We start from the raw sequence: 55,361 nt of genomic DNA, 5'->3' as shown, positions 1-55,361 counted from the left end.
GGCTGGCAGATCGCTGGTGGTCTGCGCCACTACTGGACCCCGACCGTGCGTTCGAACATCCATGGTTCGTATGCTAGCGTCGAGTACGATGGCGGCACCACCCTGGCAGACTTCGATGAGTGGCGCGTTGGTGCCAACACCTTCTGGTCGCCGGTCTCCGGCCTCGACATCGGTGTTGAAGTTCTCTACGCAAACATCGACGTCAGCGGCGTGAACCTCGAGGACGAGGATCGCTGGGAAGGCCGTCTGCGCATCCAGCGCGACTTCTAATCGGCTTGTCCTGATTGGATAAGGAGACCCCGGTGGAAACACCGGGGTTTTCTTTTTGTGCGATTGCCCCTGTCATGAAAGTCTCGACGCCAGTGAGCGGCCGGTGATCGGGATGATGCAGCGGTCGTGATGCAAGCGAACTTGAGCCGCTGTGGGAGGCCGTTAAGCCGAAGCCTCTACGTCGATGATGAATTGCCTGATGTCCTGAACGAGATCGCCTTCGAGAGAAGGAGCATGGCCCTCGTCCGGCACGGTTATGGCCTTGAGGCGCGGGTGCCGCTCCTGCATCGACTGGAGAGTGTCTGCTGACAGCAGATCCGAGTTGCCGCCCCGGATGGCGAGAACCGGAAAAGGCTTCAGGCCTTCGAAGGGAGGCCAAAGGTCCGGCAGCGGCGATTCAAGATCAAGGCTCTCAAGGGTCTTCATCAGGTTGGGGTCGTAGTTGAGGATAAGCTGGCCCTCATCCTCCTTCCAGGTTCCCCGCGCCATCTTCTCCCACTGGTAGTCAGTGTATCGGGGGAATCCGGGGCCCGAAATATGCCTCAGGATCTGAGCGGCTTCCTGCATGGTCCGAGGAGAGGGCAGTTTGCCCACATAGCCCCGGATCCGCTTGAGCCCCACGGATTCGAGCACGGGTCCGACATCGTTGAGAACGGCCGCTGCCAGGAGTGTCGGGCGGGCGGCGCTCAGGGCCATCGTGATCAATCCGCCGCGGGAGGTGCCGACGAAGATCGCCTTCTCGATTCCCGCTGCCGTCAGAACCTGCAAGACATCGTTCAACTCGATCCGGACATCGTAGTTGCGCCAGTCCCGGTCCCATTCCGAGCGCCCGCGTCCCCGGTAGTCCAAGGAGAGAACCCGGCGGGAGCGGTCCGGGTCCACGCTCAGGGCCTCGGCCAAGTCGTGGAAGTCCTCAGACGTTCTGGCAAGTCCCGGCAGGCACACCACGGGCAAGGCGCCGGGCCTGCCGGGGTCATAGTCGCGGGCATAGAGGCGCAGGCCATCGGCTGCGGATACGAAAAGGTCGCGGTAGCTGCTCATCTCAATCCAAAGTCAGATTGGTTTCCGATGAGCAGCATACTGCATCAATAGTCGGTGCTTGTCGCATCCGCCGTTGCCGGGGACGGACCCGGGGGCAAGGACTTTTCGTTCAGGCGCTGACGATAAACGCGCAGGTTTTCCATGACGCGCTGAACGTAGTTGCGGGTCTCGTAGAACGGAATGCGTTCGACCCAGTCGACCTCGTCCACATCGGGTTTGCGCGGGTCGCCGTAGGACCTGATCCATTTGATCACGTTGCCGCCGCCCGCGTTGTAGGACGCAAAGGCAAGGATGTAGGACCCCTTCCAGTCCTCCATCAGCTCGCCCAAATGGGCCGAGCCGATTTTCGCATTGTAGGATGGATCCTCGATCAGGCGCTTCAGGTCGAAGCCGACGCCGAAGCGCTGCGCCGTTCTCTTGGCGGTTGCCGGCATCAGCTGCATCAGGCCACGGGCTCCAGCGCTCGAGATGGCGCGCGGGTTGAAGGCGCTTTCCTGCCGGGCGATTGCGTAGACCATGGCAGGCTCCACCTCGTCGCCGACAGGGTCGAAGTCGGGGATGGCCGCAAGCGGATAGGCATGCTGGTCGAGGGGGAAGCCCCTTTGCAGGGCGACCTTGCCGATTGCCAGCACGGCACGGGGATGCTGGTGCGACGTGGCCAAGCCCGCCAGGGCGTCGAGCTGCCCTGGATCGTTCAAGGTTTGGGCCAGATCGGTGTACAGCCCGAGGGCCAGGTCGTTCTCACCGATCTGCTGCAGCAATTTGACGGCCTGGATCGGGGTGAGAGCATCGAAGATTTTGCGCTCCTCCCCAGCCAGAGGCTCTACTTTCCTCAGCGCGATGGTTCGCCCCAGCTTGGACTGAGCGAGCTGTCCGTAATAGGTTGTCGGCTGATCGGCTGCACGCTCGTAAAAGAGCCTGGCATCCTGCGCCGCGCCGGCAGCCTCCGCCGCACGGGCCTGCCAATAGGCGATGCGCGATATGGAGATGGGGGTCGAGGCCGTCTTCGCGACGGTTGCGAAATGACGCGCCGCGCTTGCAGGGTCGTTCAGGAAGCGCAGAGCGATCCAGCCCGCGTGAAACTCGGCTTCGATCTGCTGCACCGGCGATTCGGCGGCATGGTGGCTTGCCACGTCGTAGGCGATCTTGGCCTCGCCCTTGTCGAGGAGTTCTCGGGTGATCAGCCGCTGTTCGGCCCACCACTCGTCGCCGTCGACCCGAAGCTCGGGATCGCGAGGCGCCTGCATTATGATGCCCGCAGCCTCCGCCAGCTTGTTGCTCCGACGCAGGAGCAGGGCGCGGGAAAACAGATAGGACGGGTCGCCTCGCAGCGATGCGGGAACGGCCGCAAAGGCCTTCTCGGCTTTCTTCTTGCCCTGGAACACGGCCATGCGCGCCTTGACGAGGAGGCCATGATCCTTGCCGGCATAGCCGGCCGCGCGCTGGGCTCCGCCCCAGTTTTCCTTCAGGAGAAGCCTCTCCATGCGGAAGCGGTGGTCGGCCTGGGTTAGAAGGCCCGGAAAACGGTCGAGGATACGGCGCTCCATGTCGGGGCCGAAGGTGTCCTCCCGCCAGACGTGACGGATCTGCTCGTTCGCCTGCTGATCGAGGCCGTCCGTCTTCAGCGCAAACGCAAGTGCGATCCTGCCGCCAGCCGTCACAGGAGGCTGCTTGGCGAAGAACTCCCGGACCTGGGCGGACGGCTTTCGCTCCGCCAGAAGCGCGTCCTCGCTGCGCCTCCGCGCCTGGTTGGTAACCGGCCAGTCCGGATAATTCCTTTGGAATGCTGTCAAGCGGTCGAACCCCACCGGGAGGCCGCTGCGCATGGCGTACCATTCCACGAGGGCCTGCGCGCCCGGCTGGGACAACTTCGTCTTCAGGATCTCCGCCTCGGGCAGATCGTTGTCCCGGTAGGCCTTGAAGATCCCCGGCAGGTGATCCAGGTCTCCCAGGATCGGGCTCGGCGGCACGAAGCTTTCCAGGGCGCTGGACTGTGCAGGGTCGGCCTTGATGAGGGGAGTTTCGTTGGCGTGAGCGGTGAGAGCGGACAGGTGGACGAGTGCGACGGATGTCACAAGACGTATGAGAAGACCCATATTGAGGCTCACCCGCTAACCCCCGTGCTGTCTGTTGTATCTTATTGTGACGACGTTTTCCTTGAGGAAACACTAAGAGCCGAGCTAGGACAACTCCCTGAAGGAATGTTTGCGCGCATGCGCCGCACCCTCTTATGTGTTAAGCCCTCGTGGCTCCCCGTGCCCCGGCGCATCTTTATCGAGGATTCTCCATGACCCAATTCAAAGGCTCCATCACGGCCCTGGTGACCCCCTTCAAGGATGGGGCCGTGGATGAGGCGGCGTTCCGGGCCTTCATCAACTGGCAGATCCAAGAGGGCACGACCGGGCTCGTTCCCGTCGGCACCACCGGCGAGAGCCCGACCCTGAGCCACAAGGAGCACGACCGGGTCATCGAGATCTGCGTCGAGGAGGCCAAGGGCAGGGTGCCGGTGATCGCGGGCGCCGGATCCAACAGCACGTCGGAGGCGGTGGCCTTCTCCAGGCACGCGGAGAAGGTCGGGGCCGATGCGGTGCTCATCGTGACGCCCTACTACAACAAGCCGACGCAGGAAGGCTTGTACCAGCACTACAAGGCGATCAACGACGCCATCGGTATCCCGATCATCATCTACAACATTCCCGGCCGCTCCGTGATCGACATGTCGGTGGAGACCATGGCGCGGCTCTATGAGCTGAAGAACATCGCCGGCGTGAAGGACGCCACCGCCAACATGGCGCGCGTGAGCCTGCAGCGGCAGGTGATGGGCGCGGATTTCATCCAGCTGTCCGGCGAGGATGCCACGGCTTTGGGCTTCATGGCCCATGGCGGCCATGGCTGCATCTCCGTCACCTCGAACGTTGCGCCCAGGCTTTGCGCCGAGATGCAGACGGCTTGCCTGAAGGGCGATTACGCATCGGCCCTGAAGGTGCAGGATCGCCTGATGCCCCTGCACACGAACCTGTTCCTGGAAACCAACCCGACGCCCGTCAAATACGCCGCATCACTGCTCGGCCTCATGGAAGATGCGGTGCGCCTGCCCCTGGTTCCGGCCTCCGAGGGCGCAAGGCAGGCAGTTCGCTCGGCCATGGTCCATGCGGGCCTGATCAACACATAGAACCTCATGGCAAAAGATCCAAAGAACAACAACCGCATCGTCGCCGACAACAGGAAGGCGCGGTACAACTACGAGATCCTCGACACCTACGAGGCCGGCATTGCGCTGACGGGCACCGAGGTCAAATCCCTGCGCGAGGGAAAGGCCACCATCGGCGAGTCCTATGCCGGACCTTCGGGCGAGGAGTTCTTCCTGTTCAACGCTTATATTCCGGAATACCTCCAAGCGAACCGCTTCAACCATGAAACGAAGCGCCCCCGGCGCCTGCTTCTGCACAAGCGGCAGATCAACAAGCTGCTCGGTGCGACCCAGCGGGAGGGCTTCACGGTGATCCCGCTCAAGATCTACTTCAACGATCGTGGGCGCGCGAAGGTGGAGCTGGGCCTCGGACGAGGCAAGAAGCTGCACGACAAGCGCGAGTCGGAGAGGGAACGCGACTGGAGCCGGGAAAAGGCGCGCCTGATGCGAGACAAGGGCTGACGGAGCGAGGCTGCGCCCTAACTCCCCTCGCTCCAGCTTGGAGGGAGACATGGCGTCCATTGCTCTGGTGTCGGTTCTCGGTCCCGACCGGGTCGGCCTCGTCGCGGCGATTGCCGAGCACCTGTTCGACATCGGCGTGAACCTGCGCGACACGACCTTTGCGGCCCTTGGCTCCGGCGCGGAGTTCGTGGCCCTGTGCGAGATCCCCACGGGACTGACGGCAGGTCAGGTCGAAGCCGGCCTGAAGGGGCTGCCGGAACTGGAAGGGGCGGAGATCCGGGCGGTTCCCTATGCGTTCGATCCGAGCCCGGGCCCTGCCGGGAGCGTGACCCACCGCATCACGATCAGCGGCGGCGATCAGCTCGGCCTCGTTGCCCGGCTGGCGGAGGTCTTCAGGCAGTACGACGCCAACATCGTGCGCCTTGAGGCGCGCAAGCTCTCTGACCAGGAGGGCAGCCTTTACGTGACCCGTTTCGCGGTCTTCATCCCACAGCAGCGCGAGAGCCTGTGCTTGGCCACCGTGAGCAACACCGCAGGAGCCCTGGGGCTGAGCTGCGAGGTGGAAGAGAGCAGGCTTTAGAACGACGAATGGCCGGGACAGGCCCGGCCACCCTGCATTCTCGGAAAACCTTGTTCTCAGACGTCGAGGTCGTCGTCCTGCGGCTGCCGAATGCCGTAGCGGCTCTCGAGCGCGCCGTTGCGGGGCTGTGGCGGGCGCGAGCGATCCGGGCGCTCGCCGTTCTCGCCCATCATGCGCTGCGGACGGTCCGACGGATCGCGGCCGATGCGGGACACCAGCTGCGACAGGTCGAGAAACTCGTCGGCTTGCCGGCGCAACTCGTCCGCCACCATGGGAGGCTGGGTGGTGACCGTGGAGACGACGGACACGCGTACGCCGCGGCGCTGAAGAGCCTCGACGAGGGACCGGAAGTCACCGTCGCCGGAGAACAGGACCATGTGGTCGATGTAGGGGGCGAGCTCCAGCGCATCGATGGCGAGCTCGATGTCCATGTTGCCCTTCACCTTGCGCCGGCCCGTGGAGTCGACGAACTCCTTGGTTGGCTTCGTCACCACCCGGTAGCCGTTGTAATCGAGCCAATCGATCAGCGGGCGAATGGAAGAATATTCCTGATCTTCTACAAGGGCGGTGTAGTAGAAAGCCCGCACGAGGGTGCCGCGGCCTTGGAATTCCTTCAACAGGCGCTTGTAATCGATATCGAAGCCCAGGGTTTTCGTCGTAGCGTATAGGTTGGCACCATCAATGAAGAGCGCGATCCGCTGCTGGCCTGACATAAGTATTCTCTTTTCGTGCCTGCCGGGGTGGCATAACAACCTTTATTATTCAGGCGACATCTATTATTTACGCAGGCAATATAATTGCGCGGAAAAATGGCGACGTGTCGTAGAACAGGCTGCTATTAACCCTTCAGACGAGTAAAATTGGCAACTTCGAATACTTAATGGCGCGTAAATTCCAAGAGTCAAGTTGTCAGAACCAAGGCAGTCAAGGCTATGGGGGACAAATAAACAGCTTTTTATGATTTAAGATTGCGGCTCCCCGGCTTGACCGCCGGAAGCGCTGCCAGATCGGGCGGAAGCTGGTCCGGCGCATAGGCTGGAATGTCCAATTGGACCAGGGATACGAGCGGCACGCCGAGGTCCGCCTTGCCGCCGGAGCGGTCGATGAGGCAGGCCGCGCCCAGGATCGTGCCAGGGTGCTCGCGCAAGGATGCGAGGCATTCCCGAGAGGAAAGGCCAGTCGTCACGATATCTTCGACCATGACGACGCGCGCGCCCTCGGGAATCGTAAAACCTCGGCGCAGGGCAAAGGCGCCGTTCTCGCGCTCCACGAAGATCGCCTTGCAGCCCAAGTGCCGGGCCGTCTCGTAGCCCGGAACGATGCCGCCGACGGCGGGCGAGACCACGTAGTCGACCGATCCGAACGCCTCCCGGATCTTCTCCGCCAGCGCCCGGCACACCCGCTCCGTGCGCACCGGATCCTGGAACACGAACATCTTCTGCAGGAAGACCGGGCTGTGCAGCCCCGACGAGAGAATGAAGTGTCCCTCCAGCAGGGCGCCTGCGGATCGGAATTCATCAAGAACGTCATTCGGGGTCATGGCTCGTGCCTCCTGCATCAGCGCTGTTTGGCAGCGGGAGGGGCGGGAGGCAAGGGGTACCTGAATGTAAGCGAACCGGTTTCCTGAAAGATACTATGTGTGAAAGAGCACTTTTACCAACTTAATTACGTTTCATATTCCTAGAAGGAATAGGTTCTTAGTTGGGAGGAAGTCCTATGGTTTCCCCACGGGCTGCCACCGCAAAGAAACTTAGGCTCACAATGCTCACTGCAGTAAAGGACCTGACTAGGATGCGTGAGGTTCTTCGCATTCCATGGGATGGATGAACAGTTCATCACGTGACAAAGGAAAGCTGCGTCAGCATACCGATATCGACACCTGATCCATGTAGGAGAAGGCCAATGCCCGCTCCTGTCGTCTGGTCTGAACCGTCTTACATGCTTCCAACTGATTCAGGGCAGCTTGTTGCGCTGCCTGATGGTTCGCTTATGAAGATTTGGGATGGTAACGAGGGCATTCATCGGCAGTTATGAACGCAGATGGCACGCTGAAGGGGATGCCCTGCGTATCGATGGGACGAGTGAGCTCAATCAGATAGACCCAAAATTTGCCGTGCTGGAGGATGGTCGCTTTGTTGTCACCTGGGTCCATAAATGGTTTGTGGGCCGAGAGCAATTTACTGACATCAAAGCTCGAGTTCTCGAAGCACGAAACGGTGCAAACGACACGCTGGCGGGGGAGGCAGGCCATGACCGGCTCTATGGCGGCCTGGGCAACGACCTGCTCTCGGGCGGGGCGGGCAAGGACGTGTTCGTGTTCGACACGAAGCTGAACAAGCGCACGAACGTGGATCAGATCGCAGACTTCCGCTACCAGGACGACAGTGTCTACCTGGAGAACCGGATCTTCACCAAGCTGGGGGCGGGCACCGCCTCCAAGCCGAAGAAGTTCAACTCGGACATGTTCACCACCGGCACCAAGGCCCAGGACGCGGAAGACCGGATCGTCTACGACAAGAAGTCGGGTGCCTTGTACTACGACCAGGACGGCACCGGCTCCAAGGCCCAGGTGAAGATCGCAACGATCACCAACAAGGCCGTCCTCAAGCACTCGGACTTCTTCGTCATCTGAGTGGAACGCATAAGACCCAAAAGGTGCCGCCTGGTGATGAGCCGTGGCGCCACCTTATGAGCATCGGTTCTGTCACGGCAGGTCAGCCTATGCGGTCCAGCCAACTGGGCAGTTCAGCGAGCGATGGCAGTTCGGCAAATCGCGGATGATCCGTGGGCAACGGGGCGTCCTCGTGCGCCCAGACCAGATGGAAAGGGATGAGGGCTGCATAGCTGCCCGCTTCAAGAGCCGGCAGAACGTCCGAGCGCACCGAATTGCCCGCCATGGCGGCATTCTCCGGGCCCGAGCCATGGCGCGAGAAAATGCGGGTGTAGGTCTCGGCTCTTTTCTCGCTGACGATCTCCACGCCCGAGAAGAAGTCCCCCAGGCCCGAGGCGGCGAGCTTCGATTCCTGGTGGAACAGGTCGCCCTTGGTGATCAGGACGAGCCGGTACCGCCCGGAGAGTTCTTCAAGGGCCTCATTGACGCCGGGGAGCGGCTCCACCGGATGGTTCATCATGTCCCGCCCGACGGCGAGGATCTCCTTGAGGACGGCATTGGACACCTGTCCTTTGCTCACCTCCAAGGCGGTTTCCAGGAGCGAGAGAGTGAATCCTTTCGCCCCATAGCCGTAGAGGCCGAGATTGCGCCTTTCCGTTGCGGCAACTTCTTATTCGAGCGTCTGCGCATCGACAAAGTCGGCGAGCAGTTCGCTGAAGCGCTGGCGCGTCAGTTGATAGAAGGTCTCGTTGTGCCAGAGCGTGTCGTCGGCATCGAGACCGAGAACGGTAATCGGCATCGGCAGTTCCTGCAGTCTCGATCAGGGGCGGTGTCGGGCGGCCTGGATGAAGGCATCGAACAGCCTGTTGCCGGGATGCTCCTGGGTGGCGAAAGCTTCCGGATGCCATTGCACGCCGATGGCGAAGCGGCGGGACGGGATTTCGACGGCTTCGATCACCCCGTCATCAGCCATGGCGGCGACGACGGCCTCGCCAGACATTTCCACTACGGCTTCCTGATGGCGGCTGTTCACGTCGAGCCGCGTCGTTCCCACGATGCGCGACAGCATCGTCCCTGCCACGATCTCAACGGAATGCATGGTGCCCCGGCTGTCGTGGTCGAGGATGTGCGCGCCGACCTTGCGCACCTCGTGCACCATGCGCCCGCCATGGAGGCAGGCGAGCATCTGCATCCCGTTGCAGATGCCGAGCACCGGTTTGTCGCGATCGAGAAACCCGCGCATGAGGGCCTGCTCCACATCGAGGCGCTCCGAGGACGGATAGCGTGACCCGTCGCCGGGTGCGTACCATTCGTCGGGAAACCGGATGCGCCCGCCGACGCTGACGAACCCGTCGAACTCTTCCACCACCGGCTCGATCATGTCGGTGATGTAGGGGATGCCGAAGGGCAGGCCGCCGGCACGCTGGACGGCGACGAAGTAAGCCTTCGCCATGTCGTAACGGGTGCCGTCGACGCTGGTGTTCTCGTCCATCATGACGGCGATGCGAGGTTTGCGGGGCATTGATGATCCTAACCCGTGACGCGATCCACGCGACTGACTACACGCTTGGCGCGCAGTTCCGCAATGATGGCGTTGAGGTGCTTCAGGTCCCAGACCGTCAGGTCGATGGTCATATCGGTGAAGTCCTGGGTGCGCCGCTTCATGGACACGTTGTCGATGTTGCCATCATGATCGGCGATCACCTGGGTGATCTGGGCGAGCGATCCGGGCTCGTTGATCGACTGGAGCTTGATGCGGGCCGGGAAGCGCTGGTTGGAGCCTGTTTCCAGATCCCACCGAACGTCGATCCAGCGGTCGGGCTCGTTGTCGAAGGCGGCGAGAGTCGGCGACTGGATCGGATAGATCGTGACGCCTTCGCCGGGGGTGAGGATGCCGACGATCCGGTCTCCCGGCACGGCTCCGCCTTCCTGGGCGAAATGAATCGGCATGTCCTTGTTGAGGCCGCGGATCGGAATGCCGCCCGGGTTCTCGCTCGCGCCCTTCTTGCCCGAACCGTCACCCTGTGCGCCGCCCCTGCCGTCGCTGCCCCCGCGCCGCTCATCCAGGTAGTCGGGATAGACGGCCCGCACCACGTCGCCGGAGAACATTTCGCCTCGGCCCACCGCCGCCAGAACATCCTCGGCCGAAACGCGCGCGAGACGGGGCAGGGCGCCCTTGAGCTTCTCATCCGAGAAGGGCCGGCCCGCCCGCTCGAAGGCGCGCTCCAGAATCTGATGCCCGAGGCCGGTATATTGCCGGCGCACGGCCGCGCGGGTGGCGCGCCGGATGGAGGCGCGCGCCTTTCCGGTGACCACAAGGGATTCCCAGGCCGCCGGCGGCGTCTGGCCCTCGGCCCGGACGATCTCGACCTCGTCGCCGTTCTGCAGTTCGGTCAGCAGCGGCGACATGCGGCCGTTGATCTTGCAGCCCACCGCCGTGTTGCCGACATCGGTGTGCACCGCATAGGCGAAGTCGATGGGCGTCGCGCCGCGGGGGAGCGCGATCAGGCGGCCCTTGGGCGTGAAGCAGAAGACCTGGTCGTGGAACAGCTCGAGCTTCGTGTGCTCGAGGAACTCCTCCGGATTGTCGCCCTCCGCCAGGAGATCGATGGTGCGCCGCAGCCACTGATAGGCACGGCTTTCGGTCGCGAGCCGCGAGTTGTCGTTGACGCCCTCCTTGTAGAGCGCATGGGCGGCGATGCCGAATTCCGCCACCTCGTCCATGTCCTCGGTACGGATCTGCAGCTCGACGCGTTGGCTGCCGGGCCCGATGACGGTGGTGTGGATGGAGCGGTAGTCGTTCTGCTTCGGGGTCGAGATGTAATCCTTGTACCGCCCCGGAACCATGGGCCAGCTGGTATGGACGACACCGAGCGCCCGGTAGCACTCGTCGAGGGTGCCGACGATGATCCGGAAGGCGAAGATGTCGGAGAGCTGCTCGAAGGAGACGGATTTGCGCTCCATCTTGCGCCAGATGGAATAGGGCCGCTTCTGGCGCCCCGTCACCGTCGCTTCGATTCCTTGAGCGCGCAGCTTGGTGGTCAGGGTCTGCTCGATCTCCTCGACGAGCTTCTCGCTCTTGGCGGAGAGCTCGTGCAGGTGGCGCTTGATGGCCTCATAGGCCTCCGGGTCGAGATTCTGGAAGGACAGTTCCTCCAGCTCCTCGCGCATCTCCTGGATACCCATGCGTCCGGCCAGCGGCGCATAGATGTCGAGGGTTTCCTCGGCGATGCGCTTGCGCTTCTCCGGTGGCATGAACTGGAGCGTGCGCATGTTGTGCAGGCGGTCGGCAAGCTTGACCAGCAGCACCCGCACGTCGTCGGCGACCGCCAGAAGCAGCTTGCGGAAGTTCTCGCCCTGAGCCGCCCGCTTCGACACGAGGTCCAGCCGCTTGATCTTCGTCAGCCCGTCGACGAGAGCCCCGATCTGGGGCCCGAAGGTCTTGTTGATCTCCTCCAGCGTCGCCTGGGTGTCCTCCACGGTGTCGTGGAGAACGGCCGCCGCGATGGTGGCGTCGTCGAGCTTGAGGTCCGTCAGGATGGCGGCCACCTCGAGGGGGTGGCCGAAGAACAGGTCGCCGGATGCGCGCTTCTGGGTGCCATGAGCCATCATGGCGTACACGTAAGCACGGTTGAGAAGCGCCTCATTGGCCGAGGGGTTATAGCGCTTGACCCGCTCGACAAGTTCATATTGGCGCATCATACGGCCGCCATCTCCTTTGGGTCCGGTCCATCTGGCTGAAGTGTGGAAGGTTTTGAAGATATTGTACAACATCTTCTCACCGCAAGCTGAATACCTTGCCGCAGGAGCCCTGTCCCGGGCCTGGTTAAGGCAGCCAACAAAAAAGCCCGGCCATGAGCCGGGCTTCTGAAAATACGAGGCGCGAAGCTTATTCGCGGTCGTCGTCGTCCGCGCTGCTGCTCGGGGGCACGAGGCCCTCCAGGCCGCGAAGGAGGTCTTCCTCGCTCATGCGGTCGAACTGGACGTCAGCGTCGTTGTCGCCGCCGGTCGTAGGGGCGGCTGCAGTGTTGCTGAGCATCGGAACGGTTTCGGCTTCCGGCTCGTCCACTTCGACGTATTTCTGCATCGAGTGAATGAGCTGCTCCTTCAGGTCGTCGGGAGCGATGGTCTCGTCCGCGATCTCGCGCAGAGCCACGACGGGGTTCTTGTCGCGGTCGCGATCGATCGTGAGGGGCGAGCCCGACGAGATGAGGCGAGCCCGGTGGCTGGCCAGCAGCACGAGCTCAAACCGGTTGTCGACCTTGTCGATGCAGTCTTCGACGGTCACGCGAGCCATGCGGGGCTCCTTCTTCAGGTTCGGAAAGAATGTCGGAAGAGGGACCGCATACACCGGGCGGCTCAGGAACACAAGAGGACCTGTTGTCTGCCAGGGGCTTAACGCCGGGTGCGGCCGCACACGGCGGGGCTGGTTCGCGCGGCCTAGCTTGCTGAGGGTCAAGCCTGGGAGACGGCCTTGGGAGACTTGAGTCGAGTTTGGCGAGCTTTCATAGGATTGGCGAGCAGGCTCCAGCTCCATCGTTCGAGGATCGACCGGAGCCTCCTGAGAGGCTGGCGCAGATCCATCCGATGAACAGGTCAAGCAAGAGCCGCCCGCCCTTTGCCTTGACTCCTCGACCTGCGAGTGCGAGTCCCGCGCGGATTCCATGAATTGAGGGTTCCGCTCCTGATGAAGCGCGCATTCATTTTCCCGGGCCAGGGAAGCCAATCGGTCGGCATGGGCAAGGCGCTTGCCGAGGCCTTTCCGCAAGCCAAGGCCGTTTTCGACGAGGTGGATGAGGCTCTCTCGCAGAAGCTCTCCACCCTCATGTGGGAGGGGCCGGCGGAGGAGCTGACCCTAACGGCCAACACCCAGCCCGCCCTGATGGCCGTGAGCCTGGCGGCGATCCGGGTTCTGGAAGCTGAGGCTGGGCTCGATCTCAAGCAGCATGCCGCCTTCGTGGCCGGACACTCCCTGGGAGAGTACTCGGCCCTGGCGGCGGCCGGCAGTCTCTCGGTTTCCGATACCGCCCGTCTCCTGCGCATCCGCGGCAATGCCATGCAGAGTGCAGTCCCGGTCGGGCAGGGCGCCATGGCGGCCCTTCTGGGCCTGGAATACGACGCTGCCCTCGCGGTCGCCCAGGAGGCGGCCCAAGGCGAGGTTTGCGATGCGGCCAACGACAATGGCGGCGCTCAGGTCGTGGTCTCGGGCCACAAGACCGCCGTCGAGAGAGCCGTTGCCATCGCTCAGACCAAGGGCGCCAAGCGCGCCGTAATGCTGGCTGTCTCTGCCCCCTTCCATTGCGCCCTCATGCAGCCGGCGGCCGACGCCATGCGCGAGGCCCTGGCGGCCGTGACCGTGAACGCTCCGGTCGTGCCGGTCGTGGCCAACGTGGAGGCTGCCCCGATCACGGACCCGGCGGCGATCCGCGATGCCCTGGTTCGCCAGGTCACCGGCACCGTGCGCTGGCGCGAAAGCGTGGCCTATATGGCATCGCAGGGCGTTGAATCGTTTTATGAGGTCGGGTCGGGCAAGGTGCTGACCGGGCTCGTGAAGCGCATCGCGGCGGGCGCCTCGTCCGCCGCCATCGGCAGCCCTGAGGATGTCGCCACCTTCAAAGCGTCCCTGAACGGATAAGGAGCCCCGCATGTTCGATCTTTCCGGCCGCAAGGCTCTCGTCACCGGCGCGACAGGCGGCATCGGCGGCGCCATCGCCCGCGCCCTTCATGCCCGGGGCGCGACCGTCACCCTGTCCGGCACCCGGCGCAGCGCCCTCGACGAGCTCGCGTCCTCCCTGGGAGAGCGGGTCCACATCGTTGAGGCCAACCTGTCCGACAAGGACTCCGTCGAGGCGCTCGTGCCGGCCGCCGAGGCCGCCATGGAGGGGCTCGACATCCTGGTGAACAATGCAGGCGTGACCAAGGACAACCTGTTCATGCGCATGAAGGACGAGGAGTGGGAGACGGTGATCGCCGTGAACCTCACCGCCTCCTTCCGCCTGTCGCGGGCTGCCGTGAAGGGCATGATGCGCCGCCGCTACGGCCGGATCGTGAATATCGGCTCCGTCGTCGGCTCCACCGGCAACCCGGGTCAGGGCAACTACGCGGCCTCGAAAGCGGGCCTCATCGGCATGACCAAGGCGCTCGCCGCCGAGGTGGCCAGCCGCAACATCACCGTCAACTGCGTTGCCCCGGGCTTCATCGAGTCGCCCATGACCGACGTTCTCAACGACAAGCAGCGCGAGGGCATCCTGGGCACCATCCCTATGGGGCGGCTCGGTCAGGGTGACGAAATCGCCTCCTCGGTGGTTTATCTCGCCTCGAGCGAAGCGGCCTACGTGACGGGCCAAACCCTGCACGTGAACGGCGGAATGGCTATGTTCTAAAGGTGCTTAAAGCCTTTTCGGGAAACTGTTTGCAGGTGCCGTTCACCCCTCGCCAGAGACGACAAGCTTGTGTTAAGCATGAGCCCGATCAGGTCAAAGGGGTTGACCGGCGCTCAAAAATGCGGCTTTGCACGGCGCAAGGTAGCCGTTTCAGCGTTGTCAGCTGAACAGCTGATCTAATTTGATTTCTTAATCCGCCCGCTCCTGAGGCGGCAGCCACTGAGGAAAAAACGATGAGTGACGTCGCTGATCGCGTGAAGAAGATTGTTGTCGAGCACCTGGGCGTCGAAGCCGACAAGGTGGTCGAGAACGCCAACTTCATCGACGACCTGGGCGCCGACAGCCTTGATACGGTCGAGCTGGTGATGGCGTTCGAGGAAGAGTTCAACGTCGAGATCCCGGACGACGCGGCTGAGACCATCGTCACGGTTGGCGATGCCGTCCGCTTCCTTGAGAAGAACGCAGCCTAAGAAGCTGGCGGGCGTCGGGTGACTCATCCGACGCCCGAATTTTATTGATCGATAGGGCAGGTAATTCATGCGCCGGGTAGTTGTTACAGGTCTTGGCATGGTCACTCCGCTGGGAAGCGGTGTCGATGCCACATGGTCCCGCCTCATCGAGGGGCAGAGCGGCGCCGGCAGGATCGCGGACTTCCAGGTCGACGACCTGGCCTGCCAGATCGCCTGCCAGATCCCGCGCGGCGACGGCTCCGACGGCACCTTCAACGCCGACGAATGGATGGAGCCCAAGGAGCAGCGCAAGGTCGATCCCTTCATCGTGTATGCGATGGCGGCCTCCACCATGGCGCTGCGCGACTCCGGCTGGGAGCCCAAGACCTACGAGGACCAGTGCGCGACCGGCGTGCTGATCGGCTCCGGCATCGGCGGCATCGGCGGCATCTACGAGGCTTCCGCCACCCTGATCGAGCGCGGCCCGCGCCGCATCTCCCCCTTCTTCATTCCCGGCCGCCTCATCAACCTGGCCGGCGGGTACGTGTCCATCGAGCACGGCCTCAAGGGGCCGAACCACGCGGTGGTGACGGCCTGCTCCACCGGCTCCCACGCCATCGGGGACGCGGCGCGCCTCATCGCCCTGGGCGACGCCGACGTGATGGTGGCAGGCGGCACGGAATCGCCGGTCAACCGGCTCTCCATCGCGGGATTCGCGGCCTGCCGCGCCCTGTCCACCAACTTCAACGACGATCCGACCAGGGCCTCGCGCCCCTACGACAAGGACCGTGACGGCTTCGTCATGGGCGAAGGCGCAGGCATCGTGGTTCTGGAAGAGTACGAGCACGCCAAGGCCCGCGGCGCCAAGATCTACGCCGAGATCATCGGCTACGGCCTGTCGGGCGACGCCTATCACATCACCTCGCCGTCCGAGGACGGCGACGGGGCCTATCGCTGCATGGCGGCCGCTCTCAAGCGCGCCGCCATCGACGTGTCCGAGATCGACTACGTCAACGCCCACGGCACCTCGACGCCTCTCGGCGACGAGCTGGAGCTGAAGGCGGTCGAGCGCATCATGGGCAACGCGGCGGGCAAGCTCTCCATGTCCTCCACCAAGTCGGCGGTCGGACACCTGCTGGGCGCGGCCGGGGCCGTCGAGGCGATCTTCTCGATCCTGGCCATGCGCGACGGCGTCATCCCGCCCACGATCAACCTCGACAATCCTTCGGTCGATACGGCCATCGACCTCGTCCCCAAGCAGGCCAAGCGCAAGGAGATCAACGTGGCTCTTTCGAACTCCTTCGGGTTCGGCGGAACCAACGCTTCTCTGATCATGCGTCGTGTATCTTGAGGATGGCGGCGGCACGTTACGGCTTTTCGCCATAATCCCTGTTAGGGTGTCGACGGACCGGCAGGGCCGCCGGCCGATACCAGAAAAGCGTCGTGATGTTCGGACGAAAGAAAAAGATCCTTCTTCCCCCCGTGGATGACTCCGACGGTCACGGACCGGCCCAGCCCCGGCTGTCGCCCAGATCCCCGAGCGAGGCCATCAAGCCGTCGATGGCTCCGCCCCCGCCGCCCAAGCTGCGCCGGCGCCGCAGGGGCATGCTGTCCGTGTTCAGCGGGTTGCTGACCCTTCTCGTCGCCCTGGCGATCGCGGCCATCTTCGGCTTCTCGATGCTGCAGCAGGAGGTCACGGCCCAGGGTCCGCTCCAGAGCGACAAGGTCGTCGTCATCCCGCGCAACACCGGTACTGGCGAGATCGCGCAAATCCTCAAGCAGGAAGGCGTCATCGAGCAGCCCCTGCTGTTCCAGGCCTATGCCTACATCAACCGCCAGCGCGGCCAGCTCAAGGCAGGCGAGTTCCAGTTCAAGGCGGGGACAAGCGTCGAGGATGCGATCGATACCCTGATACAGGGCAAGGCCATCCTGCATACGGTGACGGTGCCGGAGGGGCTGACCAGCGAGCAGATCGTCGCCCGCCTCTACGAGAACGAGACCCTCACGGGCGACGTGACCGAGACGCCCCGCGAGGGATCGCTCCTGCCCGACACCTACAAGTTCGAGCGCGGCACCACGCGCCAGCAGATCATCAACACCATGCAGGCGGCCCAGAAGCAGGCCATCGAGCAGATCTGGCAGCGCCGCTCGGCGGAACTGCCGATCAGGTCCCCGCAGGAGCTCGTCATCCTGGCCTCCATCGTGGAGAAGGAGACGGGCCGCGCGGACGAGCGCACCCGCGTCGCAGGCGTCTTCATCAACCGCCTCATGAAGCGCATGAGGCTCCAGTCCGATCCCACCATCGTGTATGGGCTCGTGGGCGGAAAGGGCACCCTGGGCCGCGGGATCCTGCGCAGCGAGATCGAGGCCGCCACGCCCTACAACACCTATGTGGTCGAGGGCCTCCCCCCAGGCCCCATCGCCAATCCGGGCCGGGCGGCGCTCGAGGCAGTGGCCAATCCGTCCCGGACGAAGGATCTCTACTTCGTGGCCGACGGCTCGGGCGGGCATGCCTTCGCTGAGAGCTACGAACAGCACCAGCGCAACGTGACCCGCTGGCGGCAGATCGAGAAGGCACGCCCGGCTCCCGAGGCCGGCGATGTTGACCGGGTTCTGCCCGATGCGGCGGCGCCCGGCCAAACCGGCCTGCCGGGGAGCATCACCCCCGAGTTGCGAGGCACGGCGAATGCCCTGCCGGCTTCAGGAGCCCGCCCGGCCGGGCGGCCCGGGCAGGCGCGCGGCTTCGACGCGAGCGAGGGCACCGAGAGGGACCCGCTCAAGAACAAGACCTTCGACCTGAGCAACCCCAAAAGCGTTCCGGCCCTGCGCCAGCCCTGAGGGGCGGGGGCTTAGGCTGCAATCCGGGATCCTTGCAATCGACTCTTCCGTCGGCGCGCATTATGGTCGCGCCGATTTTCATTCCGTTCGAGGTTTAGGCGCATGTCCATTGCGAGCATGACCGGCTTTGCCCGCGAGGCCGGCGTTACGGGTTCCTACCAATGGGCCTGGGAACTCAAGACCGTCAATGGACGTGGTCTCGAGGTTCGCGTCCGCACGCCCTCAGGCCTCGATGCTGTGGGCGAGGAAGCGCGGGGGCTGATCCTCAAGGCGCTCACGCGCGGCCAGGGCCAGCTCAACCTGTCCCTCAGCAGGGCCTCGTCCGCCCCCAGGCTGCGGGTCAACCAGGACGTGCTGCAATCGCTGCTCTCGGCCCTCGGCGGTCTCACCCTCCCGGACAACGTGAAGCCGGCCTCCCTCGACGGCCTCCTGTCGGTGCGCGGCGTCGTTGAGATGGATGACGATGCGGCCGATCCGGTGCAGGACGAGGCGCTGGTTGCGGCTCTCAAGAGCGGCATCGGTGCCCTGATCGAGGGATTGAAGGCCGCGCGCCGGACCGAAGGCGAGGCGCTTTCCGGCGTTCTCGGCGGGCAGCTCGATCTGATTGCCCGCCTCGTCGACGAGGCGGAAGCTGCGCCGGCCCGCCGGCCCGAGGCTATTCGGGCGCGGCTCGAAGCGCAGATCGCCGAACTGCTCGAAGGCAAGAGCGCCCTCGATCCGGCCCGCCTGCACCAGGAGGCGGTGCTCATCGCCGCCCGCGCCGACATCCGTGAGGAGCTCGACCGGTTGCGCGCCCATGTGAACGCCGCCCGGGGCTTGCTGCAGGAGGGCGGAGCGGTCGGACGGCGGCTCGACTTTCTCGCCCAGGAGTTCGGGCGCGAGGCGAATACCTTGTGCGCGAAGGCCAATGATGTGTCCTTGTCGCGGATAGGCCTTGAATTGAAGGCCGTGATCGAGCAATTCCGCGAGCAGGTTCAGAATGTGGAGTGATGCGGTGAGCCAAGATTCGAAGCCCCCGGTCGGCCGTCGAGGCCTCATCCTCATCCTGTCCTCGCCCTCCGGCGCAGGGAAAACCACGCTCACCCGCAATCTCGTGGAGGAGCAGGCGGGCGTTCTCTCGGTTTCCGTTACCACGCGCCCCAAGCGCCCGTCCGAGATCGAAGGCCGGCACTATCACTTCATCGACGTGGATGAGTTCAAGGCGATGCGCGAGCGCGACGACCTCCTGGAATGGGCCGAGGTGCACGGCAACTTCTACGGCACGCCGCGCAAGCCCGTGGAGAAGACCCTTGCCGCCGGCCAGGACATGGTCTTCGACATCGATTACCAGGGCACCCGCCAGGTGCGAGAGAAGCTGCCCAACGATGTGGTGACCGTGTTCGTCCTGCCGCCGAGCTTCAGGGAGCTGAAGGCGCGCCTGGAGCGTCGGGCGGAGGATGCGCCGGAGGTGATTGCCAAGCGTCTCGCCAACGCCCGCGTCGAGATGGAGCGCTGGGTCGAGTACGATTACTTGATCGTCAACGAGGACCTCGACCGCTCCTTCCAGAGCCTCAAGGCCATCCAAGCAGCGGAGCGCCTCAAGCGCGAACGGCTCGTCGGCCTCTCAGCGTTCGTCGAGGGGCTGCTTTCGGAAAAGATCGACTGAGCGTGTTGCCTGAGCCGGACAGATCTCTTTTACGCCCGAAGGGCGAGCTGACCGCATTCGGCCGCTGAGGGGCCATGGATCACGATTCCACGCCCAGCAAAGTACTTGTCAAAAACCTCCATGGAGAGTGTGACATGGGCCTGCGTGGCGGGGATGTGGCCTGATGGATTGTGGAAAGTAATCTCCTTGTGGGATGCCGCCAGGACCAGAACGAGGTGCCCACCTCTCGCGGACGGCTCCTGATCCGCCCAGCGGATCGATGGGTGAACGGACGCCATGAAAAATGCGGACGTTTCGAGAATGCCCGGAACATCCTGTGCTTCGATCCGCGTGACGACGTCTGCCTTCAGTCCAAACTCACGATTGATGAATTCCACGAAGGGCGCATAGATCAGGCCCTTGATGCCGCCGGTTTCGCTGATCGTAGAGCCGCCATACTCCGTACAGCGGCGAGCCAGCTCAAGGGTCGGCACGATACGGCCCGTTTGGGCTGCAAGCACCATCTTGAGACAGGCCATGCCACACACGTTGTTGGCCCAGGCGACGTATTCCTCAAGGCTGGGAGCGCCTGACGATGGCCAGTTCGGATCTTTGGCCAATGCGACGTCCGCACCCTCCTTAAGGACAGCGCTCGTCAATCCAGGGGTTTCCCACTGGCTGAAGAACGGAACGATGCCGGGGCCGGCCTTCATTTCAGAGCAAGCCTATTCCGACGCTCGTGGCGCGCGATGGCGTGACCGATCAGGATCTCCATCAACTCGCTTTGCGGCAGGCCGCCTGCCTCCCAGAGCTTCGGATACATGCTGATCGCCGTGAAGCCAGGCAGGGTGTTCACTTCGTTGATGAACAGGCTGCCCTCCTGCTTCGGATCGACGAAGAAGTCGACCCGGGCCAGCCCCTCGCAGCCCAGCACCCGGAAGGTCTCGACCGCAAGCTCCTGGATTTGGCCTGCCTGATCGGATGGGAGTTCGGCGGGGATGCGCAGGAGAGCGCCGTCCGCATCGATGTACTTGGCGTCATAGCTGTAGAAGCCGTGGCTGCCGGCGGGCACGATCTCGCCCAAGGGAGAGGCACAAACCCTGCCGGAGGCATCCTCCAGCACAGAGCATTCGATCTCCCGCGCTCCCGTGACGCTGCGCTCCACGAGCACCTTGCCGTCATAGCGGAAGGCGCGCTCGCAGGCCGTCTCGAACTCCTCGGCGGAGGTGGCGCGCGAGACGCCCACCGACGAGCCCATATTGGCCGGCTTTATGAATAGATCCCGCGTGCCGAGCGCGTCGGCCGCTGCCCGGTAGTCTGCGCGGCTGCGGGCAGTGAGGGTCAGGAACGGCACCACGGGTAGGCCGCTGTCGCGCAGCAGGCGCTTGGCCACATCCTTGTCCATGCTGGCTGCGGAGCCCAGCACGCCTGAGCCGACGAAGGGAACGTTGGCCAGCTCGAGAAATCCCTGAACCGTCCCGTCCTCCCCGTTGGGCCCGTGCAGAACAGGCACGACCGCGTCGAGACGGAGCGGGTCCGGAGACGCATTTCCGTTCATGACGATCATCTCGCCGCCGCCGCCCGGAAGCAGGGCGACCTGCGGGGCCTGTTCCGGAATCTCCAGGGCCTGCGCGCCTCTTCCTCCACCATTGCCGCTGTCGCAGAGCAGCCAGCGCCCGTCCCGGCCGATTCCGATGAGAACAATGTCGTAGCGGCCGGGATCGAGGGCGCGAAGGACATTGGCCGCCGACAGTTTCGAGACCTCATGCTCCGCAGAGCGTCCGCCAAACAGAAGCCCGATCCTCTTGCGCGCCTGCGTCATTCCTCATTCCTCTATCTCGAACGGCTCGGGCCGCTCATCGGACGTCGATCATGTCGAGGCGCGGTTAAGGCCCCATGAAGAGAGGTTGCCCGCGCCCTTTCCGCCGTTCTATATAGGTATGCTTGCCTATGAGGCGAGCGATGATCTCAGGGCGGGGTGGAAGTCCCCACCGGCGGTGAGCAGGCGAAAGCCTGTCAGCCCGCGAGCGCCTCCCATCCCCGATGGGAGGGTCAGCAGATTCGGTGCAAATCCGAAGCCGACGGTCATAGTCCGGATGAAAGAGATCGGTTGTTGCGATGCCGCGGGACACCGCGGGCCATCGCCGCTTCCGCTTGCCCTGGTTCATGTCCAGGCCATGAAAGGAAGCCCACATGAATCAGTTCGTACAACCCCATAAATCCCCTGCTGAGGCTCATGCCTCCCAGATCCAGGTCGCCTTCATTCAGTCGTGCTGGCACAAGGACATCGTCGACCGTTGCCGGGACGCTTTCCTGGCTGCCATGAAGGAGGGGAACGTTCCTTCCTCGGCGATCGACCTTTACGAGGTGCCGGGAGCCTTCGAGATCCCGCTGCTGGCTCAAAGATTGGCCAAGGGCGGGCGCTACAGCGCCATCGTGGCGTCAGGCCTCGTGGTGAATGGGGGGATCTACCGGCACGAATTCGTCGCTGAGGCGGTGATTTCGGGCTTGATGCGCGTTCAGCTCGATACGAACGTTCCCGTCCTGTCCGCCGTGCTCACGCCCCATCATTTCCACGAGCACGAAACGCACCGCAGCTTCTTCGCCAGTCATTTCGACACCAAGGGACGCGAAGCTGCGGTCGCATGTCTGGCCGTCACACGGGCCTTCTACGAACAGCCTGTCAACCGCTGACCGCCAGGGGACCGCCACATATCAGATGGCGGTCCCCTGACCTGAGAGCAAAGATCGAAACTCGAGATCCCGCTTTATGTGCCTCGGGTTTTATCAAAGGCGTTGGCCAGTGCCACGAAGCCTTCCACCGAGATGTTCTCAGCCCTGGTGGTTTCTTCCAAACCGGCCGCCACGATGATGGCGGCGGGATCCGGAGCGATGGATTTCAGGCTCTGGCGCAGCATCTTGCGCCGTTGCCCGAAGGCCGCGCGGGTAACAGCCTCCAGGGCGCCGATGCGGCAGGGCAGGGGCTTGGCCCGTGGGGTCAGGTGGACCACGCTTGAGGTGATCTTCGGGGGCGGCACGAAGGCGGAGGGCGGCACGTCGAACAGAATGCGCGATTCGGCTCGCCAGCCGCACAGCACCCCGAGCCGGCCGTAATTCTTCGGGTCGTCCTCATCGGCGACGATGCGCTCGGCGACCTCGCGCTGGAACATGAGGGTGAGCGAAGCCCACCAGGGCGGCCAGGCCTCGCCCGTGAGCCAGCCCGTCAGCAAGGCCGTGCCCACGTTATAGGGCAGGTTGGCGATGATCCGCACGAGCCCGTCTCCGACCAGGGGGCGCGGGTCGAACGCCAGGGCATCGGCCTCGATCACCTCCAGCCGACCGGGGTAACGGCTCGCGATTTCGGCCAGCGCCGGCATGCACCGGGTGTCTCGCTCGATGGCGATCACCTTCCGGGCTCCGGCTGCAAGGATCGCCCGTGTCAGGCCGCCTGGGCCGGGGCCGACCTCAATGACTGTTGCGTTCTCCAGGGAGCCTGCGGAACGGGCGATCCGGCTCGTGAGGTTGAGATCGAAGAGAAAATTCTGCCCAAGGGATTTTTTCGCCATGAGCCCATGGGTGCGGACCACGTCGCGCAGAGGGGGTAGGTCGTCGATCTGGCTCATGGGATTTCAGCCCTGGTCCCTAGGCGAGCGGCGAGCTTGATGGCAGCGATGAGGCTGTCGGGCCGGGCGATGCCTTTGCCGGCGATGTCGAAGGCCGTGCCGTGGTCCGGCGAGGTGCGCACGAAGGGGAGCCCGAGCGTCACGTTCACTGCCTCGTCGAAGGCGATCGTCTTGATCGGGATGAGAGCCTGATCATGATACATGGCAAGGGCTGCATCGTAGCGGCTCCGGGCGCGGGCATGGAACATGGTATCCGCCGGAAGAGGGCCTGACACCTCGATGCCCTCCTTGCGCAGGATCTCGACTGCTGGAGCAATGATGGTGCCGTCTTCCGCCCCCATGGCTCCGTTCTCCCCCGCATGGGGGTTAAGACCTGCCAGGACGAGCCTCGGATCGGCGAGGCCGAACCTTTCCTTCAGCTCCCGTGCGACGATCCTGCCGGTCAGGACGATCAGATCCGTCGTCAGGGCCGATGGCACTTTCGAGAGAGGGATGTGGACGGTGACCGGTACCACCGCCAGCTGCTCGCTCCACAGCATCATAACCGGGTGGCAGGCTTCGCTCCTGCCTTCGGACGCCAGAGCGGCCAGAAATTCCGTATGCCCCGGATGCGGAAACCCGGCATCGTAGAGAACGTGCTTGGCAATGGGATTGGTGACGACCGCGCAGGCGGATCCGGCCTCGACCAGCCGCACCGCCGTCTCGATCGACTCGATCACCGACGTTGCATAGGCCGCATCGGGCTTGCCCGGTTGGGCCGAGACGGTTGTGTTCAAAGGAATGACAGGGAGTGCCTGCGGAAAAACCGCCGGAATCTGTGCCGGCTTCACAGGTATCACGGGGACGTCCCAGCCATAACCTTGAGCAATGCGGCCGAGATAAGCTGGATCGCCGACGACCGCAAAAGGCGGCAGGGATCGCTCGTCCCGCTGGAGCCAGGCCCTCAGAGTAAGTTCCGGCCCAATTCCGGCCGGATCACCTTGGGTCAGGAGGAGCGGGCGCTGCGTCAAGCCTGTCACCGGGCTGCTGCACCGTCATTCATCATCGGTGCCGCTGAGATTCTGGCTGTATCCGACCTCGCCGAGCGACCGAAACTCAAGCCGGAATGCGACGGTATGGTTCTGATCCTTCTCCCCGGAGTTCCGGGCCACTTCACGAGGGGTCACGCTGTAGCTGACCGAGAAGGTCGTGCATTCGTCCATGTAGCCAACTCCGAGGGACATGCCGCTGACATAGGCAACGTTCTCGCGGTTGTAGACTGCATTCGCCGGATCGACCTCATACTGGGTCCAATAGGTCTCACGGGCGAGAAGATAACGGTCGAGATCGAGCAGAACGGAGCCCGTCACGTACCAGTTCGGCGAGATGTCCCACCTGGCGGATCCCAGCAGGCCCTCGCGGCGCAGCGGGAAGCCGATCGCCGGCTGGGCCTCGTAACGGGCATAGGTCAGCGAGGCCGAGACGGGCAGGTAAGGATTGAAGTTCGCGCTGACGGTGGCTTCGAGCCGGTTCAGGTCGAAATTGTCCTGATCGAACCGTGCCCGTGTCACGAAGGCGAAGTTCTGGTTCGGCGCGATCTGGAACCGGCCGACATAATCGGAGGCTCGGGAATCGAGACCCGAATCCAGCCCGACATTGGCGAGATCCCCCTGCCGGAACGAGTTGCGGCCCGCAATCTGATAGGACTGCCCGAACAGCACATTGGCGTAGAAGTTGTCGGCGCCCGTTACCGTGTATTGCACGCCCACATTGGCCCGAACGCCGCCCTCTGCCCGGTCATAGCCAGAGAACTTGTCCCAATCGAACAGGGAGGTGTCGTCGAAAACGAGGCTTTGAGCGTCCTCGTTGGGAAGGTTGCCGATTCTGGTCTCGTTGGGGCGGGCGACGATCTGCGCAATCGGCTCGAGGATCTGCTGCCCCGAGGTGCCGAGGCTGGCAATGAAGGGATAGCGGTACTCGAGGCCGATGGCAGGGGTCGCGCGGAACAGATACTCGTCGTCCGCGTCGAAGAAGTTGGAAAGCTGCTGGTTCTGATAGCCGCTGAAATTCGGCGCGATCCAGAAGTTGTCAGCCCGCACATAGGCGAACGGCGTCCAGACCTGCCCTGCCGGGTCGACGAATTCGCGGCGCCACGAGGCCGTCGCCGAGGCCCGGGATGTGGAGCCGCTGATGCCGCGCACGAGGCAGGACGCAGGGTCGAAAACGGAACAGGTCTGGGCGATGCCATAGTAGGCGATGTTGTTGCGCGACAGCGGCTCGAACTGCGCGGCCTCCCGGGAGAGGCTCGTGACGTTCACGTCGAGGGCGAACTCGCCACCGATAGTCGAGGGGGTGAAGCGCTTGTTGTAGTCGACAACCGGGGCAACGATCGGCTGCTGCTTCTGCCATTCGTTGCTGGACAGGGTCTGGAAGTAGTAGCCCCGCGCGTCGAAGAAGGAGCGGTCTCCCTGCCCCTGCAGGAACACGGTCGAGGTCGCTTCCTTGATGTAGTACGAGCTGAGGCTTTCGCTGCGGATGCGATAGTTCGTGAGGAACCACTTGTCCGACACGAGCGCAATGTCCCAGCCCCAGCGCCAGTTCTGGTTGATGTGGAACTCGCCGGACGTCTCGAGCGAGCCGCGCAGGTCGCGGTCTCCGGCGCCATAGGGCGGCAGGAGGAAGGCTTCAGGCTCCTGCTGCGAGATGCCGGTCGCCCGGATGTTGTAGGCGCCGGTCTCGAGGCGGTGCCGCCACTCCACCTGTCCCAGAAGGCCCTGGCGGCTCAAGAAGGTGGGGCTGATCGTCAGGTCGTAGTTGGGCGCAATGGCCCAGAAGAACGGAACCGATGCCCCGTAGCCGAGATTGGTCGAGTAGACGTAGCGCGGCGACAGGAAGCCGGTCTTCCGTTTGACTGTCGGGTCCGGCGTCCAGAAATAGGGCATGTAGGCGACCGGAATGCCAAGCAGTTCAAGCGTGGCATCCTCGTAGTAGATCGTCCGCTCGCTGTTGTTGTGGATGATCTTGGCCGCCTTGACCTGCCACAGGGGCGGCCGCTCCGGATTGTCCTTGCAGGGCTCGCAGGCCGTGTAGGTGCCGCGTTCGAAAACCGTGGTCTCGCCCTCGGCGCGCTCGGCACGGGGAGCGGAGAAGCGGGTGGTGAGCGGGCGGCCTCCCTCGATCGTGGTTTGAACGACGCGCAGCGAATCGATGAAGCCGCTTCTGAAATCGTCCGTAAGCTCGAATCGGTCGCCGGTTGCAACCGTGCCGCTGGCGTCGGTGAGGCGGGCATTGCCCTCGGCAAAGACGCGGCCGGTGTTCCGGTCATAGATGACCCGGTCGGCCTGGAGGGTGCGGCCCTGGTAGTTCATCTGCACGTCGCCGGAGGCCGCGATCGTGTTCCGGTCGTTGTCGTAGACGATTTCCTTGGCGTCGACGAGAAGCCGATCCTCGCCGGACCCGGATTGGGCACGGGCGCCGATAGCCTCGTTCAGGGTGGCTTGAGCAAGCGCAGGCGTCGACCCAGCGGCGTAAAACATACCCGCTGCGACCGCAGACATAGCGATCGTTGTCGTGAGCCGCCGCATCCCCACTCCTCTGCAACCCTTCTCGTCGAGAACGGTCAGCCGTCCTCTTGGTACAATAGGGCCAAGGTCCCTAACAGACTGCCTACTACAGCAGGGAACCAGGCCGCAACAAGGGAGCTGATGATCCCTGAAGCTCCAAGCTCCGCCATAAGCTCCGTGGCGACATAAAGCATGAACCCGGCCGCGACGCCACCGAGAACCATCGTGGCTACACCGCCGAATCGAAAGAATCTTAACGATACGGATGCGGCCACGAAAACCATGGCAATGAACAGCAGGGGGCGGGCGAGGAGCAGGTCGTAATGGAGCTGGTACGTGGTGGTGTTGATGTCCGCCTGCTCCATGCGGTTGATCGTCTCCTTCAGATCCCAGAAGGGCACGGCATCCGGGTCGATGAAGCTCTGTCGAACCTCCGAAGGCTGGAGCGTCGAGGCGATGAGGTAGCGCTCGTGGGATTGAGGCTCCTCGGTCGCCGACAGGACCCTGGCGTCCTTGAGATCCCAGAAGCCCTCATGCAGGGTGGCTTCCCTGGCCTCGACCCGATGGCTGAAAGATCCTGTCTGATCAAAGGCATAGACCGTCACGCCGATCAGCGTCGCCGTATCCGTCGCCGAGCCGACGGCCCGGAAGATGGCCTGCCCGTCCAGGCTACGCTGGCGGATCCAGATCGGCTTGTCCCTGTTTTGCACAGGCCGCGAGAAGACCTGCGTTTCCAAGGTCGAGGCGCGCTGCTTCAGGATCGCCGAGACAGGATTGTAGACGGTGACCGAAACGACCCCGATCATCAGGGCGATCAGAAGGCCGGGCTGCAGGAACTGCCATGCGGAAATGCCCGCGGCCCGCGCCACCACCAGCTCCAGCTTGCGGCTCAACTGCAGAAGGGCCGCCATGCTGCCGAAAAGCACCGCGAAGGGCATGACCTGCTCGGCAATCGCCGGCGTGCGGAAGAGGGCCAGCTGCGCGATGACCCCGGTGGTTGCCCCTGGGGCATCGCCGGCCCGGCGCATGAGTTCCACGAAGTCCAGGGTGTAGACGAGGGTGAAGACCGTCGCGAAAACCAGGAAAATGGTCTTGATGAACTGGCGCGAGAAATAGAAGCCAAGGGTCCGGCCGAGCAGCATGGTCAGGCCTTCTGCGTTGCGGCTGCGCGCGAGGGGAGCAGTCCGCGAAGCCCGGAGTGAAGCCTTGCCTGGGCAGACCTCATGGCCGGCCCCTGGAAGATCAGCAGCAGGCAAATCAGGATGGCGCCTAAGGGAACGGCATAGATCGCCACAACGGCGGCCGGGGTCCGGGCCACCGCGCTGGACGCGGCAAAACCAAGGATTCTCAGCAGCACCACGGCAACGACCGCGGTTGCTATGGCAAGGCCGCGCCCTTGGCGGGTCGTGCGCGCCTCACCCAGGGCCACGAAGGCGATGGCCATCATGGCGAGCGGGTAGAGCCAGGACGACAGGCGGTCGTGCAGCTCAGCCCGGAAACGCCCTCCCTGCTCCTGGTAGAGAGGTTCGCTCTTGTCCGGAAAGAGAAGCTGGGTGGTGCTTCGCTCGCGCGGCTTGTAGACGATCTCCCCGCCTTCCTGGTTGAAGGCGGACAGGTCGACCGCATAGCGCTCGAAGGCCACGATCGACGTGTCGCGGCTGTTAGGCTCCTTGCGCTGAACGCTGCCCTTCTGGAGCACAAGATAGGCGTTGCCGCCCTGTTCGACGGTCTGGCCGCGCTCTGCCAGATAGACGATGGCCTTATCCTTTTCCCGCAGATCCTCCATGAAAATCCCGAGCAGGGCATCCCCTGAACGTTCCCGGTAATGGAACGTGATGCCGTTCTCGAGGCTGATGAACTGACCTTCCTTGGCCATGGTCCCCACGAAATCGGCGCGGATCTTCGTGAACAGGTGGCGCAGCTCCTGGAAGCTGGCGGGCATGAGGTAAACGGAGATGATGCCCACCACGACGCAGATGAAGGCCGCCAGGGCCATGAAGGGGCGCAGGAGGCGATGCGGGGGCATGCCTCCCGCGCTCATGACGATGAGTTCCGAGTCGCCGTTCAGCTTGTTCAGGGTATAGAGGGTCGCGAGAAAAAGGGCCACGGGCGCGATGACGTTGATCAGGGCGGGCAGGGACAGCCCGGTGACGGTCATGAAGATCAGGAAGGTCTGGCCCTTGCCGGTCAGCAGGTCGAGCTCGCGCAGGGCCTGCGTGATCCAGATGACGCCCGTGAGGGCGACCAGGCATGCGGCAAAGGCGCTGAACGAGATTTTGAGGATGTAGCGTTCGAGAAGTGTCATGAAGCCCTTCGCCCCCGGGCGGTGGAGCCCTGGGTACCTTGTCACATGCTCTCAGGCAAGACGGCCGTTCTCAACAGCCTGAGATTGCGCCGATTTAACGGCAGCTTCCCCGTGCCCCCGGGCGCAATATGATATATGTCCCGCCTACCATGGTCGCTGCCGGCTCATTGGCCAGGCACCCTGCAGTCAAACAAAGAGGATTTCATGGCCGACAGCTTCAAGATCGACTTCCTGGCCCACGGCAAAGCGGAATCCGGAGATCTCATCGTCTTCGTCGGAGACGACCTCCAGCCTTCAGCAGCCGTCGCCAAGCAAATCGGCCCCAAGACCGTCGAGCTCATTGCCAGGGCTGCGTCTGCCGAGAATTTCAAGGGCAAAGCCAAGTCGGTCATGACCCTGGTCGTTCCCGCAGGCCTCCCGGTGGACAGGCTGATCGTGGTCGGCGTTGGGGGCGAGAAGGACCGGGCGAGCCTGGATTTTGCGCAGCTGGGCGGCCTCATCGCCGGCAAGGTGAACGGCAAGCTCGCCACCGCCGTGCTGGATCTGCCTGGAATCGATGTGACGCCCGAGGCGGTTGCCGATGTGGCGCTGGGCGCTCAGCTGCGCCGCTATCGCTTCGACCGGTACAAGACCAAGAAGGACGAGAACGGCGCCAAGGGCGCCAGCCGCCTTGTCCTCACCGTGGCGGATCCGGCCGCCGTCAAGAAGGTGGCCAAGGCCCGCGAGGGCATCCAGCAGGGCGTCATCATCGCGCGCGATCTTGTCAACGAGCCGCCGAATGTGCTCGGACCGCAGGAGTTCGCCGCCCGCGCCGAAGCGCTTGCCAAGCTTGGCGTCGAGGTGGAGATCCTCGACGATAAGGCCATGCGCAAGCTGGGCATGGGAGCGCTGCTCGGCGTGGCGCAGGGCTCCGTGCGCGGCGGCCGGGTGGCGATCATGCGCTGGAACGGCGGCAAGCCCAAGGACAGCCCCGTGGCCTTCATCGGCAAGGGCGTGGTCTTCGACACCGGCGGCATCTCCATCAAGCCCGGTGCCGGCATGGAAGACATGAAGGGCGACATGGCGGGCGCAGCCTGCGTGGTCGGCCTCATGCATGCGCTGGCGAGCCGCAAGGCCAAGGCCAACGTGGTCGGGGCCATCGGCCTCGTCGAGAACATGCCGGACGGCAACGCCCAGCGCCCCGGCGACATCGTCACCACCATGTCCGGCCAGACCATCGAGATCATCAACACGGATGCCGAGGGCCGCCTCGTGCTGGCCGATGTGCTCTGGTACGTTCAGGATCGCTTCAAGCCGAAGTTCATGATCGATCTTGCGACTCTCACCGGCGCGATCATGGTGGCCTTGGCGCAGGAATATGCCGGCCTGTTCTCGAACAATGACGAGTTGGCCGAGCGCCTGACGGCAGCCGGCCAGGCGACGGGCGAGCGGGTCTGGCGCATGCCGCTGGGTCCTGAATTCGACAAGATGATCGATTCCAAGTTCGCCGACATGAAGAATTCGGCCGGCCGCTTCGGCGGTTCGAGCACGGCGGCGGCGCTGCTCCAGCGCTTCGTCAACGACGTGCCCTGGGCTCATCTGGACATCGCCGGCACCGCCATGGGGTCTCCGCAGAACGAGATCAACAAGGGCTGGGCCTCCGGCTGGGGCGTGCGCCTCCTCGACCGGCTCGTCCGCGATCACTACGAGGCTTGAGGATGAGGCGGAACAAGGGCCTCACGCGGCCTGCAACCCTTCGCGGCCGCGGCGGATTGTAGGCATCGATGGCCGAGGTCCTTTTCTATCACCTTCAGCACCAGCCGCTCGAAGCCGTGCTGCCCACGCTCCTGCAGAAGACGCTGGAGCGGGGGTGGCGCGCGGTGGTGCAGGTGACGACCGAGGAGCGGATGTCCGCCCTCGACGATCACCTGTGGACCTTTGCCGACGAGAGCTTCCTGCCCCACGGCACCGACCGCGAGGCCCATGCGGCCGATCAGCCCATCCTTATCACGTTGTCCGGGGACAATCCCAACGGCGCCTCGATCCGCTTTCTCGTGGAGGGCGCCGATCTGCCGGGGGACATCGCCGCCTACGAGAGGCTGGCTGTCCTCTTCGACGGCAACGACATCCAAGCCCTTGCCTTCGCCCGCGACCAATGGCGGGCCGTGAAGGAGGGCGGCCATGACGCAACCTACTGGCAGCAGGACGAGCGGGGACGCTGGCAGCGGAAAGCGTGAGCGGCCAGATCGCCGATTGCTGGATCTGGCTGACTGAGACGAATTCTATGGGCCCTCTTTAACAGCGCTCAAATTGCGTTGCAATTGCTGCGCGCGAAGGATTGCTTCTGCATGCATGTCAATTTGAGCTTCGCGCTCAGCAAACAGAGCTGCCGCTGCCCTCTTGCGGTTCGCAAGATATCCTTGGTAACCCAGCCAAGTGAATCCCAGGGCATACACAAAGCAGCCAATTGTGCCCAACCACGGCAAAAGGCTACCTGTGGATAGTGCCCGTTGAGCCTCTGCAAAGAGGGTAGCTCCATACAGGAGCGCGACAAGAAATACGAAGTTTTGGCAGTGGGCGCCTATGCGGTGCAGTAATGCATAGAGGCTAATATAAAGAGCAGGTAGCGCGACGCCGCCAAGAACGATCTTGCCAGTTTCCTGAATAGCAGAAGGAAGCAAGGCCTCAATCCACCCCATTTCTATGATCGGTCCCATCATCAGCGCTAGATAAAGAATGGTGCGACCCGCCCAAACCATCCAAAGCGGGTACAAGGTGAGCGTAATTTGGTCAGTCTTGAGCATGGCTTCCTGTCACGGCGAAGAATTTTGTCTTACCAAATGAAACATAGTTCAAATGATATGTGAAGCTTTTGGGCTATCAGGTGGCCTGCGTTCCTAACAAAGATGTGTGCTGCGGATAGAGCCGGAAAGTCTTGGAACAGAGGTCAAGCTCTCCAGTTTCAGGAAGGCCATAAGGGAACCCGCCATGCTCCGAGCCTTCCGCTTTGTCGCTTCAGCCGCCCTTTGCCTATCGTTCGCGTTGCCACTTGGCGTCGCAGCGCAAGAGCAGGCAGGCAACCGGGAGCAGCAGCCGCAAGGACAGCAGCAGGAGCAGCGCAGGCCTCGCCCGGAAGGCCGAGACCCGCAGGCGCTTCCGCCGGAATCGGTGACCCGCCACACCCTGCAGCTCCCCGGACGCACGATGCAGTTCACTGCAACGGCCGGGCACCTGACGCTGGCCGATCCGCAAGGCGCGCCGCAGGCGGAGATCGGCTTCGTGGCCTATACCCGGGACGACGCCGACCCGGCCACGCGGCCCGTGACCTTTGCGGTGAACGGAGGCCCGGGGGCATCTTCCGCCTATCTCCACCTGCTTGCCGTCGGCCCGTGGCTGCTGCCGATGGATGGCGCGGCGATCAGCCCTTCGGTTCAGCCTGCTCTCGTTCCCAATGCCGAAACCTGGCTCGATTTCACGGATCTGGTCTTCATCGACCCGCCCGGCACCGGCTACAGCCGCGTGGTCGGCGGCGATCAGGTGAGGGAGCGGTTCTACTCGGTCCAGGGTGACATCGACGGGCTGGCGGCCTTCGTCATGCGCTGGCTCAAGGAGAAAAACCGGCTGATGTCGCCGAAATTTTTCACCGGTGAGAGCTATGGCGGCTTTCGAGGACCCTTGCTGGCGCAGAAGCTCCAGAGCGACCAGGGCATCGGCTTCAGCGGATTGGTTCTCGTCTCGCCCGTCTTCGATTTCGACTGGCTCGACCAGGGCGCAGGCGCGCCCTGGAGCACGGCAGCGCTCCTGCCGTCGCTTGCGGCGGCAAACCTGTCCCGCAAAGGGCCTGTGTCGAGGGATGCGCTCCGGGAGGCAGAGGCTTACGCTTCGGGCGAGTACCTGGTCGATCTGATGCGCGGCCTCCAGGACAAGGAGGCGGTGGAGCGGGTGAGCCGGCGTGTTGCGGAACTGAGCGGCCTTGCCCCGGAGGTCAGCCGACGCCTTGCCGGACGGATCGACATGCGGGCAGCGCAGCGGGAGCTGCGCCGCGGCTCATCCGAGATCGTCAGCGCCTATGACACCAATGTCGCCATCGCGGATCCCAATCCGAACGCTCAAGTCTCGCGCTTCGAGGATCCGGTGCTCGACGGCATGACGGCTCCGTTGACGAGCGCCATGATCCAGCACCTGACCCACACCCTGAACTACAAGCCGGAGGGGCGATACAACCTGCTGAACGGGGCCATCAACGGCGCATGGCGCTGGGGCGGCGGGCGCAGCGGGCCTGAGAACCTCGAGGAGCTGCGGCAGGCCCTTGCCCTCGACGGCAAGCTGCGGGTGCTCGTCACCCACGGCTTCACCGATCTGGTGACGCCGTATTACACCTCGCAGCTCCTCCTGAACCAGCTCCCCGATCTCGGACCGCAGAAGCGCGTGGGCTTAAGTGTTTACGAGGGCGGCCACATGTTCTATTCGCGGCAAGCGTCGCGGCAGGCCTTCAAGGCCGACGTGCAGCGGCTTTTCGATGAAGCCTTGCAGGCGAGGGCTGCCGACAACAGGGATTGATGGTGATGCGTATGAAGGTTCTGCCCTGCGTGGTTCTTACGGGTCTTGCGCTGTCCGCCTGCACGAGCACCGGATCGGCGCCCCCGCCGGCTGGGGTGTCCGCAACGCCCGCTCCGATGGCCTCGCTTGCTGCGGGGCCCACCTTCGATGGCCCCGTGCTCGGGCCCGACGGCCGCTGCAACGGGGCTTTCAGCGGCACGGCAACCGCCATCGAGCCCGGCATCGCGGAATGCGATCTCGTTCGCCTGAAAGGAAAGCCTGCCACGGATGTGCTCGTGGGCGAAAGCGGCAAAGGACAGCGTGAGGTGCAGGTGCTCTATTCCGAGCCTGGCGGTCGCGAACTCTACTTTTTCGTGAACAACAGGCTCGACCGGGTCGTAAAGCCTTAACTCAGCCCGTCGAGGCCGGGCGCCGGCCTTTGCTAGGTCAACAGGCTCGAGCCGTAATTGGCGGCCCAGACGCACAGCCCGATGCCCACGACCAGGGCGAGCCAGTTCAAGGACCGGTCCAGCAGGGAATGGGGCAGGACGGTAACGGGTTGAGAAGGTTTCTTGGGAGGCTGCAGGTCGACTGGCATGACTGGTTCTCCAAAGCCGGTAAGCTTCGAGACGCTCATACGCCCAAAAGGGCAGCGGCCGACTAAGGAACCGCTGATCGCGCCATTCTACAGGATGATCCGAGCTCATGACAGCATTAATGCTGTCTTCCCGGCTAAGACGGGGAGCCGCCGATATCGCCCCGCACGACTACGGGCGCGTTCTTCTCATGCAGTCTCGGACATAGGCTCTGCGGTGCTCTCTCGTGCGCTCCCGATCCGCTACTGTCGGGCCATAGGCTTTCAGCGCTCGCCGTGATTCCTCCCGGCAGATTTCATGCTGTGCCTCCCGCTCAGGTGACCTCTCCCTGGTCCGCTGCTGTGCGAAGGCCTCCTGAGCGACAAGGGCTGTTGCGGCGAGGGCGATCAGAGACAAGACACGCATTGCTCCGCTCCGTCTTAGGGAAGGGCATGCCATGCCCTTCGACTGATGCCCCTATAGGCCGGAGAAGGGCAGGAAGGTTCCAAGGCTGCGGCGTAAGCCTTTATCCTTGGGCAATCCGCCCTCATTCCCTGGATCAGTAGACCTCGTAGGCACGGGGCGGTCGGCCATAGCCCTCATCGTAATCCCTGAAGCCGCGATCGTAGCCACGGGGCGGTCGACGATAGTCGTCATCGTACCCACGCTCACGGGGCGCTCTGTCGTAATACCCGCGGGGGCCTCTGTCGGATCCACGGGACACGAACGCGCACCGCTTGGCGACGCCCGGGGCAGGATCGCCGAATGTCCTGTTGGAGCAGGGAACACCGCCGCCTCTGACGAAGAGTTCGATGCCGCTGCCAGGAACGCCATAGATGACCCGGGTCGGGTAGGGAACGCGGCAGAATCCACCCTCCCGCGCACAAGGCACCAAGTTCTGTGCCTGGGCGCCCGACAGGGTCCCAAGCATGGCGCCGCCGGCGATCACCGTTGCTGCCAATACCGCACGAAGCATGTTCATTCTCCGACATGAGCGCATCAATGTACCGCTCTTAGGATGAACGCTGCACTAACGGCCTTGGATCCTGGCAGGTTGACCTGCAAGCTTCAGCGAAAGACCCGCATGGACCCGACGCCAAACATCCGGCATTCGACGCCCTATGCGCTCGCCTCTTCGATCTCGCCGCTGACCATCAGCCATTCTTCCTCAACGGAAGCCAATGTCGCGGCAGCCTCGGCACGCATCCTGGACAACTCGGTGGCTTTGGCGGGATCCTTCTGGAAGGCCGTGCCATCGGCGAGGGCGGCGTCCACCTTGCCGATCACGTCCCCAAGCTTCGCCATCCGGGTCTCGAGGGCCTCCAGCTTCTTGCGCAGGGGCGCGAGCGCGACGCGGCGTTCTGCTGCGGCGCGGCGCTCGTCGACCTTGGAGGTGCTGGGAGCCTGCGGCCTGTCTAAGGTCTTCTGCGGATCGAGGTCGCCGGAGAGCACGAGTTGCCGGTAGTCGTCCATGTCGCCATCGAAGGGCTTCACGCTGCCGTTGCCGACGATCCAGAGCCGGTCGGCGCAGGCCTCGATGAGGAAGCGGTCGTGGCTCACCAGGATGACCGCGCCCGTATAGTCGTTGATCGCTTCCATCAGGGCCTGGCGGCTGTCGATGTCCAGGTGGTTCGTGGGCTCGTCGAGGATGAGCAGGTGAGGGCCGTTGAAGGCGGCCAATCCCATGAGCAGGCGGGCCTTCTCGCCGCCCGACAGGGACGAGACGGGCGTATCGGCCTTCGTGCCCGGAAAGCCGATCTGCGCCGTGCGGGCGCGAATCCTGGCGACGGGCGTATCGGGCATGCGTTCCGCCACGTGATCGTAGGCCGTGGCCTTGGGGTTGAGCTCGTCGAGCTGGTGCTGCGCGAAATAGGCCACGTCCATCCGCGTGGGCGTTCGCATGTCGCCCTTCATGGGCGCGAGCCTGCCGCCGATGAGCTTGCAGAAGGTGGACTTGCCGTTGCCGTTGGAGCCCAGAAGCGCGATCCGGTCGTCGGGCGAAATCGTCAGGTTCAGGCGGTCGAGAACGACGCGCTCGCCGTAGCCGACGGCGCCACCCTCGATGGTGATCAGGGGCGGCGCAGCCGGGCGTTCGGGTCCCGGCAGGTTGAACGGCAGCACGTTGTCTTCCACGATGGCCGCGATCGGCTCCATCTTGGCGAGCCGCTTGACGCGGGACTGCGCCTGCCGGGCCTTCGAGGCCTTGGCCTTGAAGCGGTCGACGAAGGCCTGAAGGTGCTTGCGCTCGGCCTCCTGCTTCACCTGCATCTTGGCGGTCAGCTCGCGCATTTCAGCGTATTGCTTGGCAAACGAGGTGTAGCCGCCGCGATAGATCGCGAGCTTGCCCCGGTCGAGATGCAGGATGTGGTTGACGCAGGTGTCGAGCAGTTCCCGGTCGTGGCTGATCACCAGGACCGTGTGCGGGTAGCGCCCGAGATAATCGTAGAGCCAGAGGGTGCCTTCGAGGTCGAGGTAGTTGGTGGGCTCGTCGAGGAGCAGGAGGTCGGGTTCGGTGAACAGCACGGCGGCCAGCGCCACGCGCATGCGCCATCCCCCGGAAAAGTCCGAGCAGGGCCGGTTCTGCGCCGCTTCGTCGAAGCCGAGGCCATGGAGAATGGCGGCAGCGCGGGCCGGCGCCGAGTGGGCGCCGATATCCGTGAGACGCGTCTCGATTTCGGCCCGGCGGATCCCGTCCGCGGTTTCGGCTTCCGCCAGAAGGGCGTTGCGCTCCTTGTCGGCTGCGAGAACCACCTCGATCAATGTCTCGGGCCCGCCGGGCGCCTCCTGGGCGACCGCGCCGATGCGCATGCCGCGGGGCAGGGTGATGCTGCCGCTCTCCGAGGACACATCGCCCTGGATGATCTTGAACAGAGTTGTCTTGCCCGCGCCGTTGCGCCCGACGAGCCCCACCTTGCTGCCTGTAGGCAGGTTGAAGGAGGCATGGTCGAGGATCAGCCGGTCGCCGATGCGGTAGGTCAGGTCGTTGACGTGGAGCATGCCGCCTTTTGGCCTGTGATCGCGGCGCTGGCAAGATCCTGGATGGTTTCGAAGAGGGCAGGGGAGGCAGCCCTGTCGTCGCTCCCGGCAGCAACATGGCCGATAGCCGGAATCGTCAGTGACAAAACCGAGGGCTTGAGGGAGGGATAGGCTTCACGCCCTACTGAATGCGTGAAATCTGTGCTATAGCCAAGATAACCTATAGGGGGAGGAGACCGATGGCACGGCTCGCCGGGATCAAGCTGTTCAAGGGGCTGGAGATCGACCTTGCGCCTTTCGAAGCCCGAGCCAACTGGCGCCGCTTCGACCCCGATGAGGTCCTGGTCGACTTCGACGAGCCTTCCACGGACGTCTATTTTCTCCTGTCGGGCGAGGTTCGCGTGCTCATGCGCACCGCCTCGGGCAAGGAGGTCATCCTCTACGAGATGAAGCCAGGCGATCTGTTCGGCGAGCTGGCGGCGCTCGACGGCGTTCCGCGCTCCGCGAACGTCACGGCCCTTACCCGCGGCGAAGCCTGCGTGATGCCGGCCTCCGTGTTCAAGGAACTGCTCTTCTCCCACCAGTCGATAGCCGAGCGCCTCTTCTGCCTCATGGCCTCGCGCATCCGCGAGCTGAACGCCCGCTTCATGGAGCAGACCGTTCTCGACCTGCGGCACAGGCTCTATTCCGAGCTGCTGCGGCTTTCGATCCCGCGCCAGGACCGGGCCGGGGAGCGCGTGATCACGCCGCCGCCGTTCCATCACATTGTGGCGGCCCGCATCGGTTGTCGTCGCGAGCAGATCACGCGGGAATTCACCATGCTGACCCAGGAAGGGCTAATCGAGCGCACGCGGGGGGCACTGATCCTCCGCCAGCCCGATGTGCTCAAGGCCCGTGTGGCGGAGGCTTTCCGGACGGATCATTGAAACGCCTGCCTCAAGCGTCAGACCAGGAGCTTTTATTATCGCCCGGCACCCGGTCCGTAGGCTGCGAAGAAGACTCGGATCGCATGCTCCACGTTTTTGCTGATCTGGCTCTCGGTGGGCTGTTCGCCGACAGCGAAGAGCAGGCGGCGCATCAGGCCTGAGACGCATAGATCGAGATAATGCTGGGCCGCCACGCCCGTATCGTCGATCAGCAGGCGGCCCGCTTCCACCTGACGATCCAGGTAGGCCTTCAGCCGGGCGCTGCCCTGGCAGGGGCCTGCCTCATAGAAGGCTTGCCCCAAGCGCGGAAACTTCTCTGCTGCGCCGATCACCATCCTGATGGACGAGATATGCTCGGGCGTGCCCATGCGGCGCAGGTAGCTCAGGCCCAGCTTGGTCAGCACGGCGCGAACGTCGGGGTCCTCGGCATCGAGCTGGAACAGCACCTCGGCTAGGCCTCTTTTTTCTTCCGTCGTCAGAGCTTCGAACAGGCTCTCCTTGCTGTCGAAGTAGACGTAAAGGGTGCCCTTGGAAACCCCGGCAACCTTGGCGATCTCGCCCATGCTGGCTCCATCGAAGCCCTGCGCGAGGAAGACCTTGCGCGCGCCCTCTAGAATCTGGCGGCGCTTGGCGCTTTCAGGGCTCTCCTCCGCCTGTGGGGAAAGGTCCTGATCCCGGACGCTGTCATGCAGGGCGCTCATGGCTTCCATAACTTCCTTTTCGACTATTGACCGAACGGTTCGGTCAACTCATATATGGCAGGCGATCAATGGAGATCAAGGCCTTTCCGGGCTGTTCGAGCCGAGCGACCCGAACAAATTCACGAGGCCTTGCAGAGGTTTAAGATGGCTTATCGGGAAGAGTTTCAGCAAGGCGCGAAGAGCGGCTCCGAAGGCGGCGTGGACGTGCCGGTTCGCGCGCCGGAACCCGCGCCTGCGGATGTGGCTGCGCCAAAGGCCAAGAAGGGCTTCGGCAAGAAGCCCGTGCTCCTGGCCGTCGTGGCGGCCGCGCTCGGCTTTGGTTCCTATGAGGGGCACGAGTGGTGGACGAATGGGCGCTTCCTGGTGTCCACCGAGGACGCTTATGTGCAGGCCGATATCACCATCCTGTCGGCCAAGGTCTCCGGCTATGTGTCCTCCGTGGCCGTGACGAACAATCAGAGCGTCAAGGCAGGCGATCTGATCGCCAAGATAGACGACGGCGATTACCGTTTCGCCCTGCAATCGGCCAGGGACAAGCTTGCGACCCAGCAGAGTGCCATCGCGCGCATCGGCCGCCAGATCGAGGCCAGCCGCGCGTCCGTCTCCCAAGCCGAGGCACAGATTGCCGCCGCGCGGGCAGAGGCCGAGCGCGCCGAGAGCGACTATGCCCGCCAGCAGCAGCTTGCCCGCTCCGACTACACCAGCCGGGCCGCGCTCGAGACCGCCAAGGCCAATCGCGACCGGGCTGATGCGAATGTTAAGAGCGCCCAGGCGGCCTTTGCCGCCGCCCAGGCGAATGTGGAGGTTTTCTCCGCCCAGCGGACAGAGGGACAGCGCCTCGCCGCCGAGTTGCAGACCTCCGTCGAGAAGGCGGAGCGCGACCTGACATTCACCGAAATCCATGCCCCTGTCGACGGCGTCATCGGCAACAAGGCCATGGAGGTTGGCACCTTCGTTCAGCCTGGAGCCCGCCTAGCTGCGCTCGTTCCGATGAGCAGCGTCCACGTGGACGCCAATTTCAAGGAGACGCAGCTCGCCTCCCTGAAAGTTGGCCAGAAGGTCCACATCGAGGTGGATGCGTTCCCCGACACCGACGTCGTCGGCACGGTGGAGAGCGTCTCGCCGGCCTCCGGCTCCGTGTTCAGCCTGCTGCCGCCTGAGAACGCCACCGGCAACTTCACCAAGATCGTTCAGCGCGTGCCCGTGCGCGTCTCCGTCCATCCGGAGATCGTCCAGCAGGGCATTCTTCGTCCAGGCCTCTCCGTGGTCGTCGACGTGGATACGCGCACCTCGGCCGAGCCCGAAAAGACGGCCAGCATCAAAGAGTAAGAGCCCATGGCCGCATCAGCCGCCATCCCGAACAAGCAAGGCACCCTGCCAGCCGCAAAGTCCGCGCCGCTCGACCGGCGCCGGACCTTTGCGTTCTTCTGCATGGTCTTCGGCATGTTCATGGCGATCCTGGACATCCAGATCGTCTCGGCATCGCTTGCCGAAATTCAGGCCGGTCTTTCTGCCTCCTCCGAGGAAATCTCCTGGGTGCAGACGAGCTACCTGATCGCCGAGGTGATCATGATCCCGCTCTCGGGAACCCTTTCGCGGGTGCTCTCCACCCGCTGGATGTTCGTGATCGCGGCCGGCGGCTTCACGTTCATGAGCTTCATGTGCGCGACGGCCACGAACATCGAGCAGATGATCGTCTACCGCGCGCTCCAGGGCTTCATCGGCGGCGGCATGATCCCCACCGTCTTCGCTTCGGCCTTCACGATCTTTCCGCCCGAGAAGCGGCCCGTGATCTCGCCTATCATCGGCCTCGTGGCAACGCTCGCGCCGACCATCGGCCCGACGCTTGGTGGTTATCTGACGGATCTCTTCTCTTGGCACTGGTTGTTCCTGGTAAACATCGTGCCGGGCATCCTGGTGACGGTCTCAACCTATCTGCTGGTCGATTTCGACGAGCCGGATTTCAGCCTGTTCAAGTCCTTCGACTGGGCGGGCCTCGGCTTCATGGCGGCCTTCCTCGGCTCGCTCGAATACGTGCTGGAGGAGGGGCCTCTCAATGACTGGTTCCAGGACGAGGCCGTGCTGATCCTGACGGTCGTCTGCTTCATCGGCGGCTTCGGCTTCTTCTACCGGGCGTTCACGGCAAAGCAGCCCATCGTGGATCTGCGCGCCTTTACCGACCGCAACTTCCTCGCGGGCTCGTCCTTCAGCTTCGTCATGGGCATCGGCCTCTATGGCCTGACCTATCTCTACCCGCTGTATCTCGGCCGGGTGCGGGGCTATTCGTCCCTGCAGATCGGCGAGACCATGTTCGTCTCCGGCGTCTGCATGTTCCTCATGGCGCCGGTGGCCGGCATCCTGTCCCGCAGGCTCGATCCCCGGGTCATGATGGCGATCGGCTTTGCCGCCTTTGCCTACGGCACATGGCTGATCACGGGTCTGACCAAGGACTGGGATTTCTGGGAGCTGTTCGTGCCCCAGATCTTCCGCGGCGTAGGCCTGATGATCTGCATGGTGCCGATCAACAACATCGCGCTGGGCACGCTGCCGCCGGACCGGATCAAGAATGCGTCGGGCCTCTACAACCTCACCCGCAACCTCGGCGGCGCGGTGGGCCTGGCCGTGATCAACACCCTGGTGAACGACCGCCTGGACCTGCACCTCCAGCGTCTGCGGGAGAGCGTGAACTGGAGCCATTCCGCGGCGGTCGAGACCCTCAACGCCATGACCATGAGGTTTCAGGCGCTCGGCACGGATGCCAATGCGGCGGCGCTCAGGACCATCTCAAACATGGTCAGGCGCGAGGCCCTGGTGATGTCGTTTGCGGATGTGTTCCTGCTCCTGACCTTCCTGTTCCTGGGGCTCGTCTGCGCCTTGCCCTTCATCGACAAACCCCGGGCGGCTCCTGCCGGGGGCGGAGGGCACTAGGGCGCAAGCTTGAGGGTGAAGTTCGGGTTTTAAACTGTTGTTCTCGAAGCCCGAACATCATAGCTTGCCGGCAGTTTTCCTCGTTCAGGTCAAAGTCCAAGCATCTTGCCTCCTCCGTCCCGACAATCCGCCTCCGTGGGCGCCGTGCGCCGCGCCTTCGCGCCCTGGTCCGATCCTGACGCCAAGCCGCTCATCCGCTTCGAGAACGTCACCAAGCGGTTCGGCGAGGCCATGGCCGTCGACCACCTGTCGCTCGACATCTTCGAGGGCGAGTTCTTCTGCCTGCTCGGCCCCTCCGGCTGCGGCAAGACCACCCTGATGCGCATGCTCGCCGGGTTCGAGACGCCGAGCGAGGGCGCGATCACCCTGGGGAACCAGAGCCTCGCCGGCGTGCCGCCCTATCGCCGGCCCGTGAACATGATGTTCCAGTCCTATGCGCTGTTTCCGCATATGAGCGTGGAAAAGAACATCGCGTTCGGCCTCAAGCAGGACGGCATGCCCAAGGACCAGATCGCGGAGCGGGTCGGGGAGATGCTGCGCCTCGTCCAGCTGGAGAAGCTGGCGCGGCGCTATCCCAGCCAGCTCTCCGGCGGCCAGCGCCAGCGCGTGGCGCTGGCCCGGGCGCTCGCCAAGAAGCCCAAGGTGCTTCTGCTCGACGAACCCCTCGGCGCCCTCGACAAGAAGCTGAGGGAGGAAACCCAGTTCGAGCTGATGGACATCCAGCACGACCTGCACATGACCTTCGTGGTCGTCACCCACGATCAGGAGGAGGCCATGACCATGGCCGACCGCATCGCGGTCATGGACCACGGCCGGATCGTGCAGGTGGCCACCCCCGGCGAGATCTACGAGCAGCCCAAGACCCGCTTCATCGCCGAGTTCGTCGGCGACGTGAACATCCTGGAGGGCCACGTGCAGGGGCAGGAGAACGGTCTCTGGCGCGTAAAGACCCCGACGGCGGAGGTGCCGCTTACCATCGACGATCCGGACGAGGTGCTGCATTCAGGCCAAGCGGTGGCGATTGCCGTTCGCCCCGAGAAGATGGTGATCCAGCGGGACCCGCCGGGGCCGGACGCCACCAACGTGCTCACCGGCGAGGTCTGGGACATCGGCTATCTCGGCGACTGGACCGTCTACCGGGTGAAGCTCGCCACCGGCGAGATCCTGCGCGTCACCCGCGCCAACGCCTCCCGCTTCGTGGAAAACCCCATCGACTGGGACGAGCAGGTCTACGTTACCTTCGCGCCGGGTGCGGCGGTGATCCTGGCCGAATAGCCATGACCGGACGCACCCTCACGAGACGGTTGACCGAAGGCCTCGTGCCCGCCGTGCCCTATCTCTGGCTCGGCGTGCTGTTCCTCGTGCCGTTCCTGATTGTCCTCAAGATCAGCCTGTCGGATCCGGCGGTCGCCCAGCCGCCCTACAGGCCGGTGTTCGAGTGGGGCGACATCGCGGGCTTCTTCGGCGGGCTCGACCTGGAGAATTTCGAGCTCCTGACGCAGGACGACCTGTATCTTACGGCAACCCTGTCGTCCGTGCGCATCGCAGCGGTCTCGACCCTGTTGCTGCTCCTGGTGGGATTTCCGGTGGCCTACGGCATGGCCCGCGCGCCGGAGCGCTACCGCTCCCTGCTGGTGGCGCTCGTGATCCTGCCGTTCTGGACGAGCTTTCTCATCCGCATCTATGCCTGGGTCGCCATCCTGAAGCCCGAGGGCTTCCTCACGCAGGCGCTCATGGGCCTCGGCCTGATCTCGGAGCCGATCGAGATCCTCAATACAGAGACGGCGGTCTATATCGGCATCGTCTATGCCTATCTGCCGTTCATGGTGCTGCCGCTCTACGCCACCCTCGAGAAGATGGACGATACGCTGCTGGAGGCGGCCCTCGATCTCGGCTCGCCGCCGTGGCGGTCCTTCTGGACCATCACCGTGCCCCTCGCCATGCCGGGCATCGTGGCGGGCTCGCTCCTGTGCTTCATTCCGGCCGTGGGAGAATTCGTGATCCCCGACCTGCTCGGCGGCTCGGAGACGCTGATGATCGGCCGCCAGCTCTGGAGCGAGTTCTTCTCGAACCGGGATTGGCCGCTGGCATCCTCGGTCGCCATCCTGCTGCTCATCGTTCTGGTCGTGCCCATCGTGATCTATCGCGACGTCGAAGCGCGGCGGGTGGAGACGCGGCCATGACCCGGCGGCTGAGCCTCTTCAACGTCACCGCGCTGGTCCTGGGCTTCGCCTTCCTGTACCTGCCGATCCTGCTGCTGGTGGTCTATTCCTTCAATGCCTCGCGGCTCGTCACGGTGTGGGGCGGCTTCTCGACCCAATGGTATGGGGCGCTGTTCCGCAATCAGGCGCTCATGGAAGCGGCCTGGGTGACGCTGCGCATCGCGCTTTTGTCCGCAAGCCTCGCCACCGTTCTGGGCACCCTCGCGGCGCTCGCGCTCACCCGCTACGGGCGCTTTCCGGGACGCACGCTGTTCACCGGCATGGTCTATGCGCCCATGGTCATGCCGGAGGTGATCACCGGGTTGTCGCTGCTGCTGTTCTTCGTGGCGATCGATCTCGACCGGGGCTTCTGGACCATCACGCTGGCCCACACCACCCTCACCCTATGCTTCGTGACAGTGGTGGTGCAATCGCGGCTGATGACCTTCGACCGCTCGCTGGAAGAGGCTGCCATGGATCTTGGCGCGCCGCCGCTGCGCACGTTCTTTTCCGTGACCCTGCCGCTGATCGCCCCGTCCATCGTGGCGGGCTTCCTGCTGGCCTTCACCCTGTCCCTGGACGATCTGGTGATTGCGAGCTTCAACACGGGGCCTGGTGCCACGACCCTGCCGATCCGCATCTACAGCCAGGTCCGGCTCGGGCTGTCACCCGAGGTCAACGCGGCCTCGACCATCCTGATCGGCATCGTGACACTTGGGGTCGTCTCTGCCACCCTGCTGAGCAAGCGCTCGGTCCTGCGGTCCCGCCGCAACGCTCACTGAGCGACGGCTTGAGGCCCCTGCTCGTTGGCAGGCACCCGGGCGGGCAGAAGCGGCTTGGCTGCGCCGGAGCGCTCGATTAGGGAGCGGATCTGGGGGCTGACCGCCACGCTGTCCCATTCCCCCGTGACGTCGAAGACGAGGGCGGGCAGCTGGCCGCTCGGCGACCCTGCGGCGGAGACATCGGCCGTGACGTCGAGGGTACGGTCGACCAGCAGAACCTTTCCGCGAAGATCGGCCCTGACGTCCGGGCCTCTGAGATGGCCCTCGACGAGCTCTCCGACGCCGTTCTTCATGACGATCTGCGCCTGAGCCTCGGTGAACGGCGTGCGGCCGCCCTTCCAGTTCAGGGATGCGAGGAGCGGACGCTTCTCCACGCGGCGCAGGGCATCGTGCAGCGCGATCCCTACGAGTTCACCCTCCATCACCTCGATGGAGGAGCGGCCTTGCGCCTGCCGGATCACGTCCGCCGGGTTCCGGCCGGTTCCCTCGAAGCTGAACTGCCCCTGGGCATGGCCCGTAATCCAGCGCGGCTCGCCGACGGAAGCCAGGAAGGGCGCAATCTTCACCCCGTTGAAGCTGCCCTGGCTCTTGAACTCGACCACACCGTTCTGCGCCGCCAGGGACAGGCGGCCCTTCAGGGTGCCGTCATGGAAATCGGCGCGCCCGATGGAGGCCTCGATCCGGCCGGGCTGGACAAGAACGCTGGCGGCCATGTCGTCCAGGCTGAGCCGTCCCACGCTGGCCGTGGATGCCGAAAGGCGAAGGTCGAGATCGGCTCCGGTGGCGCGGGCCAGGTCGATGGTTTCCTCGCTCCAGGAGCCGGAGGAGGTTCGGGTCTGGGAGAAGGGGGCAAACAGATCGGACAGGTTGAGAGCGTCGGCGGCGAGCGTTCCGGTGATCACGGGCCGGTCCGTGTCGAAGCGCAGCCCCATGGTCCCCTCGAGCTTGTCGGCGCCCAGCACCACCGAAACGGCCGGCCAGGAGAGGCGCCGGCGGTCCATGGAGAACTCGCCGCTGATGGAGACGGCCCGAAGCAGGGAGCCGAAGGGCAGGTCGACCCCGCTCCAGCGGGTGAAGTCGCGCAAGGAGCTCGCCTGTATCGTGCTTTCGCCAGTGACCCGAGGGCCATCCCCCAGCTGTGCCTCGCCATGGGCGGCAATGCGCGCGGCAGGAGCCGAGAGGGTCAAGGAGAACGGGCTGATATGGTCCGACGCAAGGAGATCCGGGAAGAGGGATGCTTCCTCGAGCGTGACCGCCTCATCCCGCCAAACAGCGTTTCCCTCGGCGGTGAGCGGCGCGGATGTATCGGCCCAGCGAAGGATGACGTTGAGCTGCTCGAGATCCGCGTCCTTCAGATCGGTCCAGTGCATCGAGGACTTGGTCACCACCAGGCGGCGGGCATAGCGGTCAACCGACCGGTTCCTGAAGACCTCGGCCCAATCGACCGATTGCAGCGCCTGAAACGATCCCGTGATGCGGGTCCCGGTCAGGTCGAAATCCGAGAGCTCGATCCGCCCGAGAAGCAGCGGAAGAAGGCGCAGCTCGCCACGCAAGGTGCCGCCCTCCGCCGTGAGCGCCTGATCGGGGAAGCGGAGCGCCACGTTCTCGAACTTCACCCGGGGGATCGGCAGGATGGCGAATGTGCTGCGGCCCCTGACCGTGAGATCCAGGCCGTAGCGGTCCTTCACGTGCTTCGTCAGCTCAGCGGACAATCCGCCTCCCGGAAGGGTCCAGGGGGATGCCGCCGTTCCCAGAACGGCAAGCGAAATCAACGCAATGAGCAGGACGATGCGGCGGGACATGAGATAATGTTGTAAACCTTGGATCCTGCCTCGCAAGCGGGGGTGAGGGGATATCCCTCGGCAAGATCGAATTCGTGAATCGCTTCCATATATCCATACGAAGGGATTGTCTAAATTGAGGCCAGGTTGCAGGGTGGCCGCCATTCGAACTGTCGCGGTTTGCGTCCACGAGGCTGCAGGCCGCTCCAGATTTCTTCTTGGACGCATTTTCGCGTGGAAAACCGGTTCCAACCTTTCCTGAAAATGCTCCAGGACGCTCGAAGCGGGCGGAATCTGCTCATAAGGAGAGGATTTGATGGATAAGGTTTACAGCGATGCGCATTCTGCGCTGGCTGGTGCCGTCAAGGACGGCATGACGATCATGGCCGGAGGCTTCGGCCTGTGCGGCATTCCGGAGACCCTGATCGAGGCCATTCGTGATTCGGGAGCGAAGGACCTGACCTTCATCTCCAACAATGCGGGCGTGGACGGCGTGGGCCTCGGCCGCCTGCTCGAAACCCGCCAGATCCGCAAGATGATCAGTTCCTATGTGGGCGAGAACAAGCTGTTTGCTCAGCAGTACCTCTCCGGCGAGCTCGAGCTCGAGTTCAACCCGCAAGGGACGCTGGCCGAGCGCATCCGCGCCGGCGGCGCCGGCATCCCGGCCTTCTACACCAAGACCGGCGTGGGCACCCTCATCGCCGAGGGCAAGGAAGTGCGCGAGTTCAACGGCGAGAAATACGTCATGGAGACGGGCCTGTTTGCCGACATCTCGGTGGTGCATGCCTTCAAGGGCGACACTGAAGGCAACCTCGTCTACCGCAAGACCGCCCGCAACTTTAACCCCATGATGGCCACCGCCTCGCGGATGACCATCGCGGAGGTCGAGCATCTGGTGCCGGCGGGCGAGATCGACCCGGACAGCATCCACACCCCGGGCATCTTCGTGAAGCGCATGGTGCATGTGCCCAACCCGGTCAAACACATCGAGCAACGCACGACCCGCAAGCGCGCCGACGCCGCCGTTCCTGCGGGCGCAGGGGAGGAAGTCTGATGGCCTGGACCCGTGAACAGATGGCCGCCCGCGCGGCCAAGGAGCTGCGCGACGGCTTCTACGTGAACCTCGGCATCGGCATTCCGACGCTGGTGTCCAACTTCATTCCCAAGGGTATGCGCGTGCAGCTCCAGTCGGAGAACGGCATGCTCGGCATGGGCCCGTTCCCCTTCGAGGGCGAGGAGGATCCGGACCTGATCAATGCCGGCAAGCAGACGATCACCGAGCTGCCGACCACGAGCTATTTCTCCAGCTCGGACTCCTTCGGCATGATCCGCGGCGGCCATATCGACCTGTCGATCCTGGGTGCCATGCAGGTGGCGAGCAACGGCGATCTGGCCAACTGGATGATCCCCGGCAAGATGGTGAAGGGCATGGGCGGCGCCATGGACCTGGTGGCGGGCGTCAAGCGCGTCGTCGTGGTCATGGAGCACGTGGCGAAAGCCAAGGACGGCTCGGAGGATCCCAAGCTCCTGCCCGCGTGCACCCTGCCGCTCACGGGCGCCGGCGTGGTCGATCTGGTGATCACGGATCTTGGCGTGTTTGCCATCGACAAGAAGGGCTGCTCCGGCATGACCCTGATCGAGCTCGCCGACGGCGTCACCGTCGAGGAGATCAAGGCCAAGACGGCGGCGGAGTTCAAGGTCGACCTGAACGGCACGCAATCGAACGCGGCTTGACCTGAATTACCTTCGACGATGAAAGCGGCCCTCCTGGGCCGCTTTATTCTATGTGGCAGGGGCGTCTTCCACCCTCGGCCGCGCCTCGGCGCTGCGCACCAGCTGGATCACGGGCACAAGCCCGACCAGGACGATGACGAGGGCCGCGAGGGATCCGTCCTCGAAGCGCCCCCGCGACGCATAGGTATAGACCAGGGTCGACAGCGTTTCCGTGTTCAGGGGTCGCAGCAGCAGGGTCGCCGGCAATTCCTTGATGCAGTCCACGAAGATCAGAAGGGCCGCGCTGGCGAGCGCCGGCCGCATGAGCGGAATCTGGATTCTCCAGACCATCTCCCGCCGCGAGGAGCCCAGCGTGCGGGCTGCGTCCTCCAGGCTAGGCGACACCCGGTCCAGTCCGGCAGACAAAGAGCCCGTGGCGATCGACAGGAAGCGGATCACATAGGCGATGACGATGCCGCCCGCGGCTCCCATCAGGACGAGGCCGATGCGCTCGCCGGTCAATGTCCGCCACAGGGTGCCGATCGCGTTGTCGATCCCGACCAGCGGCGTCATAAGCCCCAGGGCCAGAACCGTTCCGGGAACCGCGTAGCCGAGTCCTGCCACGAAGAGCGCGCCCTTCGTCATGGAGGTTTTGGCGATCCGGGCGGCCGATACCAGCAGAATGGCCAGCATGAGCACCGCAGCGGTGGCGGCCACGGAGAGGCCGATGGTGGTCATGAAATGCGCCATGAAGTCTGCGTCGAACTGATCGAACAGCCCGCCGCGCAGGGTTTCCCGCAGCAGAAAGCCTGTGGGCAGGACGAAGCCCAGGAGCACCGGCGTGGCGCACAGCGCCGAGGCGACCCAGGCGCGCGCGCCGGTGAGAGGAACGGGCTGCACGATGCGGTGCCGCTTAGGCGAGAGGGCGTAGCGCCTGTTGCGCCGTCCGTAGCGCTCGATCAGGATCAGGCCCACCACGAAGGCCAGCATCACGCAGGCGATCTGCGCTGCGCCCGCGAGGCTGCCGCGGTTGAGCCAGGTGGTGTAGACCGACACGGTGAGGGTGCGCACGCCCAGATATTCGCTCGCGCCGATGTCGTTCAAGGCCTCGAGAAGCGCTAGCGACAGGCCCACGGCCAAGGCCGGCCGGGCCAGCGGAAGCGCGATGATGCGAAACAGCTTGAGGCGGCTCGCGCCAAGGGTGCGCGCCACCTCCATCATGCTCGCGCTCTGGGTGAGAAACATCGCCCGCGCCGCGATGTAGATGTAGGGATAGAGTACGGCGGACATCACCAGGATGCAGCCGGGGAGCGAGCGGATCTGGGGAAACCAGTATTCGGACCGTGACTTCCAGCCCACGAGATCGCGCAGGGCCATCTGCACGAGACCGGCGGAGTCGAAGAGCTCCACGTAGATATAGGCCGTGATGTAGGTTGGAACGGCCAGCGGCAGGGGCAGCAGCCATACCAGGATGTTGCGGCCCGGAAAGCGATGGGCGGTCACGAGCCAGGCCGTCGTGATGCCCATGGAGCCTGCCAGCACGGCGATCCCCAAGAGCAGGGCCAAGGTGTCGACCGTGCTTGCCGGCAGCACGTTGGCGATCAGGTGCGGCCAGATCTCCGCATCGCCCTCGGCCGCGATGACGAGCAGGGCGGCCAGCGGCATGAGCACGAGCAGGCCCGCCGCAGCCACGGCGGCCGACAGCCACCACGGGATGCGCTTTGCCTTTCGCCATGGAAAGGAACGGAATGCGGTCTGGGCTTCTGCGATCACGGTCAAATGGAAACGGCGCCACCGTCGCCGGCAGCGCCTCTCTTGAGCAGGAGAGGGCGGCTTCTCAGCCGCCCCTCGGTCTTATTGGTCGAAGCCGACCTTGTCGACCAGCTCGCTGGCCTTCTTGCGGTGCTTGGCGATCTCGGCGATCGGGATGGTGTCGGCCTTGAGCTCGCCGAAGGACGCGATGGTCGGGTGGATCTTGATGCCGGCCTTCACGGGATACTCGGAATTGGCGTCTGCGTGAATGCGCTGGGACTCGTCAGAGACCATGTATTCCATGAACTTCTGGGCATTGGCCTTGTTGGGAGCATGCTTTGCCAGCGCAAGGCCCGAGACGTTCACGTGGGTGCCGCCGCCCTCGAAGGTCGGGAGGATTACGTTGATGGCCTCGCCCCACTTCTTCTGCTCGGCGTCCTTGCCGTTGAGCATGAGCGAAACGTAGTAGGTGTTGCCCACGGCAATGTCGCAGACGCCGGCAAGGATGTCCTTGGCCTGCTCGCGGTCGCCGCCGGAGGGCTTCTTGGCGAGGTTCGCCTTCACGCCCTTCAGCCATTCCTCGGCCTTGGCCTCACCCTTATGGGCGATCATGGCGGCGATCAGGCTGATGTTGTAGAGATGCTGGCCGGAGCGGATGCAGACCTTGCCCTTCCACTTGGGATCGGCAAGCTCCTCGTAAGAGATCTTGTCCTGCTTCACGCGCTCCTTCGAGGCGTAGACGACGCGCCCGCGCAGGGCGATGCCGAACCAGTGGCCTTCCGGATCGCGGAAAGCCGCCGGAATGACCTTCTCGAGCGCTTCGGACTTCACGGCTTGCGTCACGCCGTAATCCTTGGCCGCGGCCAGGCGGCCGATGTCGACGGTGATGATCACGTCGGCCGGGCTGTTCTCGCCCTCGGTGCGGATGCGCTCCTCGAGGCCGTTGTTGATGAAGATCGTGTTGACCTTGACGCCGGTCTCTTTGGTGAACTCGTCGAGAACGGGCTTGATCAGGCCGGGCTCGCGGGTGGTGTAGATGTTCAGCACTTCCTCGGCGGAGGCGGAAACGCCTGATCCTGCCAGGGCGCCGAAGGCGGCCGCACCGAGAAGCAGGCCGCGCGCAAACGTGTTGGTCGCCATCGTGAATTCCTTCAGCAACGATTACGGGCAGGCGTTTCACCGCGCCCAATGGGGCTGCAAGAACCACGTCCGGGATCGAGGGTCAATAAAATTCCAAGCTAAATCAATAACTTATAGGAATTCTAAACTGGCTATTCCTTATAAGTGTTCTAAGCTGAAGCAGCCTTCTGCACCGTCTCGACCCCTGGCATGGCGGCCCGCAGGCGGGTGATCTCCTCTTCCATCCTCTCCATGTTGTGGAAGAGGCGCTCGCTCGTGAGGCGCAGGAAGTAGAAGCCGAACTGGGGGTTCTGGAAGTAGAGCTGGCGGACCTCGTCATAGGAGATGCTCAGCACTTCGCCCGCCTCCATGCACTCCAGGGTCAGCGTGCGCGTGTTGTTCGGGGACATGAAGCCCATCTCGCCGACAACCTGCCCCTGCACGAGCTCGATGCCCATCTCCTTCAGGCGGTAGCGTCCGGAAATCGTGTAGAACATGCAGGTGGCCACGTCGCCCTTGGCGAACAGGACTTCTCCGGCCTCGGTCTTGCGGCGGGTCATGAAAGGCTTGAGCCAGTCCATGGACAGGTCGCTCTTGGAGGCGTTCTTCACGCGCCTGATCAGGCCCAGCATCTGATAGAGCCGCACGCTGTTGATCGGCAGCAGGATCAGATTGGCCACGACGCCGGGAATGTTGTGCAGGTAGGCGGAGACGATCAGAGAGCAGATATTCGCCGCGATTCCGATGCAGCGCAGCGGGATGATCGTCTTCATCGCGCTGCCCATGATGGCAAGGGCCGCCCCAAGCCAGCCGACCGCCTCAACCCATGTCATGAGCCTTCACCCCGCATTTTCTTGTGCCGTTGCGTCATATACCATCAAGCCGGGAAGACGCACCAGCTTTGCTCCCGGTCGAATCCCCTTTGTAGCCTCTTGGCGAACCCGGAGCAAAACGATTGCGCCACCATCCGGCGCGTGACATCGATGGATCCGGACCGCAGGCGAGGGCCAGGCATGGCGGCAGGCCAGTTCAGAATGCTCAGGTGCGGAATGGCCGGTGTGGAGGCCGTGACGGCCGAGTCGCGCCACGCGTTCCCACGGCACATCCACGACCGGTTCGGGATCGGCGTGATCAAACGGGGCGCTCAGAAATCCTTGAGCGGGCGAGGCGTGGTGGAGGCGGGACCCGGCAACACGATCACCGTCAATCCGGGCGAGGTTCATGACGGCACGCCGCTCGACGACGCCGGCCGCATGTGGCGGATGCTCTATCTCGATCCCCGGCTCGTGGCAGAGGCCGTCTGCGACATGAGCGAGGGCCGGGCGGGCGGCCTCGAACTGCCCCGCCCGGTTCTGACCGATAGCTGTCTTGCCCGACGTTTTCGAAATCTGTTCACCGCCTTGACGGCGGCGCCCACGCGCGAAAGCGCTCTGCTCGCCGAGGAGCAGTTGCTGTTGCTGTTGGCTTCGATGATGCGAGAGCAGGGTGCTTGCGCTGCGGGCCGGGGGATCCCGCAATCCATCGCCAGGGCGCGCAGCCGCATCGACGAGGATCCGGCAGCGGCCCTTTCCCTGTCCGATCTGGCGCAAACCTGCGGCCTGAGCCGATTTCAGCTCCTTCGCGGCTTTGGGCGGGCAACCGGGCTGACACCGCATGCCTATCTCCTGCAGCGCCGGATCCAACTCGCGCGGCGCCTCATCGCAACCGGAGCCTCCCTTGCGGATGCGGCCCTCGGCAGCGGCTTTGCCGATCAAAGCCATATGACGCGCGTCTTCGTGCGCACCTATGGGGTCTCGCCGGCCGCCTATGCGGGCGCGGTCCTGCGATAGCTCGGGCTTGCGGCTGCAATTTCGTTCAAGACGGCTCCGCTCACAGGCGCTCATTCTCCGGCAAACGACCGATCGGCCGGAGGGAAAAAGATGAGCATGGAATTTCTGATCACGTCGCTGATCATGATCGCGTCGCCTGGAACCGGCGCGCTTTATACGCTGGCGGCGGGCCTCTCGCGCGGGGCACGGGCCAGCGCGATTGCCGCCTTCGGGTGCACGCTAGGGATCGTCCCGCACATGGTGGCGGCCATCATGGGGCTGGCGGCGCTCATTCATACGAGCGCCGTCGCATTCGAAGCTCTGAAGTACTTAGGCGTCCTCTACCTCCTCTACATGGCCTGGAACGCCTTGAAGGAGCGGGGCGCATTGCGGGTGGACAGGGCGGTGGACGCCCGCTCGGCCCTCCAGGTCATCGGCACGGCTGTGCTGATCAACATCCTCAATCCGAAGCTGTCGATCTTCTTCCTGGCCTTTCTGCCGCAGTTCGTCAGCCTCGACGAGCCGTCGCCGCTCCGGCGCATGCTCCTGCTCAGCGCCGTGTTCATGCTGCTGACCTTCATGGTCTTTGCGGTCTACGGGCTGTTCGCGGCCTCGGTCCGTGAGCATGTCGTCTCGAGGCCCAAGTTCTTGATGTGGATGCGCCGCAGTTTCGCGGCGGCTTTCGTGGCTCTCGGGGCGAAGCTCGCGCTCGCAGAACGCTAGGAGCGGCCAGGCACGCTCAAGGTGCGGCGCGGGGTTGCCGTTCCGGCCCGTGCGTCGGCTGCGGCCCGGGGCGCGGTCCTGCCGGAGACGGAAGGCGGGGGCGGAACGGGGTCGCGCGGCAGAACGCCCACAGCTTCGGTGGACGCTGTGCAGCCGCTCAGGGCCAAGCCCGCGAGAATGGCAGGGACCGCCAGGAAATTGCGCATGGTCTTACTCCACAAATAGAGGGGACAAGCTAGACCATGGGAGGCGGATGTCGAGTCTTTGCCGCACCGCATGAAAATAGCCCCCTGGGGCTCCTCTCATGAGGGTTGGAACCTACCTAAGAACAGGGTAGCCTTGAGAAGTCCTTGGGAGGGCCCAGGCCTTTGAGAAGTCCATAAAGGAACGTTGCTGCGTGCGGGTTCGAGCGCCATTGATGAGAGCATGGGACAAGAGACCTCTTGCGGGGGCTCTGATGGGCTTTTTTCTCTGCGCGGGCGGTGCGGCCGCCAAGTGCCAGGATGCGCCGGGGGCGAGGGTCGACTGGTCCGGCTGCTCGAAGGCGCGGCTCATGCTGACCGGGGAGGATCTGACCGGAACGATCTTCCACCGCTCCCTTCTGACCTTGAGCGATTTTGCGTCCTCGAAGATGGCGGGGGCAAATCTCAGCGAGACGGAGATCAGCCGGACCCGATTCGAGGGAGCCGACCTGTCCAAGGCGGATTTCACCAAGGCGCTCGGATGGCGGGCCAATTTCGGGCAGGCCAACCTCACCGGCGCCGTCTTCAGCTCGGCGGATATGAGCCGCTCCAACTTCGCCCAGGTCAAAGCGGCCGGGGCGAATTTCGGCAAGGCGGAGCTGAACCGGTCGGATTTCAGCGGCGCGGACCTGACGGGGGCGAACCTTTCGAAGGCCGAGCTCGCCCGCGTCCTGTTCCAGAGCGCCAAGCTCATCAAGACCGATTTCAGCTATTCCAATCTCTCGCGAGCCAGGCTGGACGGGCTTGATCTCCAGGGCGCCAACTTCACAGGCTCCTACATGTATCTCACGCAGCTTGGCGGCGCGAACCTGAGGGAGGTGACGGGCCTCACCCAGGCGCAGATCGACATTGCCTGCGGCACCCCTCAAACGCAGCTTCCGGCCGGGCTGACGCCGCCGAAATCCTGGCCCTGCAAGGAAGAGGAGGATTGAGGGGCTTAGCTTGAGGGTGAAACAAAGCCTCAGCGTAGCCGTTGAACCCTTTGAATGGGGTGTGCCGAAAGGTCGTACGTTCCATTCCTTTGGAGGAGTGCACTCGATTTGACCACGCTCAAGGAATTCGAGGACGCCCTGCGGGAGCAGGGAATGCACATGGCCCTGGCGATCCTGCAGAAACTGCGGGACAGGGACCGGACCAAGCGTTCGGTTGCTCCCGCCCGCCGCATCGCAGGGCGGAAGATGACGCCGGAGCTGGCCAAGCGGATCCTGGAGCTTCACGCGACGACCGAGATGACGCAGCAGGAGATCGCCTTCCAGCTCGGCGTCAACCAGGGGCGCGTCAACGAGGTGATCAAGCGCGGAAAGTGGCTGGACGACAATCCGGCCGCGCCCGAGGCCATCGCCCGTGACAAGGCTAAGGCCCGAATGGCTAACCCGAGCAATCGCAAGCGAACCGACAACCGCGAGATCCGGGCGGCCTCATCCCCTGACAAGAAGCGCCCGAGCCCGAAGGCCGGCAGCCAAGCGCAGCTGCTCCTGGGCGATCTTTAGTTTTTGTGGATCGCCAGAGAGAATTCCAGAAAAAACCCTGCCCGGAAGGGCAGGGTTGAGTGATCTCCTCGCCTTCGGGTGTCAAGCCGAAAACAAGTACATTAGGGCATGGGCAGAAATTGACGTCAAATTAAGGCGTGTGGACATTCAGGTGACCTGAGGGATTCCCGCTTCAGTCGAAATTTGATCCAAGGCTGCAAACTGGAGG

General features: G+C 64.0%; 53 protein-coding genes, 1 pseudogene and 1 riboswitch (1 of these 55 running past the window's edge). Of the genes and pseudogenes, 29 read left to right on the top strand and 25 right to left on the bottom strand.

Annotation, left to right across the window (positions count from 1 at the left end; genetic code table 11):
• Positions 1-270 carry the end of a porin gene (locus JKG68_RS02085; RefSeq protein WP_202055439.1) on the top strand. 993 nt of this gene lie to the left of the window's left edge, so 270 of the gene's 1,263 nt are visible here — the last part of the coding sequence; the start codon falls outside the window, past its left edge; its stop codon occupies positions 268-270.
• A gap of 162 nt (positions 271-432) precedes the next feature.
• On the opposite strand, the gene JKG68_RS02080 is transcribed toward JKG68_RS02085, so the two are convergent.
• Both JKG68_RS02080 and JKG68_RS02075 read right to left on the bottom strand, forming a co-directional pair.
• On the bottom strand, positions 433-1,311 hold the full coding sequence (locus tag JKG68_RS02080; RefSeq protein WP_202055438.1) for an alpha/beta fold hydrolase: 879 nt from the start codon (positions 1,309-1,311) through the stop codon (positions 433-435).
• 44 nt (positions 1,312-1,355) lie between these two features.
• Entirely contained in the window at positions 1,356-3,407 is a 2,052-nt protein-coding gene (locus JKG68_RS02075; RefSeq protein ID WP_202055437.1) for a lytic transglycosylase domain-containing protein, read from the bottom strand.
• 191 nt (positions 3,408-3,598) lie between these two features.
• On the opposite strand from JKG68_RS02075, the gene dapA reads away from it, so the two are divergent.
• The 3 genes from dapA to JKG68_RS02060 are packed head-to-tail and all read left to right on the top strand — an operon-like array spanning position 3,599 to position 5,543.
• The gene (gene dapA / locus JKG68_RS02070) at positions 3,599-4,483 is read left to right on the top strand and encodes a 4-hydroxy-tetrahydrodipicolinate synthase (protein ID WP_202055436.1); all 885 of its coding nucleotides are present in this window, start codon (positions 3,599-3,601) and stop codon (positions 4,481-4,483) included.
• Positions 4,484-4,489: 6 nt separating this feature from the next.
• Entirely contained in the window at positions 4,490-4,963 is a 474-nt protein-coding gene (smpB, locus tag JKG68_RS02065; RefSeq protein WP_202055435.1) for an SsrA-binding protein SmpB, read from the top strand.
• A gap of 49 nt (positions 4,964-5,012) precedes the next feature.
• Entirely contained in the window at positions 5,013-5,543 is a 531-nt protein-coding gene (locus tag JKG68_RS02060) for a glycine cleavage system transcriptional repressor (RefSeq protein WP_202055434.1), read from the top strand.
• Between the two features lie 56 nt (positions 5,544-5,599).
• Here JKG68_RS02060 and JKG68_RS02055 read toward each other — a convergent pair whose 3' ends face one another.
• The gene (locus JKG68_RS02055; RefSeq protein WP_202055433.1) at positions 5,600-6,256 is read right to left on the bottom strand and encodes a LabA-like NYN domain-containing protein; all 657 of its coding nucleotides are present in this window, start codon (positions 6,254-6,256) and stop codon (positions 5,600-5,602) included.
• A gap of 242 nt (positions 6,257-6,498) precedes the next feature.
• Positions 6,499-7,083 (bottom strand): orotate phosphoribosyltransferase, encoded by a 585-nt coding sequence (pyrE, locus tag JKG68_RS02050; RefSeq protein WP_202055432.1) that lies wholly within the window; start codon positions 7,081-7,083, stop codon positions 6,499-6,501.
• Between the two features lie 462 nt (positions 7,084-7,545).
• Here pyrE and JKG68_RS34160 point away from each other — a divergent pair, with 462 nt between their 5' ends.
• On the top strand, positions 7,546-8,175 hold the full coding sequence (locus JKG68_RS34160) for a M10 family metallopeptidase C-terminal domain-containing protein (RefSeq protein ID WP_202055431.1): 630 nt from the start codon (positions 7,546-7,548) through the stop codon (positions 8,173-8,175).
• An 82-nt stretch (positions 8,176-8,257) separates the two neighbouring features.
• On the opposite strand, the pseudogene JKG68_RS02040 reads toward JKG68_RS34160, so the two are convergent.
• The 4 genes and pseudogenes from JKG68_RS02040 to rpoZ all read right to left on the bottom strand — a co-directional run bounded on the left by JKG68_RS02040 (position 8,258) and on the right by rpoZ (position 12,451).
• A pseudogene (locus tag JKG68_RS02040) lies at positions 8,258-8,953 on the bottom strand (HAD family hydrolase).
• Positions 8,954-8,974: 21 nt separating this feature from the next.
• Complete coding sequence (locus tag JKG68_RS02035; RefSeq protein ID WP_202055430.1) at positions 8,975-9,676, bottom strand: gamma-glutamyl-gamma-aminobutyrate hydrolase family protein; 702 nt, start codon at positions 9,674-9,676, stop codon at positions 8,975-8,977.
• 8 nt (positions 9,677-9,684) lie between these two features.
• Positions 9,685-11,856, bottom strand: a complete 2,172-nt coding sequence (locus JKG68_RS02030; protein WP_202055429.1) for a RelA/SpoT family protein — start codon at positions 11,854-11,856, stop codon at positions 9,685-9,687.
• Positions 11,857-12,043: 187 nt separating this feature from the next.
• Positions 12,044-12,451: a DNA-directed RNA polymerase subunit omega gene (gene rpoZ, locus JKG68_RS02025; protein ID WP_202055428.1), complete on the bottom strand. Its 408-nt coding sequence runs from the start codon at positions 12,449-12,451 to the stop codon at positions 12,044-12,046.
• A gap of 390 nt (positions 12,452-12,841) precedes the next feature.
• Between rpoZ and fabD the strand changes: the two genes are divergently transcribed.
• From fabD to gmk, 7 genes are all read left to right on the top strand, one after another.
• Positions 12,842-13,789, top strand: coding sequence for an ACP S-malonyltransferase (gene fabD / locus JKG68_RS02020; protein WP_202055427.1), 948 nt, complete (start codon positions 12,842-12,844; stop codon positions 13,787-13,789).
• A gap of 10 nt (positions 13,790-13,799) precedes the next feature.
• On the top strand, positions 13,800-14,537 hold the full coding sequence (gene fabG, locus JKG68_RS02015; protein WP_202055426.1) for a 3-oxoacyl-[acyl-carrier-protein] reductase: 738 nt from the start codon (positions 13,800-13,802) through the stop codon (positions 14,535-14,537).
• 233 nt (positions 14,538-14,770) lie between these two features.
• Positions 14,771-15,007 (top strand): acyl carrier protein, encoded by a 237-nt coding sequence (locus JKG68_RS02010; protein ID WP_036347903.1) that lies wholly within the window; start codon positions 14,771-14,773, stop codon positions 15,005-15,007.
• Positions 15,008-15,074: 67 nt separating this feature from the next.
• On the top strand, positions 15,075-16,337 hold the full coding sequence (gene fabF / locus JKG68_RS02005; protein ID WP_202055425.1) for a beta-ketoacyl-ACP synthase II: 1,263 nt from the start codon (positions 15,075-15,077) through the stop codon (positions 16,335-16,337).
• 95 nt (positions 16,338-16,432) lie between these two features.
• Positions 16,433-17,824 (top strand): endolytic transglycosylase MltG, encoded by a 1,392-nt coding sequence (gene mltG, locus JKG68_RS02000; protein ID WP_202055662.1) that lies wholly within the window; start codon positions 16,433-16,435, stop codon positions 17,822-17,824.
• Positions 17,825-17,926: 102 nt separating this feature from the next.
• Complete coding sequence (locus JKG68_RS01995; protein WP_202055424.1) at positions 17,927-18,814, top strand: YicC/YloC family endoribonuclease; 888 nt, start codon at positions 17,927-17,929, stop codon at positions 18,812-18,814.
• The gene (gmk, locus tag JKG68_RS01990) at positions 18,804-19,469 is read left to right on the top strand and encodes a guanylate kinase (RefSeq protein WP_202055423.1); all 666 of its coding nucleotides are present in this window, start codon (positions 18,804-18,806) and stop codon (positions 19,467-19,469) included. Before JKG68_RS01995 ends, gmk begins: the two co-directional genes overlap by 11 nt.
• A gap of 29 nt (positions 19,470-19,498) precedes the next feature.
• On the opposite strand, the gene JKG68_RS01985 is transcribed toward gmk, so the two are convergent.
• Together JKG68_RS01985 and JKG68_RS01980 are read right to left on the bottom strand one after the other, a co-directional pair.
• On the bottom strand, positions 19,499-20,161 hold the full coding sequence (locus JKG68_RS01985) for a hypothetical protein (protein ID WP_202055422.1): 663 nt from the start codon (positions 20,159-20,161) through the stop codon (positions 19,499-19,501).
• Positions 20,158-21,270, bottom strand: coding sequence for a D-alanine--D-alanine ligase family protein (locus JKG68_RS01980; protein WP_202055421.1), 1,113 nt, complete (start codon positions 21,268-21,270; stop codon positions 20,158-20,160). Before JKG68_RS01980 ends, JKG68_RS01985 begins: the two co-directional genes overlap by 4 nt.
• A 138-nt stretch (positions 21,271-21,408) precedes the next feature.
• Positions 21,409-21,560: riboswitch (FMN riboswitch) on the top strand.
• A gap of 81 nt (positions 21,561-21,641) precedes the next feature.
• On the opposite strand from JKG68_RS01980, the gene JKG68_RS01975 reads away from it, so the two are divergent.
• A complete protein-coding gene (locus JKG68_RS01975) occupies positions 21,642-22,142 on the top strand; it encodes a 6,7-dimethyl-8-ribityllumazine synthase (protein ID WP_202055420.1) in 501 nt (166 codons plus the stop codon).
• A 74-nt stretch (positions 22,143-22,216) separates the two neighbouring features.
• Here JKG68_RS01975 and rsmA read toward each other — a convergent pair whose 3' ends face one another.
• The 5 genes from rsmA to lptF all read right to left on the bottom strand — a co-directional run bounded on the left by rsmA (position 22,217) and on the right by lptF (position 28,918).
• Positions 22,217-23,071, bottom strand: a complete 855-nt coding sequence (rsmA, locus tag JKG68_RS01970) for a 16S rRNA (adenine(1518)-N(6)/adenine(1519)-N(6))-dimethyltransferase RsmA (RefSeq protein ID WP_202055419.1) — start codon at positions 23,069-23,071, stop codon at positions 22,217-22,219.
• A complete protein-coding gene (pdxA, locus tag JKG68_RS01965) occupies positions 23,068-24,081 on the bottom strand; it encodes a 4-hydroxythreonine-4-phosphate dehydrogenase PdxA (protein ID WP_202055652.1) in 1,014 nt (337 codons plus the stop codon). Before pdxA ends, rsmA begins: the two co-directional genes overlap by 4 nt.
• A gap of 24 nt (positions 24,082-24,105) precedes the next feature.
• Positions 24,106-26,586 (bottom strand): LPS-assembly protein LptD, encoded by a 2,481-nt coding sequence (locus JKG68_RS01960; RefSeq protein ID WP_246515019.1) that lies wholly within the window; start codon positions 26,584-26,586, stop codon positions 24,106-24,108.
• Positions 26,587-26,669: 83 nt separating this feature from the next.
• The gene (gene lptG / locus JKG68_RS01955; RefSeq protein ID WP_202055417.1) at positions 26,670-27,755 is read right to left on the bottom strand and encodes an LPS export ABC transporter permease LptG; all 1,086 of its coding nucleotides are present in this window, start codon (positions 27,753-27,755) and stop codon (positions 26,670-26,672) included.
• A gap of 2 nt (positions 27,756-27,757) precedes the next feature.
• The gene (gene lptF / locus JKG68_RS01950) at positions 27,758-28,918 is read right to left on the bottom strand and encodes an LPS export ABC transporter permease LptF (RefSeq protein WP_202055416.1); all 1,161 of its coding nucleotides are present in this window, start codon (positions 28,916-28,918) and stop codon (positions 27,758-27,760) included.
• Between the two features lie 204 nt (positions 28,919-29,122).
• Here lptF and JKG68_RS01945 point away from each other — a divergent pair, with 204 nt between their 5' ends.
• Positions 29,123-30,613, top strand: a complete 1,491-nt coding sequence (locus tag JKG68_RS01945; protein WP_202055415.1) for a leucyl aminopeptidase — start codon at positions 29,123-29,125, stop codon at positions 30,611-30,613.
• Positions 30,614-30,681: 68 nt separating this feature from the next.
• Positions 30,682-31,134, top strand: coding sequence for a DNA polymerase III subunit chi (locus JKG68_RS01940; protein WP_202055414.1), 453 nt, complete (start codon positions 30,682-30,684; stop codon positions 31,132-31,134).
• Positions 31,135-31,179: 45 nt separating this feature from the next.
• On the opposite strand, the gene JKG68_RS01935 is transcribed toward JKG68_RS01940, so the two are convergent.
• Positions 31,180-31,701 (bottom strand): hypothetical protein, encoded by a 522-nt coding sequence (locus tag JKG68_RS01935; protein WP_202055413.1) that lies wholly within the window; start codon positions 31,699-31,701, stop codon positions 31,180-31,182.
• A gap of 184 nt (positions 31,702-31,885) precedes the next feature.
• On the opposite strand from JKG68_RS01935, the gene JKG68_RS01930 reads away from it, so the two are divergent.
• Together JKG68_RS01930 and JKG68_RS01925 are read left to right on the top strand one after the other, a co-directional pair.
• A complete protein-coding gene (locus JKG68_RS01930) occupies positions 31,886-33,457 on the top strand; it encodes a S10 family peptidase (RefSeq protein ID WP_202055412.1) in 1,572 nt (523 codons plus the stop codon).
• Positions 33,457-33,846 (top strand): hypothetical protein, encoded by a 390-nt coding sequence (locus JKG68_RS01925; RefSeq protein ID WP_202055411.1) that lies wholly within the window; start codon positions 33,457-33,459, stop codon positions 33,844-33,846. Before JKG68_RS01930 ends, JKG68_RS01925 begins: the two co-directional genes overlap by 1 nt.
• A gap of 32 nt (positions 33,847-33,878) precedes the next feature.
• Here the strand turns inward: JKG68_RS01925 and JKG68_RS01920 are convergent, their stop codons facing one another.
• The 3 genes from JKG68_RS01920 to JKG68_RS01910 all read right to left on the bottom strand — a co-directional run bounded on the left by JKG68_RS01920 (position 33,879) and on the right by JKG68_RS01910 (position 37,008).
• A complete protein-coding gene (locus tag JKG68_RS01920; RefSeq protein ID WP_202055410.1) occupies positions 33,879-34,034 on the bottom strand; it encodes a hypothetical protein in 156 nt (51 codons plus the stop codon).
• A 536-nt stretch (positions 34,035-34,570) separates the two neighbouring features.
• Positions 34,571-34,987: a hypothetical protein gene (locus tag JKG68_RS01915; protein WP_202055409.1), complete on the bottom strand. Its 417-nt coding sequence runs from the start codon at positions 34,985-34,987 to the stop codon at positions 34,571-34,573.
• 143 nt (positions 34,988-35,130) lie between these two features.
• Positions 35,131-37,008 (bottom strand): ABC-F family ATP-binding cassette domain-containing protein, encoded by a 1,878-nt coding sequence (locus JKG68_RS01910; protein WP_202055408.1) that lies wholly within the window; start codon positions 37,006-37,008, stop codon positions 35,131-35,133.
• 218 nt (positions 37,009-37,226) lie between these two features.
• Here JKG68_RS01910 and JKG68_RS01905 point away from each other — a divergent pair, with 218 nt between their 5' ends.
• Positions 37,227-37,913: a Crp/Fnr family transcriptional regulator gene (locus tag JKG68_RS01905; protein WP_202055407.1), complete on the top strand. Its 687-nt coding sequence runs from the start codon at positions 37,227-37,229 to the stop codon at positions 37,911-37,913.
• A gap of 35 nt (positions 37,914-37,948) precedes the next feature.
• On the opposite strand, the gene JKG68_RS01900 is transcribed toward JKG68_RS01905, so the two are convergent.
• Positions 37,949-38,614, bottom strand: a complete 666-nt coding sequence (locus tag JKG68_RS01900; protein WP_202055406.1) for a TetR/AcrR family transcriptional regulator — start codon at positions 38,612-38,614, stop codon at positions 37,949-37,951.
• A 144-nt stretch (positions 38,615-38,758) separates the two neighbouring features.
• Here JKG68_RS01900 and JKG68_RS01895 point away from each other — a divergent pair, with 144 nt between their 5' ends.
• The 5 genes from JKG68_RS01895 to JKG68_RS01875 all read left to right on the top strand — a co-directional run bounded on the left by JKG68_RS01895 (position 38,759) and on the right by JKG68_RS01875 (position 44,525).
• Positions 38,759-39,943: an HlyD family secretion protein gene (locus JKG68_RS01895; protein WP_202055405.1), complete on the top strand. Its 1,185-nt coding sequence runs from the start codon at positions 38,759-38,761 to the stop codon at positions 39,941-39,943.
• A 6-nt stretch (positions 39,944-39,949) separates the two neighbouring features.
• Complete coding sequence (locus JKG68_RS01890; RefSeq protein ID WP_202055404.1) at positions 39,950-41,542, top strand: DHA2 family efflux MFS transporter permease subunit; 1,593 nt, start codon at positions 39,950-39,952, stop codon at positions 41,540-41,542.
• A gap of 144 nt (positions 41,543-41,686) precedes the next feature.
• On the top strand, positions 41,687-42,817 hold the full coding sequence (locus JKG68_RS01885) for an ABC transporter ATP-binding protein (RefSeq protein WP_312890721.1): 1,131 nt from the start codon (positions 41,687-41,689) through the stop codon (positions 42,815-42,817).
• Between the two features lie 2 nt (positions 42,818-42,819).
• On the top strand, positions 42,820-43,725 hold the full coding sequence (locus tag JKG68_RS01880) for an ABC transporter permease (RefSeq protein ID WP_202055402.1): 906 nt from the start codon (positions 42,820-42,822) through the stop codon (positions 43,723-43,725).
• Positions 43,722-44,525: an ABC transporter permease gene (locus tag JKG68_RS01875; RefSeq protein ID WP_202055401.1), complete on the top strand. Its 804-nt coding sequence runs from the start codon at positions 43,722-43,724 to the stop codon at positions 44,523-44,525. The genes JKG68_RS01880 and JKG68_RS01875 overlap by 4 nt, the downstream gene beginning before the upstream one ends.
• Here the strand turns inward: JKG68_RS01875 and JKG68_RS01870 are convergent.
• Entirely contained in the window at positions 44,519-46,327 is a 1,809-nt protein-coding gene (locus tag JKG68_RS01870; RefSeq protein ID WP_202055400.1) for an AsmA family protein, read from the bottom strand. The genes JKG68_RS01875 and JKG68_RS01870 overlap by 7 nt on opposite strands.
• A 295-nt stretch (positions 46,328-46,622) precedes the next feature.
• Here JKG68_RS01870 and JKG68_RS01865 point away from each other — a divergent pair, with 295 nt between their 5' ends.
• The gene (locus tag JKG68_RS01865; protein ID WP_202055399.1) at positions 46,623-47,360 is read left to right on the top strand and encodes a CoA transferase subunit A; all 738 of its coding nucleotides are present in this window, start codon (positions 46,623-46,625) and stop codon (positions 47,358-47,360) included.
• Positions 47,360-48,040: a 3-oxoacid CoA-transferase subunit B gene (locus JKG68_RS01860; RefSeq protein WP_202055398.1), complete on the top strand. Its 681-nt coding sequence runs from the start codon at positions 47,360-47,362 to the stop codon at positions 48,038-48,040. Before JKG68_RS01865 ends, JKG68_RS01860 begins: the two co-directional genes overlap by 1 nt.
• Before the next feature lie 48 nt (positions 48,041-48,088).
• Here the strand turns inward: JKG68_RS01860 and JKG68_RS01855 are convergent, their stop codons facing one another.
• The 3 genes from JKG68_RS01855 to JKG68_RS01845 all read right to left on the bottom strand — a co-directional run bounded on the left by JKG68_RS01855 (position 48,089) and on the right by JKG68_RS01845 (position 51,723).
• Entirely contained in the window at positions 48,089-49,792 is a 1,704-nt protein-coding gene (locus JKG68_RS01855) for an ABC transporter permease (protein WP_312890720.1), read from the bottom strand.
• Between the two features lie 81 nt (positions 49,793-49,873).
• Positions 49,874-50,911, bottom strand: a complete 1,038-nt coding sequence (locus JKG68_RS01850; RefSeq protein WP_202055397.1) for a Fe(3+) ABC transporter substrate-binding protein — start codon at positions 50,909-50,911, stop codon at positions 49,874-49,876.
• Positions 50,912-51,060: 149 nt separating this feature from the next.
• Positions 51,061-51,723, bottom strand: coding sequence for a Crp/Fnr family transcriptional regulator (locus JKG68_RS01845; protein WP_202055396.1), 663 nt, complete (start codon positions 51,721-51,723; stop codon positions 51,061-51,063).
• Between the two features lie 180 nt (positions 51,724-51,903).
• On the opposite strand from JKG68_RS01845, the gene JKG68_RS01840 reads away from it, so the two are divergent.
• On the top strand, positions 51,904-52,719 hold the full coding sequence (locus JKG68_RS01840; protein WP_202055395.1) for a helix-turn-helix transcriptional regulator: 816 nt from the start codon (positions 51,904-51,906) through the stop codon (positions 52,717-52,719).
• Positions 52,720-52,809: 90 nt separating this feature from the next.
• Positions 52,810-53,421, top strand: a complete 612-nt coding sequence (locus tag JKG68_RS01835) for a LysE family translocator (protein WP_202055394.1) — start codon at positions 52,810-52,812, stop codon at positions 53,419-53,421.
• Here the strand turns inward: JKG68_RS01835 and JKG68_RS01830 are convergent.
• Positions 53,418-53,627 (bottom strand): hypothetical protein, encoded by a 210-nt coding sequence (locus JKG68_RS01830; protein ID WP_202055393.1) that lies wholly within the window; start codon positions 53,625-53,627, stop codon positions 53,418-53,420. The two genes, JKG68_RS01835 and JKG68_RS01830, sit on opposite strands and share 4 nt — an antisense overlap.
• 251 nt (positions 53,628-53,878) lie before the next feature.
• Between JKG68_RS01830 and JKG68_RS01825 the strand changes: the two genes are divergently transcribed.
• Both JKG68_RS01825 and JKG68_RS01820 read left to right on the top strand, forming a co-directional pair.
• A complete protein-coding gene (locus tag JKG68_RS01825) occupies positions 53,879-54,595 on the top strand; it encodes a pentapeptide repeat-containing protein (RefSeq protein ID WP_202055392.1) in 717 nt (238 codons plus the stop codon).
• 108 nt (positions 54,596-54,703) lie between these two features.
• On the top strand, positions 54,704-55,153 hold the full coding sequence (locus JKG68_RS01820) for an RNA polymerase subunit sigma-70 (RefSeq protein ID WP_202055391.1): 450 nt from the start codon (positions 54,704-54,706) through the stop codon (positions 55,151-55,153).
• Positions 55,154-55,361 lie beyond the last annotated feature (208 nt).

Source organism: Microvirga aerilata, from assembly GCF_016743775.1.
Lineage (GTDB): Bacteria > Pseudomonadota > Alphaproteobacteria > Rhizobiales > Beijerinckiaceae > Microvirga > Microvirga aerilata.
Note: the sequence above shows the minus strand (reverse complement) of the source record. Positions and strands in the feature narration are given on the sequence as shown.

Excerpts from the sequence above, each read along its gene's own strand:
- JKG68_RS01825 (WP_202055392.1), top strand. The coding sequence starts at position 53,879 with ATGGGCTTTTTTCTCTGCGCGGGCGGTGCGGCCGCCAAGTGCCAGGAT.
- JKG68_RS02060 (WP_202055434.1), top strand. The coding sequence starts at position 5,013 with ATGGCGTCCATTGCTCTGGTGTCGGTTCTCGGTCCCGACCGGGTCGGC.
- pyrE (WP_202055432.1), bottom strand. The coding sequence starts at position 7,083 with ATGACCCCGAATGACGTTCTTGATGAATTCCGATCCGCAGGCGCCCTG.
- JKG68_RS01890 (WP_202055404.1), top strand. The coding sequence starts at position 39,950 with ATGGCCGCATCAGCCGCCATCCCGAACAAGCAAGGCACCCTGCCAGCC.
- JKG68_RS01915 (WP_202055409.1), bottom strand. The coding sequence starts at position 34,987 with ATGCTTCGTGCGGTATTGGCAGCAACGGTGATCGCCGGCGGCGCCATG.
- JKG68_RS01900 (WP_202055406.1), bottom strand. The coding sequence starts at position 38,614 with ATGAGCGCCCTGCATGACAGCGTCCGGGATCAGGACCTTTCCCCACAG.
- JKG68_RS01870 (WP_202055400.1), bottom strand. The coding sequence starts at position 46,327 with ATGTCCCGCCGCATCGTCCTGCTCATTGCGTTGATTTCGCTTGCCGTT.
- JKG68_RS01985 (WP_202055422.1), bottom strand. The coding sequence starts at position 20,161 with ATGAAGGCCGGCCCCGGCATCGTTCCGTTCTTCAGCCAGTGGGAAACC.
- lptG (WP_202055417.1), bottom strand. The coding sequence starts at position 27,755 with ATGCTGCTCGGCCGGACCCTTGGCTTCTATTTCTCGCGCCAGTTCATC.
- JKG68_RS01880 (WP_202055402.1), top strand. The coding sequence starts at position 42,820 with ATGACCGGACGCACCCTCACGAGACGGTTGACCGAAGGCCTCGTGCCC.
- JKG68_RS01995 (WP_202055424.1), top strand. The coding sequence starts at position 17,927 with ATGTCCATTGCGAGCATGACCGGCTTTGCCCGCGAGGCCGGCGTTACG.
- dapA (WP_202055436.1), top strand. The coding sequence starts at position 3,599 with ATGACCCAATTCAAAGGCTCCATCACGGCCCTGGTGACCCCCTTCAAG.
- JKG68_RS01860 (WP_202055398.1), top strand. The coding sequence starts at position 47,360 with ATGGCCTGGACCCGTGAACAGATGGCCGCCCGCGCGGCCAAGGAGCTG.
- JKG68_RS01830 (WP_202055393.1), bottom strand. The coding sequence starts at position 53,627 with ATGCGCAATTTCCTGGCGGTCCCTGCCATTCTCGCGGGCTTGGCCCTG.
- JKG68_RS01975 (WP_202055420.1), top strand. The coding sequence starts at position 21,642 with ATGAATCAGTTCGTACAACCCCATAAATCCCCTGCTGAGGCTCATGCC.
- JKG68_RS01920 (WP_202055410.1), bottom strand. The coding sequence starts at position 34,034 with ATGCCAGTCGACCTGCAGCCTCCCAAGAAACCTTCTCAACCCGTTACC.
- gmk (WP_202055423.1), top strand. The coding sequence starts at position 18,804 with ATGTGGAGTGATGCGGTGAGCCAAGATTCGAAGCCCCCGGTCGGCCGT.
- JKG68_RS01840 (WP_202055395.1), top strand. The coding sequence starts at position 51,904 with ATGGCGGCAGGCCAGTTCAGAATGCTCAGGTGCGGAATGGCCGGTGTG.
- JKG68_RS01865 (WP_202055399.1), top strand. The coding sequence starts at position 46,623 with ATGGATAAGGTTTACAGCGATGCGCATTCTGCGCTGGCTGGTGCCGTC.
- rsmA (WP_202055419.1), bottom strand. The coding sequence starts at position 23,071 with ATGAGCCAGATCGACGACCTACCCCCTCTGCGCGACGTGGTCCGCACC.
- JKG68_RS01925 (WP_202055411.1), top strand. The coding sequence starts at position 33,457 with ATGGTGATGCGTATGAAGGTTCTGCCCTGCGTGGTTCTTACGGGTCTT.
- JKG68_RS01940 (WP_202055414.1), top strand. The coding sequence starts at position 30,682 with ATGGCCGAGGTCCTTTTCTATCACCTTCAGCACCAGCCGCTCGAAGCC.
- fabD (WP_202055427.1), top strand. The coding sequence starts at position 12,842 with ATGAAGCGCGCATTCATTTTCCCGGGCCAGGGAAGCCAATCGGTCGGC.
- JKG68_RS01835 (WP_202055394.1), top strand. The coding sequence starts at position 52,810 with ATGAGCATGGAATTTCTGATCACGTCGCTGATCATGATCGCGTCGCCT.
- JKG68_RS01945 (WP_202055415.1), top strand. The coding sequence starts at position 29,123 with ATGGCCGACAGCTTCAAGATCGACTTCCTGGCCCACGGCAAAGCGGAA.
- rpoZ (WP_202055428.1), bottom strand. The coding sequence starts at position 12,451 with ATGGCTCGCGTGACCGTCGAAGACTGCATCGACAAGGTCGACAACCGG.
- fabF (WP_202055425.1), top strand. The coding sequence starts at position 15,075 with ATGCGCCGGGTAGTTGTTACAGGTCTTGGCATGGTCACTCCGCTGGGA.
- JKG68_RS01875 (WP_202055401.1), top strand. The coding sequence starts at position 43,722 with ATGACCCGGCGGCTGAGCCTCTTCAACGTCACCGCGCTGGTCCTGGGC.
- JKG68_RS01980 (WP_202055421.1), bottom strand. The coding sequence starts at position 21,270 with ATGACGCAGGCGCGCAAGAGGATCGGGCTTCTGTTTGGCGGACGCTCT.
- JKG68_RS02010 (WP_036347903.1), top strand. The coding sequence starts at position 14,771 with ATGAGTGACGTCGCTGATCGCGTGAAGAAGATTGTTGTCGAGCACCTG.
- JKG68_RS01935 (WP_202055413.1), bottom strand. The coding sequence starts at position 31,701 with ATGCTCAAGACTGACCAAATTACGCTCACCTTGTACCCGCTTTGGATG.
- JKG68_RS02080 (WP_202055438.1), bottom strand. The coding sequence starts at position 1,311 with ATGAGCAGCTACCGCGACCTTTTCGTATCCGCAGCCGATGGCCTGCGC.
- mltG (WP_202055662.1), top strand. The coding sequence starts at position 16,433 with ATGTTCGGACGAAAGAAAAAGATCCTTCTTCCCCCCGTGGATGACTCC.
- JKG68_RS34160 (WP_202055431.1), top strand. The coding sequence starts at position 7,546 with ATGGTAACGAGGGCATTCATCGGCAGTTATGAACGCAGATGGCACGCT.
- JKG68_RS01930 (WP_202055412.1), top strand. The coding sequence starts at position 31,886 with ATGCTCCGAGCCTTCCGCTTTGTCGCTTCAGCCGCCCTTTGCCTATCG.
- JKG68_RS01845 (WP_202055396.1), bottom strand. The coding sequence starts at position 51,723 with ATGACATGGGTTGAGGCGGTCGGCTGGCTTGGGGCGGCCCTTGCCATC.
- JKG68_RS01905 (WP_202055407.1), top strand. The coding sequence starts at position 37,227 with ATGGCACGGCTCGCCGGGATCAAGCTGTTCAAGGGGCTGGAGATCGAC.
- smpB (WP_202055435.1), top strand. The coding sequence starts at position 4,490 with ATGGCAAAAGATCCAAAGAACAACAACCGCATCGTCGCCGACAACAGG.
- JKG68_RS01910 (WP_202055408.1), bottom strand. The coding sequence starts at position 37,008 with ATGCTCCACGTCAACGACCTGACCTACCGCATCGGCGACCGGCTGATC.
- JKG68_RS01960 (WP_246515019.1), bottom strand. The coding sequence starts at position 26,586 with ATGTTTTACGCCGCTGGGTCGACGCCTGCGCTTGCTCAAGCCACCCTG.
- JKG68_RS01850 (WP_202055397.1), bottom strand. The coding sequence starts at position 50,911 with ATGGCGACCAACACGTTTGCGCGCGGCCTGCTTCTCGGTGCGGCCGCC.
- JKG68_RS02055 (WP_202055433.1), bottom strand. The coding sequence starts at position 6,256 with ATGTCAGGCCAGCAGCGGATCGCGCTCTTCATTGATGGTGCCAACCTA.
- fabG (WP_202055426.1), top strand. The coding sequence starts at position 13,800 with ATGTTCGATCTTTCCGGCCGCAAGGCTCTCGTCACCGGCGCGACAGGC.
- JKG68_RS01895 (WP_202055405.1), top strand. The coding sequence starts at position 38,759 with ATGGCTTATCGGGAAGAGTTTCAGCAAGGCGCGAAGAGCGGCTCCGAA.
- JKG68_RS02075 (WP_202055437.1), bottom strand. The coding sequence starts at position 3,407 with ATGGGTCTTCTCATACGTCTTGTGACATCCGTCGCACTCGTCCACCTG.
- lptF (WP_202055416.1), bottom strand. The coding sequence starts at position 28,918 with ATGACACTTCTCGAACGCTACATCCTCAAAATCTCGTTCAGCGCCTTT.
- JKG68_RS02035 (WP_202055430.1), bottom strand. The coding sequence starts at position 9,676 with ATGCCCCGCAAACCTCGCATCGCCGTCATGATGGACGAGAACACCAGC.
- JKG68_RS02030 (WP_202055429.1), bottom strand. The coding sequence starts at position 11,856 with ATGATGCGCCAATATGAACTTGTCGAGCGGGTCAAGCGCTATAACCCC.